Consider the following 53,292-nt stretch of genomic DNA (forward strand, 5'->3'; position numbering starts at 1 on the left):
CAACATACCCCCGGCGGAAGCGGAGGCGGCGTACTACGCCGGCAACACGGGTCACGCCATCGCGGCGTGACTCAAACGAAATGGCCTCCGGAGAAGCCGGGGCGATTCAGTGAGCGTGTCGTGATCGAGAATGGCACCGAGCCGCTCCGCTTCCGCTCCCCATTTGCGGAAGCCCTCTCCGTTGTTGGAAAGCAGCGGAGCAAGCATCGCCGAGTCACTGGCGATGGCTTCCATGTAGAACACCATGTCGGCTTGCGATACGCCGGCTTTCTCCAGAGCGCTGTAGTACTTCTGGAGCACCTCCGGACCGCTTAGGTTGCGAAAAGCGTCAGCGGTCAGATTTACCTTAGGTGCGATCTGCTCGAAGAAGTCCTTCATGGCACCGCCACCGGTGCTCAGAAAATCGCCAAGCTTGTCCTGCGTATCCTTGAAAATGTCAGCGAGCTTGTCTTGCTGCACGCCCACGGATGCAGCGCCCGCGGCCATTCTTTGAAACACCTGCTCATTCGTGCCAGACAGGCGGGAGAGCTTTTCCAACTCGGCTGACGCGTTGACCAGCTGACGGGTCCAGTTGAGGACGGCCGTGCCAGCGACGGCAAGACCACCGACTACTGACCCTGCGATCTTTCCGAATGCCTTACCGACATCGGCTGCAGCATCACTGGAATCTTTGCCGAACTTCTTGACCTTCTTCCCAGCCCGATCGGTATCCGTCTCGAAAGAGCCGGTCCGCATCAACAGATCAACGACGATTGAGCCTGCAGTGCTCATGTTCGATTCCAGTCAAGTTAAAAGCCAAGGGCCTTGGATACGTCGCGATCCGCGTCGCTCATTGACGGATCTGCCGGGCTTGGCGCAAGGAACCCGAGCAGGTCTTCATATTTGCCGCCAAATGCGGACGCTATCAGCGCCGCCGGCCGGTGGTATCGGTGAAGGTCGTCGAATGGGTAGAGCTCGAAGAAGGCTCGGAACCCGTCAAAATCCGCTGCCGGCATCGCGTCAATCTCGGCAGGCAGCTTCCCTAGCGCTAGAGCGAGCTGGTATCGGAACCACCCGGGGCTTCCGCGTCTTGCGAGCTGCCCTTTCCCTGGTAACTGTGCACCTCGCTGATTTCCTTGGCCAAGGCCATCTGCACGGAGAATTTGAGGCGCTTCGCCTGCGCCAGCGTCAGCGCGGGTTTGCCGTCCGGGGTTGAGATGGCTTTGGCGATCAGCCGCGCTAGAGAATCGGCCTGCTTTTCGGGATCGTCGCTGAATTGACCTGCGCCGAACGCTCGCAAGACGCCCCCCTCCTGTTCGCGGATGTAGAAGGTGTGGGTGCTGCCATCGGCCAGCTTCACATCGCGCTGGTGCACCTCGTCGGAGATGAACAGCGACGGGTCCAAAAGCGGAGTGGCCGCCTGGTTGTTATCAGTCATGGTTGTTTCCAAACGGGGTTGGGTGCGCCGGCGCCATCCTGACGCCGGGCGCGAAGGTTGCTCAGACCAGTGGCTTGCCGTAGCGGGTTACGCCGCCGCTCCGCTGCACCGTCACAGTGCCGCGGACGATCTCGTTGGTGGCGATGTCGATGTTCACGTCGGCAACGTAGCCGCTGAACAAGAAGCCCGACCGGGCAGTGGCCAATGGCGGCACCAGCACGTCGTCCGGGCCAAGGGTCGGGGCGACTGTGCCGTCACTCAGGCCGATGTACCAGGCTACGTTCTCGCCGCTGTCCTTGAGCTTGAACAACGCATCATGCGAGGCGTCGCTCGGGATGTAGTTGAATGGAATCGACACCTGCCCCGGGTTGCCAAGCCCGCGCTGGTATTCCTTGTCCACCGTCGCGTCGAGACAAGTGGATTCGATCTGGTCGGCAGCGCCACCCAAGCCAGACGCGCCGGTCGGGCAGGCAAACTTGACGATTTCCGGACCGCCGACCGCGTTCGGGTCAACGAAGAACAAATGGGTGCCCTGGGTCTTGACGACGCCCTCGGTCATGACAGTTTCCTCTGAAGGGCCGCGCGAGGGCGGCTATTGAATTGACCAGGCTTCAGCGCTGGTCGATGAAGTCGGCCTCAAGACCGACGCGATACAACTTGGTTTCAGGATCGCGGACGTTCAGCACTACCCGATTGACGATCAGGACGGCATCCAGCGCGGCACGAACCGCCAGCGCCAACTGCTCCGCACCCGCATCGTTCTGGTGATAGCAATCAATCTGGACCGTAGTGAAGTCGCCGCCCGGCGCGCTGCTGAGGTTGTCGAACGCGGCGCTGGTAGCGATCTGCCACACGACGTAGGGCCGCTGCTCCGTCTGTGCTATCTCGCCGTGGCGAGCGATGCGGATTTCCACGATGCCGGAAACGCTGGGCGTGTGGATGGTTCGATACACCTTCGGAAACATCAGCGGCGCCCCCTGTTTTTTGCCTCAAGACGCTTGGTCACCAAGTCCAATCGCTTCAGCAGGTCCGTGGTGATCACGTCGATCACCTGGCTGCCACGGCGCTGGACTGCAGGCCGCAGCCAGGGATAGGCCGGTTGCGTGCTGGAACCGTATTCCATGAGCTGTGCAGCCTTTCTGGTGGTCGTCCTGGCACCGTGCGCGTTGACGAACGCCTTGCGCTTCACCCGCACCAGCTGCCGCTCACCCTTGGTTCCGATCGGTGCCTTGCCCCGGCTGGCGATGATGCTGTTCACCGTCGTGTCGGTGCTATCCGCGCCTCCGACCGCTGCCGAGCGCCGGAAGTTGTCCTTCGCGTGATCCCGGAGCAGGCGTGCACCTTTCGCCAAGGCCAGCTTCACTGGCCCGCCACGCTTGCTCACGACCTCTGCAGGCAACGACTGAAGCGTAGCCAGTACGCCATCAATCCCGCGAATCTGAACTTCAACCTTCATGCCGCCTACTGCCCGTCATTGACGCCGGCAGACACCGGGATCGTGATGTATTCGAGGCCAGACACCTTGTCGGGAAGCAGCCCCGCGATGTTGTAGACCTGCCCGCGATGCAGGATGCGCATCGATGCCTGCAGGCCAGCGCGGTACCGAATGGTGATGCGAGCAGTAACCGCCGCCTGCGTCTGGCCGGATTGGATAAACTCCCGGGCCGACAGCGGCTCGACCGATGCCCACACCTCGGCAACATCTTCCCAAGTGGTCTGCGAAACGCCGTCATCGTCGCGGGTTGTCACCTGCTGCTGGATGAGTACACGGTGGCGCAGTAGACCTGCCGGCAAGCTCATCTCAAACCCCCAAACCGATGCGGTACGGCCAGAGCAGGCTGTGTGCGCCCATCGGAACCTGCACCGCGGCTCCGTCACTCCCCTGCACTTCTTCTCGCGTCCGGTACAGGTGCCCCAACATCAGGAGAACGGCCGCCTTGATCGAGTCGTTGACCAGGATGGGATCGATGCCGCCGCTGCCGTCAAGGACGGCAGCGGCCATTGAGTCGGCGTCGGCGAACACACGGCGGTTGAGGAACTGCTGTGCGGCTCCTTCCGAGGCGCCGCCATAGAGTTCCAGCAGCGCGTCATCATCGGAATCGCATCGGCAGTGCGCCCGGGCCTGTTCAAGGGTGATCAGTTCCACGGTCAGGCCTTGCCCTTGCCGCGGCGGTTCTTCTTGCTGGCAGGTTGCTCGCTCACGGCGTCAGCGGCCTCCGTGGCTTCCGCAGCAGCCGGGGCTTCCTCCACCACCGGCCCCGAACTCTCCGCAGCAGGTTGCTCGCTCACGGCGTCAGCGGCGCCGGTGTCGATGAAGTACTGCCCACGGCTGCTATCCATCCGCACGGTGTTGCCGGCGCGCGGATCGGGCGCTTTGAACTTGATCAGCATGTTGCTCTCCTGCCCGACCCGCTCTTGGCGGGCCGGGCTGCGTGGAACAGCTAGTTACGGGCCAACGTTGCCCAGGTCGCCGTAGATGAAGGCCTGCGGACGGTACACAGCCAGGGCCAGACGCTCTTCGGCGAGGATGGTCACCAGGTTCTTCACGAAGTCGTCTTCGTTCTCGGTGGCCACCTCGACGCGCGCCTGCCAGCGGTCGAACACCTGAGCACCCAGCTTGAACGCACCGGTGAGGAACTTGTCCTCGGCGATTGCCTGGGTAGTTACCACCGGCAGGTTCCACAGCGTGGCGCCAATGACGCCCTGCGGATTGCCGATGATGTAGCGACCGGTGGTGTCCTTCTCCAGCTCAACCCGGGCCCAGTCGATCGGATTCAGTACGATGCCACTGGCCGGGAACTCAGCCAGCTGCGCCTGCAGCATGGCCAGGCGGATCTTGTCGATCACCGTGGCATCAGTCGGCGCGAACGGTGCGGCATAGGCAGTTGCCTGCGGGATGATGCCCAGCAGGTTCTGGCCGGTGCCGTCACCGTTCAACAACTGCTGCTCTTCCTTGAAGGCAAGGCCGTAACGCAGACGGCCATCGATGTAGCTGGCCAGCTGCGAGGCGTCGCTGAGAATCTGACGCGAGGCCTTCATGTAATGTGCGACCACCTTGGCAGTCGTGCTCACCAGGTCGAACTTCAGGCTGGACTCGGGCTTCTTCGCGCCTTCGGCGACCGGGGCTGCATTGTTAGTGAAGCCAGTTTCCTTCACGTACTCCAGCGTGTTGCCGTCCATGCGGCCCGGGGTGATCAGGTCGCGAACCGTCAGGCGGCGATCAGGCGGCGCGATGATGCCCGGCAGGCGGGTACTGGTGACCAGATCACCAGCCGCGCCATCGGTATCCGTGGTCACCGAAGTGATTGCAGCACTGAAGGTCATGTCTACGCGACCGCGCGGGGTGGTCTTGGCCGCAAAGGCCTGGAACTCATCGCCGTTCACAAACTGCTGGCCAAACGTCTGGTGCTGCACGTCACCGCCGGCACCGTTGGCTTCGATCTTGGCCAATTTCTGCTCGGCGCCTTGCAGATTGGCCTGCAGCTCACCCTGCTTCATCAGCAGTTCGTCGACCTTGGCACGGGTTTCATCGGCCAGTTTCGAGTGTGCCTTGATCTCACTCTGGGCCTGCTCGGCCATCGTCTTGACCTGGTCGCCGATGCGCTCGAGCTCTGCCTTGATTCCTTCGGGCAGCGCGGCCAGAACCGGGGTGGCCATGACCATGCCGGCAGTTTCAGGCGTCAGCAGGTGATGCACGAAGGTTGCTGCAGATGCATCGAAGGAGATGACCAGCGCGGCAATCAGGGCGATCCCCAGGGTCATGATGTATTTCTTGGCGTTCATTTATTGCTCCGTTGTCTACTTGAGGAGGGAAAAACTGCGCAGCCCAGCGGCCAAGGCCGCCTCGCTGTTTGCTGCATCGCCGGCATCGCGCTCGACGTGTTCGGTGGGATCGCCCTCACCGCTGCCAGAGGGATCGCCCCGGCTGGACTTGATTTCACTGATCAGACGCATGGCTTCGGACTTCGGCATGCCGGTGGCGCGCAAGCCCGCTTCTACGCGGCGCACCGCTGACGCGTTCTCCTTGCTGGCGCCCTTCTCCACCTGGTCCGAGGCAAGCAGTTCGTCGGCAAAGCCGTCCTCGACTGCAGAGGCTCCACCGATCCAGGTCTCTGCATCCATCAGCTTCGACATCGCCTTCTGCTCGGCGCCGGTACGAGCTGCGTAGATGCTGGCCATCGCGTCGTCGAAGGGCTTGAGCGTTGCGGCTACGTCAGCAAGGTCATGGCGATTGCCAACGGCAACGACCCAGGCGTTGTGGATCATCAGGAAGCCGGCGCGGGCGATCTGGACCGTGTCGCCGGCCATTGCGATGACGGATGCAGCAGAGGCAGCCAAGCCGATGACCTTGATGGTCACCTCACCGTCGTGCTCCCGCAACAGGTTGTAGATGGCCAGGCCCTCGAACATGTCGCCGCCAGGGCTGTTCACGTTCACCGTCACAGGCCCTTTACCCATGCTGCGAAGGGCGGCGGAAATGCGCTTGGCGGTGACGCCCTCGCCGGTCCAGTAGTCGTAGCCGATAACGTCATAGACGCTGATCGTCCTGTCCGCCTCCTGCTCGGCTGCGGCGCGCACGCCGGCATCCCAGCGGTCCAGTGCCCTCGGCTGCAGCTGGCTGCTGACCGCCGCACACGGGCGACCTTCCGGGACACTCGGCAGCGTCTTGATCGTCATTTCGTCAGTCCTTCTTGTCGTCGGAAAAGCCAAGGAAGGCGCGGACTGCAGCGCGCGCCGTTTCGGCATCGGAGCTGGTGCCGATGGCGTCCAGCGTGGTCATTGCACTCTGGACAGTGAGCGCGGCGGCGTTGCCACCCATCGGTGCCCGGTCCTCCAGCTCTCGGACCTCGTCGCGGGTGAGGATGCCCTTATCGACCATCACGCCGTAGAACGCGGCGCGGCCAGCGCTATCTGCGCGAAGCAGACCCTCAACCGTGAATTTCGGGTAAAACCGGATGCGCTCGGCTGGCGTCATCAAGTCCTTGCTGATGGCCTGTTCAATCCGGCGAAGCCAAGGGCCAAGCGTGAAAGTTAGGAAGCCGATCATTTGCTGTTCGATGCCGGTTCCCCAACTGGTCGATTTCTCGGTGTGCCCAACCATCCACGGCGGGACGCGGAACCAACGGCAGATGGACTCCACAGCGAACGCGCGCGATTCGAGCAACTGGGCATCGGACGGGTTGATGCCCAGCGTGCCGGCATCGGTGCCACCTTCCAGCAGCGGCGTCTCACCGCGCTCGATGGTGCCGAGCAGGTTTTTCTTGAAATCGGCCCGCTGCTCTGGCTTTAGAAACGTGTTGACCTTGTAGTAGATCGTTTGCAAAAGCCCGTTCTTGAAGGTCCGGGCAGCTGCACGATCTGCGGCAATCGCATTGCCGAACACCTTTGCACCGTAGGCGATAACCGAGACACCGTTCTCCCCGTCCAGCGTGAAGCCCGGGATGCGCCAAATTCGGTTCGTAGGAATTACCCGAGGCGTTCCGTTCGAACGCTTGTAGGTATAGACCTTGTTTCCGTTAGCGTCGGGACTCACCGTCAACTTGCCCGGGTCCAGGAACTGCAACCCGATCACGCGCTGCCCGGCATACAGCTTTTCCGCGTGCGCGTTACCGCGCAGCAACATGGCAACGATCATGGCCTCCCAGAAGATCGCGGCCGTCGAATCGACGTTGGGCTGGTCATGCACTACGAAATGAAGCGGGTGGGTGCTTGCCACCTGCTTGCCACTGCTGGTGCGCTCGTAGATCGACAGCGGCAAGGTCGCGATGGTCTCGGAGATCAAGCGCACGCAGGCCCATACCGCATCGACCTGCAGCACCGCGCGCGGAGTGACCGAAACCCCTGCCTCGCTGAGCATGTCCCGGTTTACGTACAGCTCCTCATCCCTTGTCGTGAAGGAGCGCACCCAGCCATCGATCGCCGCAGCGATTCGCCCCATGATGCCGGTTCGCTGCTGGACTTTTTTCACCTTGCATTCCTCACGGGGTCGTTCAGCCAGTCATCCATATTTCCGTCATCGTCATCTGCCGGCGTGATCGAAATGCCTATCGCCATCAGCAGCGCGGCCATGTCATCGATCTTGTCCGGCGACTTCCGCTTGTCTGGCGCCATGTTCAAGTTCACGTCCCGGCGCGCGACCAGGTTGGATGCATTCCACGCAAGCACCGGGTCGCCGTCGTGTGTGAGCCGGCCTGAGATGTAAGCGCGTTCCAGCTCGGTCATGGCTGGGTGGTAGGACTTCGCGCCTTGGATGAACTCAAGCATCGGCACTTCGACCTTGATCAACCGGCTCACCAGATCTGATGCGTTCCAGCCGTCGAAAGCCATCTGTTGCAGGTTGAAGCGCTCGTGCACTTCAACCACCGCCTGCTCGATGACGCTGTAGTCCGTCACCTCGCCTTCGGTCTGCTCGAGAAACCCCGCCGCTACCCAGCCGGCGTAGGGCACCGTTCCGCGCTCGGTTCGCTGGACCACTGCGCCTTCCGGCACCCAGCGACGGCCCCACGTGATGATCCGATCATCCAGGCGCCAGACCAGCCGCATGGATGTAAGGTCACGCGTGCTGGAAAGATCCAGTCCGCCCCAGCAGGGAACAGACCGCAGCTCCTCCAGATCCACCTTGCCGGCACAGGCGTTCCACTTCGGCAGCAGGATGAAGCCGTTTGCCTGCGAAGCAGGCCGGTTCAACCGCTTGATCTGGAACTCGGCCAACTTGGACGGCATCGCCTTGGCTTCGACCGCCTCCTTGCGGATGGCGTCCATCAGCTTCGGGTTCACGTCCATCAGCGGGTTGGCCTTGAACCACACGCCTTCGTCGAAATCCTTGTCGTCCTTGTCCACCGCGTAGAACACAGCGAGGTAATGATCGGCGGTGTCGCCGAAAACACCCTCCAGCAGCTGCTTTGCGAACTGCCGGATTTCAGCCCACGGCCCCGGATTGGTGTAGCCCTCGGTGGTGGTGAACAGCCACAGCGGATTGCCGCGCGCGCCTGCCGCCGACTGCAGGACGTTCAGCAGGTCAGGCGTCTTGTGCGCGTGGATCTCATCAAGCCCCACGTGCGACGGATTCAAGCCGTCCTGTGTGTTGGCCTTCGCATGCACCGGCTTGAAGCTAGCGCCGATCTCCACGCGGCTGATCGACTTGGCCCACGTTTCCAGTCCGTACTGCTCGCGCAGGTCCGGGGTCTTCTCCACCATGCGTTTGGCGACGTTGAAGATGATCGACGCCTGCGAATACGTGGTGGCCGCCGAAATGACCTGGGCGCCCTCCTCGTTTTCGCAGCACTCGCAGTACAGCAAGATGGCCGCTGCCAGCGTGGACTTCGCATTCTTGCGTGCCACTGCGAACAGCGCCGACGTGAACCGGCGTGTGCCGTCCGACTTGCGGAAGCCGAACAGCTGTACGAGGAAGAACACATGGGAGGCATGCAACTGGATTTCCGGCGTCTCCCACTTGCCCTCAACATGCGGCAACAACTCAATCCAACCGCAGACGTGGTTGGCGTGCTCCGGCGAGAAGTAGAAAGGTGCTCCCTTTTTTTTCGCCCGCTTCAGGTCACTTATGAACCGCTTTGCTGCGAGCTGGATCAGCCGGCCATATCGCTTTCCCTTATTCGCCGCCGCTTCAGTGGCATAAGCCACCGCGATAGCGCAATAGTCACCTGGCGCCGGGCTGTCCGAGTTGCCCGAACTTGTTTCCCGGTTTTTCCGTGGCGCCATTTGGCTTCACCTTCCCTTGTGCAACGGGGGTAAGCCCGAAGTCATTCATCAGTCCGCGCAGCTGAGCGACCATCGATGCAACCGGTGCTTCACCTGCGGCATAGAGCTGAACCGTCTTGCCATGCAGGGCACACAGCTGTCCCAAGGCAGATAGACCTGCCTCCGTCAGCAATTTGTTGGCGTGGAGAATTGGGGCCAACCTCTCCCACTCCTTGCGCGCGTGCGCGTTCGGCATCCAGTCCGGAGCCTCTGGCACAGCATCGACAAGCGGAAGCTCTGCGGCTGGTGGCTGATCACGGTCAGGCCGGTCCGTACCGGCCACCACTTTCAGCGTTGTCGGCTTGCGGGGACGGGCCATGGGCACCTCAAAAACTGAATTTTCTGAATTGACGGTGCAAAAAAACGACTGGGCGTCGGGTGTCCGGGGCGCAAGCCTCTCGACTTTTCCCCCTCCCCCCCGGGGTTATTGCGAATCATTCTCATTTCATGCGTTTGGGAGCGGATTGATGCGACCAGTTCTCATTCCGCCTAGCACCTGGGCTCCTATCGAGCGCCTTGGGTGGAATCGGATTCCGCTCGCCGCCTTACGCCGCGTGCTGCCTCTTGCGCTGTCTTTTTGGCGTGGCAGTCGCGGTTCATGGCCTGCAGATTGCTCTCTGCGTCCGTTCCGCCCTCTGCTATTGGCACGATGTGATCGACCTCATCGGCAAGGAGCGGCAGTCCAGCGGCCTTGCAGTCCTGGCACTGGCACAGGTAGCAGTCGCGCTTAAGGACGGCGTCACGGAGCCTGCGCCACGGCCTGCCACCTCGACCGTTCCCATAGCTTGCGGGCTGCTGCCCGGGCGGCTCATGGACAGGCGCCATGCGCTTCATGGGCTTGTGACTTGGTGCGAAAGAAGGCATCAGCCGAGTCCTTGTGTTTGGTCACGCTCACAACCAAGCGGCTCCCCGTCCAGGGACATGCCCACTTCGCCGTCAATATCTTCTGTGCCGTCGGCTGCCAGTGCCTCGATCAGTGCATCTAGCTTCTGCTCGATGCGACTGAGCTGGTCCTGCAATTTGCTTTCGGTGCTCATCAGAACTCCTCCACATCCCAGCCGCCGCCTTCCCGCTTGGCCTTCACCTTCACTGCAAAGAACCGAAACGGAAACATGGCCGCCGCGATCTTGATCTTGGCCCTGGCATCGTCCTGCCAGAATCCCTTTACTTCGTGCAGCTCCATCACTCCGTCTGCTGCCAGCACCGCAAAGTCCGGGGTGTAGAACGTGTTGTCGGCCAGCCGGAGCTTGATGCCTTCGAACTTGTGCCAGAGGATCTGACCGGCTTGTTCCAGCGCGCGCAACCGGTCGGCATACGCTTGCTCTGTCCTGTTGAGCTGCCCAGCCTTGAGCCTGCCCAGGGCCAGATGATTGCCGCTGTTGTTGCGCCTCACGGAGACCTGTCCGCCATCACAACGGCCTGGCAGGCTGCGAGCTGGTCGTCTGCGTCACGTCCGACTCGAACAACAGCACCCGCAAGCTCTGCTCTGCTTTGGGTGAGCGCATCACGTTCGATGGCGCTGGCGACGGCTTGGGACAGTAATCGGGTCTCACAGCCGGCCCACTCTTGCCGCAGGCGGAGATCACCATTGCGCACGTCAGCAGCAACAGCAGCAGGGACGGCCTCGGCCGCTTCCCGGTCTTGTTCATGCTTCGCTCCGATCTTGGCCAGCTCCTGGCCGTTGGTCTGTTCCAGCGCGCGAGCGCCCTGCTCTGCCAGCACCTGGCTGGTGAGCTGCTTAACTTCCTGTTTGCCGGCGGCGATGTCTGCACTGCGATCCCGCCACTCGCGGCCGAACAGAAAGCCGGCGAGGAACAGCATCAGGCCTGCAAAAATGTGCGCCCTGGTCATTTGAATCCCTCGATGGTTACCCGGTCCGGGTGGCGGTAGCTGATCCACTCGGGCATCGGGACGAACCGCCCGTTCTGCTTGAGCTGGATCTGCACTTCGTAGCGGGGGACGTTCTTGAACGTCGCGTCGAACTCCTCCAGCAGAGCGTCATCCGTGCCTGCCAGTCGTCCGGCATCTCGTGCATCAGCACGCGTGGCAGCGGAAGCCAGGACGCATAGCTCAGCCCGAACCAGCCCCACAGGGCGTCGTAGCCGGGACGCGGCAGCGCGGCGGGGATCTTGGCGCGGGTCACAGTATCCCGGCCCGTCTCAGTAGATAGAGCGAGAACAGGATGACCACCGACGCGATGAATCCGCCCAAGCCGCCGCTCTGCGGATTCCAGAAGTGATACCAACGAACCTTGTTCACTCAAACCTCCACGCCCGCAAGGGCTGTCATGGGTCCATTCCAATGTCGCCGTGCCAGTGCGCCAGCGCTGCCACAGCTAGGCCTGCGAGCGCGCCAGCCGCGAGGTAGATCACGGCGGCACCTCGATGTTGTGTTTCTTCAGCTCGAACTCCATGCGCATGATCCGCATCTTCAGTTCGTAGACTTTCGACTCGGCGTCCCGGCGAGCCTTGCGCTCGTCATCCAGGCCGGTCTCCAGCGTCACCAGCCGCGCCTCTTGGGATGCGATACGTTCGCCGAGCTGACCGATCAGGCGGTCGTTGGCCTTGGCCTCTGGTGAAAGGAACTTGTCCCAAGCCATCTTGCCCAGGAGGAAGAGGACGCCTACCCCACTCCCAACGCCCCACATGCTGACGTCATCCATCACGCCAGCGCCTGGCGCACGCCAGCCTCGATCACCGCCTCGTCCCAGAACAGACCGCCGTTCTCGTGCCGGGCAATGGCCGTCACCATGCGCTGCAGCGGAACCTGCTTGCTGAGGCTCACAATCTCGCGGCTGCCGACCCCGACCTCGCGGGCCACCTGAGCGATGTACGCCTCGGTGCTGTTCTCCACCGGGGGAGCCCAGCGGTTGATCATGTCGCGTACCGTCCGCAGGCCGTGCTTGCTCTGGTATGTCAGCAGCGTCTTGGCCAGCGCGCGGAATCCAGCTTGTGGCGTCTCGAACACGCAGAAGCGCTTCTCGCTGGCCAGTGCCGCGGCGCTGCGATCCTCACCCTGCCAAATCGTCTTGGTGCGATCGATGTTGCCCGGGTTGTTGTTCCGGACGCCGCGCGGCTCCTGCTTCGTGCTCATGCGTGAATCCCCTGTGTGGCATAGGTGCCCGTCACCACAGTCCGGCTGCGGTCGATGATTGGTCCGGTGAGAGTCGACGGGCGTAGAAGGTCCGATCACCACCACTGCCTGGTGCGCAGGCCAGTCATGGCATTCCTGGCGCGCTCGCGCGCGGCACCGGCCCCAATCGCCTCACGGCGAGCGGAGGAGCTTACGGGGCGGTGGTGATCGGGTTGAAATAAAAAAGCCCGGCTTGTGCCGGGCTTTCGTCGCGTGATGGTAGGAATGTAAGGCAAAAAGTGCGCAGGCATCACCTGCGCATTCGCCAAGACGAAGTCATTGCGTTAGAAGCTTTACCTTCTGAGAATCAAACTCTTCCTGCGTCAGCACTCCCTGCTCTTTCAGCTTCAGTAGTTTCGCCAACTCATCCGCCACTGACGACGATGGCGCACCCGTTGATGGAGTTTTCAGGGGCTCTGCCTCTGCAAGAATCTCCTCCACATAAGCCGGGCGAAACTCACGATCCAACGTGAGGGTCATCGTCGCTCCATTTCTCGTAAGCTCGACGGGATATGTTGCGGAACTGGCCGCCTTCTCTGTGGCAGCCAGATATTCGTCGTCATTCTTGAACCTGCGACCTGCCACTCGAGTCACTACATCTCCGACAGCGATCCCGGCTCGCATCGCGGCTGAGTCTGGCCGTACCCCGGTGATTCGCATAGCGCCGTAACGGCCTTGTTGGGTGGCTTCGACGTCAACTCCCATTACTACATGATTTGGAAAAGTTGTCCCCACCGGGAATTTCCCGCCGGCAGCCCCCAAGAAGCCCATGATGTTGTTGTGGAAATCGGCCCCTGAAAAATCGACCCGCTGGATCTGACCGAACGCCATTTGCGTCTCCATCCATCCAGCAGCTTGCACCCTCGAAATCCCGGCGTTCTCACTAATGGTGAAACGAAAGAATCGCTTGGGCGGCGTCGAGTAGCTGTTGCCCAGTAGCAGCTGGCCCATAATCGACTGCCCAGTGCTCAAGGGTGAGTCGCAGACGACCGTTGTTTCATTGGATGAAACGACAGTCCATCGCAAATCCATGCAACGTCCCGATATCTTCCCGGCTACTTCCGCGCCTTTTCCTGAGAAGAACATTTCGGTACTCCCCGACGGAGTAACCGCAAATAGGTCATTTGCGAATCCGGCAGCCGGAATCGCCCCTAAGACGCAAAGCGCCATCAACCTTAACTTAATCACCCCTTCCCCCTGGACTAGTGACAATGATCTGGCCGCTGATACTAATGGGTCCCGAACCAATAGCGAACTGCGGCAGCCATTGCCCCTCCGGCAGGCAGGGGTAGGCCTGCAGGCCTGGCGATCTTTAGATCAAACTAAACCTGCCGCCCCTTCCCCACGCAATGACCGGCTGAATACCCGCGCCGCATCTTGCTCCGCCTCCACCATACGGGTCAGTAGCCAATCCACAACATCTGACCAACCTTGGCGGTACGCGGACTCGCTGACCCCCATGGCCGCGGCTCGCTCACGATTACTCAAGCGCTCACCTTTCATGTAGCCCATCGCTACTGCGGCGATCTGCGGCATGCGCTCTTCCAGCTTCTCCGGGAATAGCTGCTCTCGGGCCACGGCAGCGCGCGCCTTCAACACGCCCAGGTTGCGGCGGGTCTGCTCGCCTTGATCGCGTTCAAACTTCGCTATGCAATCGGTGATGCCCCACAGGGTCCGGGCATCGATGAAAGTGCGAGACCTCCTGTTCCGCTCCTCCAGCGCCAAGCGTGTGATGCCATGAAAGACCCGAACTATGTCCGCACGGCTCGGATCAGGCCCATGCAGAAGCTCCAGCAGGTCTCGACCAAGCCCGGCCGGAACCATGCCAAGCGCTCCAGCGATATCAATGTTGGTCAGGGCATCCGCTCCACCACCTGCGCTCGGACCCGCATCCAGACGGAACGAGGAGGCGTGAAACCTCGCCAATAGCTCACGAACGTCTTTCATGCTGCTCTCCTCAGTTCAATTACGTGCGTCTGTTGTTCGATCAATTCGTCGTCGCTACCGTAGGTCTCGTGGAACACCCGGGAGCCATCCATCAGGCTCGGGCCGTAGATCGCGCGGGTCTGCGCCAAGGTCTTGCCCTCCATCGGGTGCCGGCGGTGATGCCAGAGGCAGAGTGCAAATCCGAAGAAGTGCCCGCGACGGCGGTTGCCGCTCTTGGCGTGGTTGTAGTCGCAGCCGTAGACAACGCGGTGCGAGGGCAGAAGGCCAGCCATCTGTAGGACCAGGCATGCCATGCACGGGCCAGCCTTCGCGAGTTCGATGCGCTCAGCCTCGGCTGCAGTCGGAGTGCCGGTGGAGTGCTGCATCGCCATCAGTCGAACCCCAGCTCCTGGGCAGCGCGCGCCATGGCGGCGGCGGCCGTTTCGCGATTGGTCACGCTGGGCGAGGACGGCCGTTCGTGAACCAGCGCAGGAACCGGCGCCGGGAGCGCTCCACCGGCGGAAACGTGCTGCATCGCCTGACTGAACGCGGCGGCCACCATTCGGGACTGCTGGTAGCCGTCGGCGGCGTTGAACGCGTGCAGGTCCATCAGCGAACGAACCAGGACTGAAAACGGGCTACGGTCCTGGCCGGGGCGCAGCTCCTGCTCCACCTGCGGCAGCGATGGCAGACCCAAGCACAGCGCGCGGAACTCGCCGGGGGTTGGCGGCCACTTCAGGCCCATACGCATGCAAGCCGCCATGCCCTCGCCCAGCTGACGCGGCAGCAGACCCTTCAGCGCCAGCGCCCACGTCTCACCGGCCACAGTCAGCGGACCGTCCGCACTCGCAGGTGCCAATCCGTTGTCTCGCTTCCACTTGCCCGGGAACATCGCTTCCATCCGCTCCCACAGGTTCCACAGCGCATCCATGGCGCGCTGGCTCGGCTCAGCCGACAACGGCGTACTCACCATCGATGACCTCGCCTGCCTGCGGGCCTCGTCCTGCTGCGCTTGGCCGGCCAGCGTGGCCACCGCCGTGACGGCGCTCGTACTCGGCTCGGAGCTCGGAGACTCCGGCGGCAGAACCCTGTGGATGATTTCCATGGCTATTGGCTCCTGGCTTCGGGATGACGGGCAGCGACAGGCCAGCGGCCATAGCGTCGCGAAGGGATTGATTCGGGTCGCCGCCCGCAGCGGCGATGGATTTCAGGGTGGGCAGGATCTGCAGCCAGCCCTGCACCGACAGCGTCCGGTTCAACACGCGGCGATGGCGGACGAACTGGGCGAGCACCTGGCGGTCGAGGTTGTCGGGCAGCGCCCCGAGCGGGGAGACCTCGCGGTCGATGTCTGCCTCGGTCATGCCCGACGCTTCGCACACACGCGGTGTGTGTTGCTCTTGGTTGCTTTTGGTTGCTCTTGGTTCGGGTGCAATAGCTGTTGCACCCTTAGATGCGCCTTTTTGCACCCTTAACGGCGCTGGATTGCACCCTTTGGCGCGCCCGTTTGCACCCTTACCGGCGTCATCTAAGGGTGCAGAATTTGCACCCTTAGCAACTTGGGTATCGTCGCCCTGCCCTGCATTCAGGCCGTCCGAAGCACCCTGATTCTTTAAGGGTGCAAGATTTGCACCCTTAATCCACTCCGGATTGATTCGATATTCGCGGGGACGCCCTTCAAGGCCATGGCCCTGCATTCGCCCTCCGGTACCGAAGTTCACCAGCTCCAGCCAGCCACTCGCCTGCATGGCGCGGAGCTGATACTGGATGGTGCGCTCAGACTGCCGTGTCTTGGCCGCCAGCCGAGCCACAGACGGGAAAATGTGGGTTCCATCGTCGTGTGCGTGATCGGCCAGGGCCAGCGCCAGGAGCATCTCGCCCCCACCCGCGTGGTACCGGTCGAAGACCATGCCGGTCATTCGCGCGCTCATCGCCGCAACCTCACGGAAGCACGTGAAGTGCGTTCCGCCTTGGTGGGCTGTGTGATCGTGTACTGCATGCCATGACTCCTGCTGCCGCTCGCGCCTACCTGGGCGCCAATGGATGTGTATTGGTTTGCGCCAGCGCGTCGGCGGCGTCTTCGTCGGCCTTCGCCAACTTGGCAAAGGCGCGGTTCTTCTTGATCTGATCTTTCAGCGCGCGAATCCGGGCGATCTGCATCGGTCGCATCGGCCCGCTCGGCATCAGCTCCCCTTCCAGCGTCTCAACCGTCTTTTCAAGCTCATCGGCTTTCTGCGTAAGGAATTCGGAGCGCTTCAATACCCAGACGGTCTTAGGCTTGCCTTCGTCCTTGGCGCGGCGGTCCAACTCATCGCGCAGCTGTTGGTCTGTGAAGCGCGCGAGAGGGCTTCGCTTTGTCCTGGCCGCAGGTGCGCTCACTTGTCGCCACCCAGCAGCGCCACGAAACGGCGCTGGATAGTCAGGGCGGCAATCACCACGTCGTTGCAGCGCTCGATGATGCTTCGAGCATGGGGACGGTCGCGCTCATCGATGACACCGTCGGCGGTGGCCGGGGTAAGCGCCGATACCAGCGAGCCGAACTCGGTCATCAGGTTGCCGATGCCGGCCGTGTCCGCGTCTGCAGCAATCAGCGCCAAGCGAATCGGCAGCAGACCACGGCGCGCAGCCAGATCTCGCTCGCAGTCGCTGCGGTAAGGCTCCGGCAGGCTCAGCACCCACGCATCTTCCAGATCGGCCGGAAGTGTTTTGACCGTGCCATCCATGTAACGGCGCAGAGCCTGGCCATTGGCCTTGAGCGCGTCGGCCAGATCGTCGCCCTGCCCCATCCGCAGCGGCACGGCCTTCTTGTCATGCATGTGCGGCGCGGTCATCGCGAAGTAGTTCTCCGCGACCTGCATTGCGAAGCTGTTGGCGTTCATCGCCGTTTCGTTGAGCAGGCGGTGGGTGTAGCCGTAGATCACCTGCTGGCGCGAAGGCAGAAACTGCCTCCCCAGCTTCATGACATCGCCGCTACCGGTCGCCAGACTGCTTCCCATGGACGGAATCGAACTCATCTCAAGCGCTCTCCACCGGAACGATGCGACTGGAATCCGGGTCGTCGGAGCCATGCTCAACAGCCACCGGAGCCGGTTGGCTCAACAGCGCGCGCAGGTGCGGCGAATCAGGCAGCTGGTCCCCATCGCCAAGGGCTTCAACATGTTCGCGCGGAAGCTGCAGCAGGACTGCCAAGCTCGTGTCGTTGGTGAGGAAGAAGCGCCGCATCACCGCTCCCTTGCTAGTTCCGAGGTCATCAGCGCGGGCAGTGTTTGGAGTGAACAACTCCGGGCGCCTACGTGCAGCGCGCCAGCACCAGCCATCCGGCATCGGCTCGTCGTCGCTCCGGCCCGTGAAGGACTGCCGGGCGACACCGAGGAACCGCGCCAGCTGCGCGTTCCGGCTGAAGCCAAGGGCTTTCTTTGCATCGGCGATGGTTGGATTCATGCTGAGAGTAAACCATTGGTTACCCGTAGCGGTCAACCCAAAGTTACTCTCAACCGTCAATCATTAGTTACATGAGCATCGGCGACCGACTGCGGCAGCTCCGAGAGGGCGCCGAACTTACCCAGCCCGAGATGGCGGCCATCGTTGGCACGTCAAAGCAATACGTCGGGCGGCTCGAAAAGGGCCACAACCAAACGCCCAGCGGCCTGTTCCTGGAGGGGTGGGCTCGACACTTTCGCGTGAATCTTCGCTGGCTAACGACTGGTGAGGGGCCTCGTGAATTGACCCCGCCGCCGGCGTCGCATGTTTCGAGACCAGACCCTCTCATCATCGTTGAGACGCTCGATTTTCTGGAACGAGCCTTCGGGGCGCTTGGCAAGCGGTTTTCCCTGAGGGATGACGCCGACCTGTTCGCTGATGCCTATGAATGGATCGCAGAGGACGACAGGCCGGTGGATTCTAGGAATCTGGTGGACTTCTCCCAGTGGCGGGAGAAGCGTGCTTCCAACAGAGGGGATGATGAGCAAAAAGGACGACCTGCTGGAAAAGCTGCTGCAGCGAATAGCCGCCGCGCAGCCGGCTGAAGGGGCTGCCGCAGAGTGCGGAGTTGTTGGCCGCATGGACGACATCGTGCGGCAGAGCCATATCAGGATGATCCGAAGCCTGACCAAGGCGTACCGACAATTCGGATTTCAACTCTTGGTGGACCAGGCCACTATCGGGTGCGCCGGCGTCGAAGATCTGGATGACGACGCATTGATTGCACTGCACCGAGACCTGTAGCGCGCACGTGACTGCATCACCGACGGCGTGACATTCGAAGAAGCGGGCCTGCTCCGCAATCGCTACAGCTAGCCAATCCTGAACGGATTTTCATCCGTTCAGGCTCTCACATGTCCTGAAAGTAACTTTTGATTGACCGCTTGGTGTAACCGATAGTTTACTAACTCCATCGCCCCGCGACACACCCATTCCGGGCAGGGGCTGGAGATCACGGCATGTCACCGGACACCTGGCAGTTGCTTACCCTCGGCGCAGTCGGCCTCTCGGCCGCCGCCAACGTAGTCATTGCCACTATCTTTTGGAGGCAAGGTGCCGGATGCGAAATCCGTATCCTGCAGCCCTCAGTCGCGCCAGCGCCGAATCCGTGCCTTCACGACGAGCCCGCATGCTGTGCTTGCACTGCAATGGGTGGCGCCCCATCGCCGAATATCTGCGGCCATGCCGGGCTCCCCAGCGATTGTCACCTGCGTGCGAGGCTCCAGCCGCAGCGGAAGCCCGTGCTGGCGGAAGTAGTCATCGCGGATGATGGCGCGCTTCGTCCCCAGACTGCCGCCCCGGAACGCGACCTCGTTGATGGTCACCGCCATGTATCCGAGGTTGGTTACTTCGACACCAGTCGTCCATGTGTCCGTCCCGGGGATGTACATGCTCATGAAACGCACGCGAAGCCTTACGGTGTCACGCCGAATCATCCAGTAGGCGTTGAACACACCCAGCGTGGCGCCGATGACAGCGATGCCGAAAGTGATCCATTGAGTCCAGTTCATGCCGGTGAGCATAGCCGACGGGACGGTGCAGCATGAATCACGCCCTCCTCGCCTCACTGCTGCTCATCCTGGGCGGCTGCGCCGCCACCGGCCAGCCCGAGCCCTCCCCGGCCGCTGAGGTCACCACCGATGGCGATGTGACCATCCCGGCTGACCTGGTCGTCAGCAGCCCGCGCATCTGCGCCGCCCTCGCCGTCTACGAGCTCGCAGACCACGACGACTGGGGACTGCGCGGGACCATCGCGGCAACCGCCCTCAATGGCTTCCGCGCGGCAGACCGCGTGCCGAACTGCGCCGCTGGCGTTGCCGTCGCACTGACCGCCGACTTCTCGGCTCGCCACTGGCAAGACGCGCTCGACGCCGTCGATGCGGTCGCCAGCGGCTCCTACCCCGTTCCAAGCGCATGCGCCCGGGCAACTGCGGTTGTCCCCCTCTCTGCGGTCAGTGCCGACTCCCCCTCGGCCGCCCGGGCGCACTGCGTCATCTATGACCTGGCTTTCGTTGGTGGTGCGCCATGAAGCACTCCACCCGCGAATTCCTCGGGACCCTTCTTGTGACCCTGGCAGCTGCCGCCATCATCGGCGTCCTTCTCGCGCTGCTGACCTACGGCAAATAGGAGAAGCACATGCAACGCATGATCACCGAGCAGCCACCGATCATCCCCTGCAGCAAAGGCCACGCAGCGCGCCACATGCTCGACCTACGCCGACCATCGGCCGGTGGCGGCCACAGCGTGGAATGCGCCTGCAGCAACACCGCCAGACACCTCACCTTCGAAGAAGCGCACGCCGAGTGGTGCCTTGTGCACGGACGGCGCGCGCCGAAGCGCAGGCAGCCAGCGAAGCGACCGGTATTCCCGTCTGAGCTCGCCCAGCTGCAGCTGAGTCTGTGAGGCCCCCATGACCGACCAAGCCCAGTGCGACGAACTGCTCGCAGCGCTCACGAAACGGCCGATGACCGCAATGGAAATCCTGCTGGAGCTTGGCATCGGCAGGCCCAGCGCGCGCATCTACGACCTGCGGCAGCAAGGCCACCCGATCCACTCCACGGAAATCGTGGTCAAGAACCGCAAAGGCAAACCCTGCCGCGTTGCCAGCTACAGCGTAACCACCGACCAGATGCTCCTCATTCCACAGCTACCAGGCCGCGCGAAGTTCTCGCAGCGCCCGGGCAAGAAGGAACCCTCCCAATGATCGATTCCACCCCTGCCACCTGCACCTGCCCGAGCGGCGACGGCTCTCTGCGCCACCCTTGCCAGGTGCACAACGCCAATTGCGTTGGCGATGCAGCGCCGTTTGATCTCGTCGCCCACTTGGAGCGCCAGCGCTATTTCTCAGCGCACACATTCGGCCCCGGAACCCGCGCGGCGGGCATCGTCGACCACATCCGCAAGGAGCTGCTGGAGATCGAGGCCGACCCGGGCGACCTCCGCGAATGGGTGGATGTGATCATCCTTGCGTTTGATGGCGCCTGGCGCAGTGGCGCCACAGCACAAGAAATCATCTCCGCTATCGTCGTGAAGCAAACAAAGAACGAGGGACGCACCTGGCCACACTGGAGCACCATGCCTGCGGACAAGGCCATCGAGCATGACCGCAGCGGCGAAAGCGCCGCGGCCCCGGAAGCGGTGGCTTACAACGCGGGTGGAATCGAGTTGACCGCCTGCCAGCTTCACGAAGCGTTGCTGATGGCGGGCTCCCCCGAGTTGGACGTGGAGTTCGATGACCGCTCGCGTGTCCGTATCTTCCACACCGACAACGGCCACAGCGGCCCGGGCCTCTATTGCGAGTGCGTGGACGTGGAAGAGGAAGGCTGCATCCTGCTGGATGGGACTTCTCCGGCTATCGCCGCCCCGGTCGCCGCAGCGCCGGTTGATCTGTCCAACTGGGCTGGGCACTACAGCATCAACCCTGCGGCCGTTGAGGCGTTGCAGTCGATGTTGGCCAGTACCCCCGCAGCGCCGGGGATCGACCTGATCGCCCGTTTGCGCCATCTCTTGACGCGCATAAACAACGACATGCTTGGTGACGATTACAAAAACCTGTCGTCAGATGCGCTGGAGCTGATCGACGCCAGCCCCAAGGGCGGCATACACCCGGATGACGCGGCTGTGGATGCCTTTGCAGCCGAGATGAAGGCGAAGCTGGCCAAAGCACGCGAAAAGGGCCGTGGCGGCTGGCAGGGCGACGAACCGGGAATGCAGCAGCGCCTGTCCGACATGCTGCGCGAGCACGTCGAGAAAGGCGACCCCCGCGACGTGGCCAACTTCTGCATGTTCCTGCACCAGCGCGGCGAAGGGATCAGCCCCAAGGGCCGCAGCGATGCGATGGCATGGCACGCCCCCGACAACCTTCCAGATGTGCCCCCGGGCGATATGGGCTGGTTCTGGGTCGCGGTGAAGCGCGCCAACGGCAAGACCTACAGCTTCCCGGCGAGCTACTTGAACAGCATGTTGCTGTCCGACGAGGACGGCAGGCATGAAGAGCCCCAGGCGGGGAACCGCTACAGCTATGGCGCACTCGATGAGGACGAAGGCAGCTTCCAAGCAACCGGCTGGCACAGCGCGCAGGAACACAGCGAGTACGACAACGTCTATATGCCACTGCTATCTGATGACGACGAGCTGATCGCATGGCGAGCCGTCGAGGACTTCACTTTGCAGGCCACCAGCGCCGAGGTGGGGGCGTGATCAAGCTTCGACCAATTACGCGCGATGCGGCGCATGCCTACATTCGCCTGAACCACCGGCATCACGGCGCACCCGTGGGCGAGTTGTGGCGGCATGCAGTGCACAACGATGCCGGCGTCATCGTCGGCGTGGCCTGCATCGGCCGTCCGGTCGCACGCGCCCTGGATGATGGCCTGACGTGCGAGGTCACGCGCCTGTGCACCGATGGCACACCGAACGCATGCAGCATGCTCTATGCGGCAAGCAAGCGCGCAGCAGAGGCCAAGGGCTACCGCCGGGGGATCACGTACATCCTCGCCAGCGAGAGCGGTGCCAGTCTCCGGGCTGCAGGTTGGACGAAGCTGTGGGACGTCCGCGGACGGACGTGGGATTGCCCGAGTCGGCCACGTATCGACAAGCACCCGACCTCTGACAAAGAGGCGTGGGGATGGGGCGCATGGCAGCAGCCCACCAGCCACGGCGCGGGGTGTCTGATGCATAAGACCTGCACCAAATGCATCCGCACCCTGCCGCTGCAGCAGTTCAACCGAGCACGTACGCAAGGCCGGTCCAGCGTGTGCGTACCGTGCACCAATGACATGCGCCGGTTGCGTGCTCCGCTGCCCGACCAGGTGCCTGACATCGAGCAGGTCCGCATCAACAACGCCGCCGCCCTGTGGTTCGGGCCTGTGCGGCCGCAGCCGAGGTATGCGGTATGAACACCGTCGATCTGTTCTCTGGCGGCGGTGGGTTCACAGAAGGCGCCGAGCAGGCCGGCTGCAAAGTCATTTGGGCGGCGAACCATTGGCCAGCTGCTGTGGCAACACACGCTGCGAACCACCCTGGCACACAGCATGTCTGCCAGGATCTCCAGCAGGCGGACTGGACCTTGCTGCCGGACTTTGACCTGTTGCTGGCCTCGCCGGCATGCCAGGGTCACACGCCAGCCCGAGGCAAGGAACGGCCGCACCATGACGCCACGCGCTCCACTGCTTGGGCGGTAGTCTCCGCGCTGGAGGCTAAATCGCCGATGGCCGCTGTGATCGAGAACGTTCCCGCTTTCATGAAGTGGAAGCTGTTCCCTGCCTGGTGTGCAGCCGTGCATGCCCTCGGTTACGCCATCAGTCCGCACCTGTTGGACGCTGCCGACTTCGGCGTGCCGCAGCACCGCGTCCGCATCTTTATCGTGCTGACCAAGAGCAAGCATCCACTGGAGCTCCGCCTGCCAAAGATGCCCCACGTGCCGGCTAGCAGTTTTATCGACTTCGACGCAGGCACCTGGTCGCCAGTGGAGCGCGCCGGCCGCGCCGTCGCAACAATTGCCCGCGTAAACGCTGGCCGAGCGGCGTTCGGCGACCGCTTCGTTGCACCCTACTTCGGGACCGGCTCTGGTCTGACAGGTCGATCACTGGAGCGCCCCATCGGCACGATCACCACCCGCGACCGATGGGCAGTAATCGACGGTGATCGCATGCGCATGGTGTCGGTGGATGAAGCCAAGATCGCCATGGGCTTCCCCAGGCACTACCTGCTGCCGAAGAACAAGAAAGATGGCATGCAGCTGATGGGCAACGCCGTTTGTCCTCCGAAGGCCTGTGCAGTTATTGCGGCACTGAGGATGGCGGCATGAGCATCTTCCCTGGAGCCGTCGACCACATCGCCGTCGGCCATGACCTCGCCCGCAAGACCAGCGTGAACCTGGACAAGGCCCGGCCGAAGACCCGCCGCATGTGGGAGGCGCGCGGCTTGGCTGTGATCGCCCAGGCCCGCGGTGATCTCGACGAGGCCGCCAAGATCATGGCGCCGTTTACGAGGAAGCGCCGATGAGCGCCCCGCAGCTATTGCCCGACCGCTACGCTTGCCGTCCCTTGTCGGCCTTGATTCGCTCCTGCATTTCGCCCAATACCTGTTCACCGATTGTAGTCAGCTGTACTGGGGTTCCTGTCGCGTACCCCCACAGCACAAGGTCGGCTAGCAAGGGCGCTGCAATTGGCTCGTCTCCATTCCCAACGGCGCTCAACGACGACGCCAACGCTCTTTCACCAGGTCGCAATTCCAATTCCAAAGTTACCGTCTCTCTTCTTCTAACTGTCTGTCCGGGAGCCGATTTCCGCAATAGGACGAAGGGCCAGCTCGAGCGGAACGGGATCACAAAAACCAGAACCAACCGAATCAAGAGCGCCCGAGCGGCGCTGGAAGGAGAAATTCCATGAGCGACCTGCAGCTGCTGCGCCGCGACGAAGTCATGAAGAAGGTCGGCATTGGCAAGTCGACCCTGTACAAGCTGATCCGGGAGGGTGGATTTCCCCAACCGGTCCGCGTTGGCGCATCGTCAACCTGGGTGGAGTCCGAGGTTGATGCATGGATTACCGCCCGGGTTCAGTTGCGAAACGAGGCCGCATGAAGCTGGGGGTACTGCTGGGGGTATGAGGTAGCTGGCCTGCACCTTTTTACCTTTCCGGCCAATGCCTTACCGACTGTTTACCGTAGAGCCCACCTCCACCATTAGATGGACCGTCAAGGTCCCGATCAGGCCGGAAACCCAATAGCAGCACGGGTTTCCGGCCTTTTTTGTTTCTGCGTCCGCACCACTCTTAGCGCTTCAGCCCATGCAACAACTGGGTGCAGCCGCTGCCGTTTGCATTCAAGCCATTACGTCAGCGCCCACAGAATTACGGTTCAACGACGTCCATGCCTCACGCGGAGAAAACAGGATCATGATGACAAAAACCTGAGCCGGAAGCATAGGCATCAGGTAGCGGCCTTGTCCCTCAAAAAGCAGAACACCCGCAATAATCCCAAACATGACAGCTAGCGCACAAAGCCATGACAGCAGAAGCCTATCGCGCGGACGAAATAACAGACCAACAACACACCCCAACACCGATAAGAGTGCTAACACCAAATCAAGCGCATAAGTGATTTGCATTAGCGCGTTTGGCAGTCCTGCGTCCTGACGAAAAGGCCACATCATCAAACTGTCAATGTCATACGTAATTTTTAGCCGCATCCAAGCCAATTCAACGAAATCGAGTGGATTGCTGACAATCCATTTTTTTCCAACATCACTTGCAACCTTGTCCGCCTGGGGCGTCCACATCCGGAATTTCAGCCCCTCATCATCGCCTGCGAAAAAGTCTGGCCCCATCCCGGCGTGTCTTTCAAAGGCCATCAAATTTTCATCACTCAACGGCACTTGGGATAGCGGCATCCAGGCCCCACTGCCATTGTTCTCATTATTATTGACCATCAGCACGTAACCACTGTTCGCACTGACCGGCACAAAGACATCAAACGTCAGAAAATTTCTGATCATCCATGGAGCAACCACAAGAAGCGGAACGATCATCAGCATGATCGCCCCTCGACAGAACCGTGACCTCAGCATCGGCAACAACAAAATTACCCCACCGACGAACATTGGTACCACCAATAGCTGCGGACGGTTCAAGATCGCAAATCCAGATATAAACCCTAGTAACGGCCAGCGCAGGGAACTCCGCAACATCGCAACCGCCAACAAGCTTGTGCATAGGAAAACGGATAGCGTTTCCGTGCCAAGAACAACAACGTAAGCAACCATCGCAGGATGAACAGCGATAATAAGCAAGGAAACAACCTGCATCCATGCTGGAAAGCGGGCCCGCGCTACCAGCCACGCCCAGGAGAGCAACGTAAACACAGAGAGAAGAAGATTTAGCACCTTCCCACTCATGACGTTGGCCTCTGAGATAAAGAACCAACCTCCTAGCAGCAAAGGATAAAGAGGCGGCTGTGCGACATAAGGAGTCTCGGACAGCGTTATACCGCGCCCAGCAGCCAAATTCTCGGCAACTTCGTAGTACCGTCTGAAATCAAGCTCAGGAGAGAGATCGACGACGAAAACGCAATAGATGCGCAGGGCTACCCCTAGAATAATCGTTAAAAATAACAACCAGAAAGTGAGATCGAATCGGCGCATCATGTTGGGCGTAGCTTAGGTTCAAGGTGAATGATACCGCAGCGCCTGATACAGGCATCCACTCATTATTCGCCTGAACATTTCTTCAAGAGCGCTGCCTGCCTATCGTCATGCCAACAATGATGCCGAAAACAGGGGACTACTACCCAAGTTGCGCCCACCAGACAGCAAGGCATCGCACAGAGGTCATGCGTTACCGCACCGAATCTCCTCCTGGCACTGAAACTGGAATCACACCATCAAGAGGTCTTTCGCTTCGCCCCCGTCGCTTGGAGCGGGGCTTAACGCAAAGGCGCCTAGTCCGCCATGTTCGAATGTCAGATAAATCCTAGTCTCTATAAGGTGTAACCCTCATTGAAGTAAGGGCATCCCCGACAGCACCATTGCAAGCTATTGGCTGGCAGCCATCACAGCGGGTGCTGTATGGACTACGAGAAGTTGCGGGATAGCTTCGATGTTCTTGCGCAGCAGGTCGTGCAGGACGCGGCATCGCTTGGCGAATATGAGCGCAAGCAGAAGCTGTTGGAAATGCATCAGCTTGTCGACAGGATCGTGCAGGTGGTGCCCGATGATGAAGCGCAGGCCAGCATCCTGTGCAGGCTGGAGGACCTGGTCTACCGCGCAAGCAGCGCCATCAATGCTGCCGAGCAGCTTGAGAACCTCAGGAAAAAGTCCGCCTTGGCCTATGGCTGGTCGCTGCCTACCGACTGATGGGCCGGCCCAGCTCGATTCCGGGAATGCCGCTTGTTGGCGGCTTGATTGGGCGCCGTGCGCCTCCGGGGATCCTTTCGAGCCACGCATTCCAAGCTCAACTCCGGCACCATAGCCTTCGGTGCCGCCCACGGGCGCGCACTGGATGCAGCACGGTCAGCTCGACCGTGCTGCCATACCCACCGTCATGGATTACGGCAATGGCAGCCCAACGCGGTCCCCAGCACTCCCCTCCCCGGCTGATCAACGCCGTTGCCAAGCTGTTGTTGGCAGCCTGTGCGGCCTGGCCTGCGTTCGCTGGCGCGGCCAAAGCACCTGAGCGGCAGGCCACCACACCCAAACTTGAAGGCAGTCAGCTCACGATGCTGGACGCCGCATTGGCAGGCCTGCCAGCCCAGCGCCCCGGCGTCACCGATATCTACGTCCTCGGCGTGGCCGGTGATGCGGATGAAGATGTGTTCCCCAATGAGGTGGCCTACCTGCGTGAGCTGTCGGCCAAGCGCTGGGGTGCCGAAGGCCGCATGATCAGCCTGGTCAACCAGCCTGCCCTGGGACTCGGCGGCCCGCCGCAGGTTCTGGCTACCGCCGACAGCATCGGCCATGCCCTGAACGGACTGGGGCGGACGCTGGACCCGAATGAAGATGTGCTGTTCCTCTACCTGACCAGCCACGGCCTGCATGACAACAGCGTCTACCTGCACACCGGTCGCGACCAGGAAGACTATCTGGCACCGGCACAGCTCGCGCGGATGCTGGATGAGGCGCATATCGGCAATGCGGTGATCGTGGTCTCGGCCTGTTTCTCGGGCGCCTTCGTGCCCGCCTTGATATCACCGCAGCGCATGGTGATCACCGCCGCGCGCAAGGACCGCCCTTCCTTTGGCTGCGGCAATACCGATAGCGCCACCTGGTTTGGTCGCGCCTTCCTGATCGAGGCCTTGAACGCCACCAATGACTTTGCCCGGGCCTACACCCTGGCCGCAGGCAACGTACGCCGTCGTGAAAAGGAACAAGGCGAGCGCCCCTCCGAACCGCAGTTCCAGAACGGCAGGACAGTAGCGGCCGTGCTCGAACAATGGCGCGCGGGCTTGCCGGAGACACCTGCCGTACCCTATCCCTTCGTTCACCAGCGGCCAGCCGGGGCCAAGACCCTCACCCCCAAAAGCAAGCCGGTCGCCAACAATCGCAAGGGCTGAAACCGGCCCTTGCAGGCTGGATGAAGGAGACGGAGCCACCCATTCAGAATGGCAAGCGCCGCCGCCCGGCTTCTGCGAAAATACGGCATGACTGACTTCTCTTCCCTGCCGCTGTCGCCGGCACTCGCTCCTGGCATCGACGCGCTGGGCTATACCTCGATGACGCCGGTACAGGCGCTGGCCCTGCCGCCGATCCTGGAAGGTCGTGATGTGATCGCGCAGGCTCCGACCGGGAGCGGCAAGACCGCCGCCTTCGGCCTGGGCCTGCTCAACCGGCTCGACCTGTCCGTCAGCCGCACCCAGGCCCTGGTGCTGTGCCCTACCCGCGAACTGGCCGACCAGGTCGGCAAGCAGCTGCGCAAGCTGGCCACCGGCATCCCCAACCTGAAGCTGCTGATCCTCACCGGCGGCATGCCGCTGGGACCGCAGTTGGCCTCACTGGAAGCGCATGATCCGCAGGTTGTGGTCGGCACCCCCGGCCGCGTGCAGGAACTGGCGCGCAAGCGCGCCCTCAACCTGGGCCAGGTACGCACGTTTGTACTGGACGAAGCCGACCGCATGCTCGACATGGGCTTCGAGGAGCCGATCCGCGAAATCGCCGGTCGCACCCACAAGGACCGCCAGAGCCTGCTGTTCTCGGCCACCTTCCCGGAAGCGATCCGCGAACTGGCCCGCGCCCTGCTCAAGGAACCGGCCGAAGTCACTGTCGATGGCCAGGCCGAAGCCCCGGCCATCCAGCAGCTGTTCTTCGAAACCGAGCCGGCCCACCGCCAGAAGGCACTGGGCGGCTTGCTGCTGAAGTACACGCCGGAATCGGCGGTGGTGTTCTGCAACACCCGCAAGGACGTCGACGAAGTAGCCAACTCGCTGCGCCAGTTCGGCTTCTCGGCGTTGGCCTTGCATGGCGACATGGAACAGCGCGACCGCGACGAAGTATTGATGCAGTTCTCCAACCGCAGCTGCAACGTGCTGGTCGCCAGTGACGTGGCCGCACGCGGCCTGGACGTGGAAGACCTGGCTGCCGTGGTCAACTACGAGCTGCCGACCGATATCGACACCTACCAGCACCGCGTTGGCCGTACCGGTCGTGCCGGCCGCAATGGCCTGGCATTGAGCCTGGTTGCCGGCCGTGAACGCAGCCGCGCTGATGCGCTGGAAACACAGCAGGGCAAGCCGCTGAACTGGCAGAAGACCCCACTGGCAACCGCGCGTCCGGCAGAGCTGCCGCAGGCGGCCATGACCACCCTGCGCATCGATGGCGGCAAAACCGACAAGCTGCGCGCAGGCGACATCCTCGGCGCACTGACCGGCGATGCCGGGCTGTCGGCCAAGGCGATTGGCAAGATCGATATCTTCCCCACCCGCTCCTACGTGGCCATTGCCCGTGAGCAGGTTGGCAAGGCTTTGGCACGATTGGAAGCCGGCAAGATCAAGGGCAAGCGTTTCCGCGTCCGCAAGATGTAAGCAGGCGCCGGCCCAGCCCGGCGCTTGAACACGGATATGTCTTCCCTGCCCGACACCAGCTCTTCCAGCATTGCGGGTGATACGCACGCCACGGCATTCCCGTGGCGTGCAGCATGTGCAGGTTGGCTGCTGCTGACCTTGGTCACCTTGCCAGCGGTGCAACTGACCGGACCCGCAGCCGGTAGTCTGGCTCCTGTCGAGCTGATGCGTTCCCTGCTGTTCCTGCTTGGCATCCACAGCCTGTGGCTGCTGGCGACACCGTGGTTATGGCAGCTGTGCGCGCGCTGGCCGCTAGGCATGGGTAGCGACGTCAAAGCGGCGGGCAAGCTGCTGGCCGCCGGCATCTGCATCATTCCTGCGCTGTCGCTGATTGGCTGGCTGTTTGGGTACTGCCTCTCGCAACTGGCGCTGCCACGCACGCTGCCCGACAACTGGCTGCATGCGGTTATCGCCACCAGCCTGTTCGCGCTCCCAACCTATGTTGCTGTCATCGGCATCGGCCAAGCGTTGACCTATATCCGACGCTATCGCCGCCGTGGCGAGCTGCTGGCGCAGGCGCGCGAGCAAGCCTTGCGAGCACGCCTGAATCACCATTTCCTGTTCAACGCGCTCAATGCAATCGGCGCACTGGGTTACCGCGATGCCGAGCGCGCCGACGCTGCCTTGGCGCAGCTGGGTGAGTTGTTGCGCAACCTGCTTCAGAACGAACCCTTCGTCGCCCTGCGCGAGGAAGTGGCGCAGGCGATGACCTTCATCGAACTGCAGCGACTGTTGCAGCAACAGCCGGTGCAGGTGCAACTGCAGGCCAGCGCCGATGCATGGGATGCGCGCGTACCCAGCCTGCTGTTGCAGCCATTGATCGAGAACGCCGTGCGCTTCGCCAGCTGCTCAGACACGAACGACGCCACGATCAGCCTGCAGTTCGAATCGCGCGATGATCTGCTTCACCTGCAGATCCGCAACCCGCTTGGCGACGCGGCCGCCGGCATGGGGATTGGCCTGCAAGCCAGCTGCGAACGCCTGCAGGCGATCTACGGCGAGCGTGCCACGCTGCGCGCGCAACGTGACGGCGCGCACTACCAGGTCAGCATCCAGCTACCAATGGCCAGCAGCGAGCCGGCCGCATGATCCGCACATTACTGATCGACGACATCGCACTGGCCCGCGAAAAGCTGCGCCACCTGCTGGCCGCGCATGCCGATATCCAGATAGTCGGCGAGGCGTCCAGCATTGCCCAGGCCCGTTTGCTGCTGGCTGCCGAATCGCTCGAGCTGTTGTTGCTGGACATCCAGCTGCCCGATGAAGACGGCCTGCAGCTCGCGCGCAGCCTGCCCGCACCCGCACCCGCACCCGCACCAGCGATCATCTTCACCACCGCCCATGCCGAACATGCATTGGCCTCCTACGAACTGGGCGCGGTCGACTATCTGCCCAAGCCACTGGATGCCAACCGTCTTGCCGTCGCACTGGACCGGCTGCGCAGACATCTGGCACGCGAGACCATCAACCCGCTGGCACCGCTATGCATCCGCAATGGCGGCCGCAGCGACTACGTGTCACCCACCAACATCGACTACATCGACAGCGCCGGCCACTATGCCTGCGTGCATGTCGGCAAGCAGGTGCACCTGTTGCGCGAGAGCATTGGCCGGCTCGCCGAGCAGTTGGCGCCGGCCGGCTTCGTGCAGGTACAGCGCGCGGTAATCGTCAATTGCGCACGGGTGCGCTGTCTGCTGCCACGCCGCAATGGCGATGCGACGCTGGAACTACTGGATGGCACCCAGCTGCCGCTGAGCCGGCTGCACCGCGACGCGTTCGAAGCGAAGATGGGCAAGACCGGCTGAGGCGCACGGCTCATGCCAAGCCCGGCACGGCCTGCGCCATTGCTGGCATCCAGTTGTTCCGTTGCACTTCCAGCAGCGGCAACATCGCGGGCCGCTCCTCGTTCACAACACCCATGCTCAAGCATCTCCTGCTTCCGCTGCTGCTCGGCTGCAGCTCCCTGGCCTTTGCTGCCGAACTGCGCGTACATCCCGTGGACGGTCCAGCCGATCAACCGGTGCAGATCAGCGTTGCCGGGCTACTGCCAAGCCAAGCGGTGAAACTGCAGCTTTCCATGCAGGACAGCAAGGGTAGCCGCTGGCTGGCGCACGCCAACTACCGTGCCGATCACAACGGCATCGCCGATACCGCCACGGCTGGCGCCGAGGCCGGCAGCTACGCAGGTGTCGATGCGATGGGGCTGTTCTGGTCGATGCGGCCTGAAGCCGGTAAAGGCAAACCCATGCCACTGCCGATGCGCAGCGAACCCGACGGCCTGCGCTATGCACCCGCAACGATGCAACTGGAGGCCTTCGTCGATGGCGAACGGATTGGACAACAGACCTTGCGGCGGCGGATCAATGCGGCCGACGTGGTTGCAACGCCGTTGCAGCTGCATGGCGTGGTGGGAAATCTCTATCACCCTGCAGGCGCCTTGGACGATGGCCGTCGACATCCTGTCGTGATCACCCTGGGCGGCGCCGAAGGCGGCATCGATAGCGCGAATCTGTATGCCGCCTGGTTGGCGTCCAACGGTTTCGTCGCAGTGGCTGTTGCCTATTACCGGATGCCCGGACTGCCCAAGGATCTGATCCGCGTCCCCATCGACCCGGTCAGCAGCACGGTCGACTGGCTGCGCGCCCAGCCCTTTGCCGGCAAGGTCGGGGTGATGGGGGGCTCCTGGGGTGGCATCGTGGCGATGGCGGCCGCGGCGCATGATCCGCGTCTGCAGGCAGCGGTGTCGTGGGTAGGCAGCCCTGCGCCATTCCGCGGCATCCGCCGTGATGTGCCGCCGGCCGATTTCCGCGCCGTCGATGAGCCCGCTTTGAGCGTTGGTGGCCGCGACCTGCCATTCCTGCCCTATGTGGAACAGCTCAACTGGAATCAGCCCGGTGCGCACGCAGCGGCATTGGAGCAGGCAATGCTGCCGATCGAACGCATCAACGGGCCGCTCTTGTTGGTCGCAGGCGGCGACGACCAGCTCGGCGCTTCCGGCGAGATGGCGGCATTGGCGATACAACGCCTGAAGCGCCGCAGCGCGCCGCAAGCGGACGCCCTGCTGTATTACTCCGACGCCGGCCATCTGATCACGCCCTTCCTGCAGCCCACCACCTTCCGCAGCGACACCGGCCCTTACATCCCGGTGGGCGGCACGGCCGAAGGCTATGCCCGCGCGGACCGCGAAAGCGGCCCGGCAGTGTTGGCATTCCTGCGGCAAGCGCTGACCGAAGGGGACATCCGGCTGACCCGCTGAACCTTTATCACGCAGCGCGAGCGCGCAGCATCACCCGGAATGCCGCGGCAACAACCGCTACGCTGGCTGCGACAAACAGCGCCAGCGCAGTGGCCTCGCCGACGCCACGATGGATCAGCAGCAGGTACACGCCGATGCAGCTTGCCTGTGCAAACAATGGCCAGGCAATACGGCGGAAACCGCCACGGAACACGCGCCAAGCCAACACCGCGCTCAGCAGCCAGCCGCAGGCGAACGCCAGCGGGTCCAGCGCCGGCGAGAATTCATAGACATTGCAGATCACGAACCACGCGCTCCAGCCCAGCATCGCCAGCAGCAGCGCCAGTCCACCCAACACCCGCAAGGCGCGCATCAGGCAAACACCGCCACGCTCTGGCGGCCGCGCATCACCACCCGGCCCTGCTCATCCCATGCCTGCATGTCCTGCGACGAATAGCCGTCACCCGCATGCTGGCTGAAGGAACGCAGCAGGAACCATTCGCCCTGCGGCGAAGGATCGAGCAGCTCAACGTTCCAGGTGATCGAGCTGATCGGCGCAGCAGCGCGGAAACTGGTGAATGCCGCCGGCGGCATCGCATCGCCCATCGCGATCAGAGCTACCGCGGGATCTACTCCACCGGCGTCGCGATGGCGGATCCAGGTCAGCAGCTCGGGAATCTCCGCAGCTGACACCGGCATCGCACCACCGGCAGGGCGCATCTGGAAGTTGCGGGTAAAGGCCGGCGCGAACGGCATCGCCGCCATGTCGAAATCACGGTATGCGGCAGGCCCCTGGGCCGGAAGCTCACCACTGAAATCATGCGCAACCGCACTTTCGCGGGCGCGGCCGAACACCAATGACAAGCGCGCCGCCAAGGCATCGTCGGAGAACACATCCACGCCGACATTCACCACCGACTTGCCCTCGCGCAGTACCGCCGGCACGAAACGCAGCAGGCCGGCTGCAGGCCCGATGAAGGTCACCTGCATCGCGCGCAACGGCGGTAACGCACCTGCGTGGCCTTGCATCGCCGCGGCCACCGCCAGCGCACTGAGCACGCCGCCGTAGGCGGTGCGACCCTGGCGCCAACTGTCAGGGAGCAGCAGCCCTTGTGCACTATCGAAGGAAGACAGCAGCTCACTCAACGTCGGCATTCGGGACTCCGCGGACTGGGGTGGGATCAGGTACTCAGTAAACCAGTGTTGCAGCCAGTGGCAAACCATCAGGCCAGCGCTCACGGCCACCGAGACCATCCAGCTCCACCAATACCGCGCCACCAACAACCTGCGCCTCAAGCTGCGCAGCCAACTGCAAGGCGGCAAGCAAGGTGCCACCAGTGGCCAGCACGTCATCGACAAGCAGCACGCGCGCGCCAGGCGGGGTTGCGCCGACGCTGACTTCGATGCGATCGGTGCCGTATTCCAGCGCGTATTCCTGCTTCAACGTTGCGCCCGGCAGCTTGCCCGGCTTGCGCACTGGCACGAAGCCCACGCCCAGCTCCAGGGCCAACGCGGTACCGAGAATGAAGCCGCGTGCCTCCACGCCCAGCACCGCATGCAAGCCGGCGTCACGCCACGGCTCGGCCATGGCCTGGACGGCGGCGCGGAAGCAGGCGCCGTCACCCAGCAGCGGGATGATGTCCTTGAACAGGATGCCGGGCTTGGGGAAGTCGGCGATGTCGCGGATCGGGCGCGACCATTCGGGGTAGGCAGAGGTGGTCATATCAGTCATTCAAGAAGAAAGTGCTCAGGAGCTGCACGACAGCATCGAGCAGCCGGCGCGGTCACGCGCCCATTCCGGGCGCTTGCCGGCAAATGCCTCACGCCCAGGTTGTTCGTCGTAAGGATGCCGCATCACGTCCAGCAAGTCCGTGATTCCGGCCAGATCGCCTTGTTCGGCACGGTCGATGGCCTGCTGCGCCAACCAGTTGCGCAGCACATATTTGGGATTCGCCGCCTGCATGGCATCAAGGCGCTGTTGCGGCGACTGCCCTGCGCCCTGGACCCGCGCGGCGTAGCGCTGCAGCCAGTCAGTCAGTGCCGGCAGCACCTGCTCGCGGGCAGCCGGCGAGTAGAAGGCCTGCTCCAGCGGGTCAATCTCCGGCGCGTCGATATCAATGGACGCCAAGGCGCGGAACGCCAACGTCATATCCATCTCACCGTCCTGCAGCAACTGCTGGAACTGCGTCATCAGCTCGCCATCGCCGTCCCGGTACTCGCCCAGGCCAAGCTTCGCCACCAGGTGTGCACGCTCCTCCGCCTCGTAGCGCTGGCGGAAACCATCCAATCCAGCCTGCAACGGTGCAACCTCGGCAAACAAAGGCGACAACGCCTGCGCCAATCGCACCAGATTCCAGTACGCCACCTGCATCTGCGTGCCAAAGCGGTAGCGGCGGCCCTGCGCGTCGGTGGTGTTCGGCGTCCAGTCCGGATCGTAGTTCTCGACCCAGCCGTAAGGACCGTAATCCAGAGTCAAACCCAGAATGGACATGTTGTCGGTATTCATCACGCCGTGCACGAAGCCGACCCGCATCCACTGCGCCACCATCACCGCGGTGCGCGTGCAGACCTGTGCAAACCAGTCGGCGTACAGCGCCTCGCCACTGCCCTGTAACTCAGGGAAATCACGGGCGATGCAGAACTCGACCAGTTGCCGCAGCAGCGTGACATCGCCACGCGCCGACGGCAGCTCGAATGTGCCGAAGCGGATGAACGACGGCGCGACCCGGCACACCACGGCGCCGGGCTCGGCCTGCGGATGGCCGTCGTAGAACATGTCACGTACCACCGTATCGCCGGTGCCGACCAAGCTCAGCGCACGGGTGGTGGGCACACCGAGATGATGCATGGCTTCGGAGCACAGAAACTCGCGCAGTGACGAACGCAGCACCGCTCGGCCATCGGCGCCGCGCGAATACGGAGTCGGGCCAGCACCTTTGAGCTGCAGTTCCCAGCGTTTTCCGCCGGCCAGCAATTCGCCCAAGGAGATGGCGCGGCCATCGCCGAGCTGCCCAGCCCAATGGCCGAACTGATGGCCGCCGTAATTGGCCGCCCACGGCTGCATGCCGGTGAACAAGGCATTGCCGCCGAAGACCTCGGCAAATTCAGGGCTGGCAACGACGGTTGTGTCAAAGCCAAGCAGCTCCGCGACTTCGGCCGAGTACGCCAGCAGGTGTGCCGCAGCCACCGGCGTCGGCATTACCGCCGACCAGGCAGCACCCAGCACCTCACGGCGCCGTGCGCCGGTTTCGGGGTCGCCGGGCAGCTCACGCTGGAAGCGGTTGTCAAACTGTGGGTGCGTGTCGTTCATCATCTGAAAGTGGGGGCTGGCAGGCCCTGCCGCAAGCTCGGACCGCCTTGCTCAGCGAGTGCCGCCAATAAGATCCAGCGCCCCGCCGCGCTGCTCGGCGCGCCGATAGGCAGGCCGTTCTTTGATGCGCGCGAGGAACGCCTGCAGTTTCGGGTAGTCGCCCATGGGTCCGGCGCGGACCGCCGCCGCCTGGACCGGAAAACTCATCTGGATATCCGCCGCACTGAAGCGTTCGCCGGCAAACCAGGTGGACTGTGCCAGGGCCCGCTCCATCCAGTCCAGGTGCAGACGCAGCTGCGGACTGATGAAGCTCTTCATCACCTTGTCGACGATGCCGTGGGCGATTGGCTTGGCGAAAAAAGGCATCGGTGCCTTGCGGACTTTCGCAAATACCAGGCTCATCACCAGCGGTGGCATCGCAGAGCCTTCGGCATAGTGCATCCAGTAGTGGTATTGCAGACGCTCTGGCGCCTCCACTGGCAGGGGCTGCGGCGACAGGCGGCGCTGCAGGTCATAACGGTCGGCCAGGTACTCGAGGATGGCCCCGGATTCGGCCAGGATCAGCGTCCCGTCCTGCAGTACCGGCGACTTGCCGAGCGGATGCACCTTGCGCAGCTCCGGCGGTGCCAGCCAGGTCTTGGGGTCACGCTTGTAACTGACCACGTCGTAGGCCAGGCCCAGCTCTTCCAGCATCCACAGCACGCGTTGCGAACGTGATTGTTCCAGATGGTGCACGGTGATCATCGCTGGCTCCAGCGTCATTCAATCGGTATCAAGATCTGATCCTAGCCAACAGTCCCGCAACGCAGCGTCAGTGCGAGGCGATGCCCGACGCGAAAACACAAACAAAAACGCCGGAAGCTTTCGCTTCCGGCGTTCCAAGCAACCTTACGGTAGCAAGGGGGTCGATTAGACCGCCTGCACCTGGTCAGCCTGCATACCCTTCTGGCCCTGCACGGCGACGAAAGTCACCTTCTGGCCTTCCTGCAGCGACTTGAAGCCGTTGCCCTGGATGGCGCGGAAATGCACGAACAGGTCCGGGCCGCTTTCCGGGGTGATGAAGCCGAAGCCCTTGGCGTCGTTGAACCACTTGACAGTGCCGGTCTGACGATCAGACATGTACTAACTCCTGAAACATAAGTTGAAATAATCGCAGCCACCGGAGATCGGGGCCGAGACTGAGTTGCAGGCGTTGGTAAAGCGGATCGATGAGCCGATCAAGAAGATCAACTGCATCAGGCCACGATTCACGGTGACCCTTGCAAGCACAGTGGGATGGACAATACGCCGCTTTGTTCCAAAAAGCGATATTTGCCGTATTCAGAAACCCAATTTGATTCAGTTCGTCGATTAAGTGGCTGAAATTAGTCAATTTTCTGACGATAGCCAGCCAACAGCAAAGTCGGCAAATCCAATAGACTGCGCGGCATGAGCCATGAAGACGCCGTTTCCGCCACCCGAATCTGGGTGGACGCCGATGCCTGCCCCGTAGTGATCAAGGAAATCCTGTTCCGGGCCGCCGAACGGGCCAGGATCGAAACCATCCTGGTTGCCAATCAATGGCTGCGCACCCCGCCTTCGCGCTTCATCCGCGCCATGCAGGTGGCGGGCGGGCCAGATGTCGCCGACGATGCCATCGCCGAACGGGTCAACGCCGGTGATCTGGTCGTCACCCAGGACATTCCGCTGGCCGCACGCGTCCTGGAGAAGCGTGCCGTCGCCCTGAATCCGCGCGGTGAACTTTACACCACCAACACCATTGCCGAGCGCCTATCGGTCCGCAACTTCATGGAAGAACTGCGCGCTGCCGGCGTACAGACCGGCGGTCCGGCAACCCTGCATGCACGTGATCGCCAGGCCTTTGCCGCGCAACTGGATCGCTGGCTGGCACAGCGCGGTTGAAACTCACCCCAACTCACGCGCACTGCGGAACTCCCGCCGCTGGCCGCTGAGGGGGTCGACGAAAGCCAGACGGCGCGCCAACAGTTGCAGTGGATGGCGATAGTCGTCCGCGGCGCGCTCCAGCACCTGCGGGTAATACTCGTCGCCGATGATCGGTGCGCCCAGTGCAGCCATATGCACGCGCAGCTGATGTTTACGCCCACTGACCGGTTCCAGCCCATAGCGCCACACCTCGCCGCGCCGCGCGATGACATCGATCCGGCTCAGCGCATTGGCCTGGCCTGGCTGCTCGGCCATGCGGAAGAAGGGTTCGCCACGGGCGATACGGCTGCTCCGCTGCAACGGGAACACGTGCCCGTGCAGCGCCGGCGCCAAGGCCTCGTAGCCCTTGTCGATGCGACGTTCGGCAAACAAGCGCTGATAGCTGCCGCGTGTCCCGGGATTGCAGGAGAACAACACCAGACCCGCGGTGCCACGATCAATCCGGTGCAGCGGCACCAGATCGCGATTGCCGGTACGCGCAACCAGCCGCGCCAGCAGCGTCTGGCGTACAAACCGGCCGGCTGGGGTGACCGCCAGGAAATGCGGTTTGTCGGCCACCAGCAGATCATCATCCTGATGGAGGATCTGCTCGGCGAACGGCACTTCGGGTTCGTCGGCGACCTCACGGAAGTACTGGATCTCCTGCCCTGCCCGCCACGGCTGGGTCGGCAGCAGCGGCTGGCCGTCGCTGCCCAGCACCCTTCCCCGCGCGAACCGGTCCAGCCAAAGTGCTGGTGGTATCGCCGGAAACCGCGCGCACAGCCCGTCCAACAGGCTGGTCCATGGGCCTGGCGCGAGTTGCAGACGGCTGGGCAGTTCAGGCTCGAACACGTTGGGGCGGGTCGGTTGCGGGGACAGGCATTATGATGGGCGGTCTTTGTACCCGGTATTCCCATGGCCCTCACCGCCACCATCCGCAAGGCCGAGCTGCAGATCAGCGACATGGACCGCGGCTACTACGCGACCCATAACCTGACCCTGGCCCAACATCCCTCTGAAACCGACGAGCGCCTGATGGTGCGCCTGCTCGCTTTCGCCCTCAATGCAGAGGATAGGCTGGAGTTCGGCAAGGGCCTGAGCAGCGAGGACGAGCCGGACCTGTGGCAGTTGGACTACACCGGCGACATCGAGCAGTGGATCGACCTGGGCCACCCGGACGAATCGCGCGTGCGCAAGGCCTGCAACCGCAGCCGCCGCGTACAGATCGTCAACTACGGCGGCAATGCCTCCGATATCTGGTGGCAGAAACAGGGCAAGCACCTGGCCCGCTTCAACAATCTGTCGGTCGTCGACCTGCCTGCCGCGTTCGTCGAACGCTGGGGCGAGCAGGTGCAGCGGGCGATGCGCTGGAGTGTGTTGATCCAGGATGGCGAAGTGCAGCTGCTCAATGATCACACCCAGCTGGATGTGATCCCGGTCTGGCGCAAGCGCCCGGCGGAGTAAGCAGTAGTGGCTGACAAGGCAATCCGCTGCGACGTACTGGTTATCGGCGCTGGCGCCGCGGGGCTGATGTGTGCGCTCACCGCCGGCCAGCGCGGCCGCATCGTGCAGGTGATCGATCATGCCAACAAGGTTGGCAAGAAGATCCTCATGTCCGGCGGCGGCCGCTGCAATTTCACCAATACCGGCACCACCGCCGCCAACTTCATTTCCACCAACCCGCATTTCTGCAAATCGGCATTGGCGCGTTATACGCCAGGCGATTTCATCGAGATGGTCGAACGCCACGGCATCGCCTATCACGAGAAGGAGCTGGGTCAGTTGTTCTGCGACATCTCCTCCAAGCAGATCGTGAAGATGCTGCTGGACGAATGTTCCGATGCCGGTGTGCAGATCCGCACCGACTGCGGTGTGCAGCAGATCGAGCGTGGCGCCGACGGCTTCCACGTGCGCACCGCCCAGGGGCAATTCCACAGTGCCTCGGTGGTGATCGCCACCGGCGGGCTGTCGATCCCGAGCATGGGTGCCAGCGGCTTCGGCTACGAGGTGGCACGCAATTTCGGCCACGAACTGCTGCCAACGCGTGCCGGGCTGGTGCCGCTGACCCTGAGCGGCACCCACCAGGAGCGCTTCGCCGAGCTCAGTGGCGTTGCGCTGCCGGTGGAGGCGCGCTGCAACGGCAAGAGCTTCAGCAACTCCATGCTGATCACCCATCGCGGCGTCAGCGGCCCGGCGATCCTGCAAATCTCCTCGTACTGGCAGCCGGGCAATGACCTGCGGCTCGACCTGCTGCCCGATCACGATGCCGCTGAATGGCTGCGGCAGATGAAACGCGAGCGCGGCGCCTCCGAGCTGCGCACCGTGCTGTCCGAGGTGATGCCGCGCCGACTGGCATTGCACCTGTGCGAGCAATGGCTCAAGGACAAGCCCATGCGCCAGTTCGACGAACCGGAACTCAAGGCCGCCGCCAGCCTGTTGTCGGACTTCCCGTTGGTCGCCAGCGGCACCGAAGGCTATCGCACCGCCGAAGTCACCCTGGGCGGGGTGGATACCCGCAAGGTGTCTTCAGCGACGATGGAATCGCAGCTGGTGCCGGGCCTGCACTTCGTCGGCGAGGTTCTGGACGTGACCGGCTGGCTGGGCGGCTACAACTTCCAATGGGCGTGGGCCTCGGGACGCGCAGCGGGGATGGCGGCGTAGGCGGCCGCAGTGCGGCAGGGCATCCGCCGGGCCACACCTTGCGCCCTGCGGATGTACATCCGGGCCCGCACCGATAACGTCCTGACGCCCGCGTTGCGACTACACTCATGGGAGTACGTCACAGGCAAACGACCTGCGCATAGACGCCACTGCCGTGCATCGTGTATTAAACCCCGTCCCCCGGGAGTCCTGAATGCAGAACGCCAAAGACATCACCTTGCGCTTGCTGATCGTTGACGACAGCGCAGAAAGCGCCGAGGCCATCGTCAGCACCTTGCGCAACAGCGGCATCGCCGTGCGTCCGTCGCGGCCGCAAAGCCCCGACGAACTGGGCCAGGCACTGAGCCAGCCCATCGATCTGGTACTGGCGGCCAACTCTTACGCTATCCCGCAGTTGCTGCTGACCCAGCAGGTCGCGGCCAGTGGCAAGGACATTCCGATGATCCTGCTGACCGACAGCATCGATGCACAGATGCTGCTGGATTCGGCCGCCAACGGCATCCGCGCCATCGCGCTGCGGCAGCAGCCGGACCACCTGTTGTCGGTGGTGCAGACCGAATGGACCGATTTGCAGGCGCGTCGCGGGCTGCGCCGGATCGAGGCGCAGATGCGCGAGACCGAGCGCCGCTGCGATGCGCTGATCTCGTCCTCGCGCGACCCCATCGCCTACATCCACGAAGGCATGCACATCCGCGCCAACGAAGCCTATCTGGACATGTTCGGATTTGAATCCTTCGAGGACGTGGAAGGCATCTCGCTGCTGGACATGGTTGCACCGCAGCATGTGGAGAACTTCAAGCAGCTGCTGAAGTCACTGAGCAAGGGCGAAGCGCCGCCGCCGCAGTACGAAGTGGACGCGCGCAACCAGGACGGCGACACCTTCCCGGCGACGATGGAGTTCACCGCCGCCACCTATGAAGGCGAGAGCTGCTTCCAGATCGTGTTCCGCCGCCGCGAGGAGTTCGACCCGGAGCTGGCCCGCGAAGTGGAGGCCCTGCGCCAGCGCGACCAGGTCACCGGCCTGCTCAACCGTCCGACCTTCATGGTGCAGCTGGAGAACGCCGTCGCCCAGGTCGGCCGCAGCGATGGCCAGTATGGCTTCCTGCTGGTCGAACCGGATCACTATGCGCGCCTGCTACCGGATATCGGCCTGGATTCGGCCGATGCGCTGATTGCCGCACTCGGCCAGAAGCTGGCCCAGGCCATTGGCGAGGACGCGCAGCTGGCGCGCTTCGGCGAGCACAACTTCGCCCTGCTCACGGAGGGTGACTACGCACACACCGCGCAGATGGCAGAACGGGTCCGCAGCGCGTTTGCCTCCTCGGTTTTCAGCATCGGCGAGCGCTCGGCCACCGTCACGGTCAGCATCGGCGGTGTACAGGTAGGCGAGAAGATCGCCAGCGTTGGCCAGGTGTTGAACCGCGCCAACGACTGCGCGCGCGCTGCCATCGAGCTGGGCGGCAATACCTTCAAGGTATTCGACCCGGGCGCGGCCGACCGCGTCGAGGAAGAACGCATCCAGAGCTGGGTGCAGCGCATCCGCCAGGCGGTGGCCGGCGATGGCTTCCATCTGCGTTTCCGCCCCGTGTTGAACCTGATGGGCGAGCCCATCCAGCTGTACGACACCTCGCTGCAGATGGAGAACAACGGCGAAATGGTCGGCCCGGCGACCTTCCTGCCGATCGCGCAGGAACACGAACTGCTGGCCCCCATCAACCGCTGGGTGGTGGCCAATGCCATCCGCGCGTTGGGCGAGCGCCGTCGCGCCGGCCACCGAACCCACCTGATGGTGCGCATCACACCGGAGTCCTTCTCCGATCCTGAGCTGCTGTCGGTGATCCGCACCGGCTTGCTGGCCGAAGGCGTGGAAGGCGCGCAGCTGTGGCTGCAGATACCCGAGGCCAAGGTCTTCACGCACCTGCGCAATGCGCAGCAATTCCTCAGCGATGTCACGGTACTGGGCTGCAAGGTAGGCCTGGAACAGTTTGGCTCCGGACTGGATTCGTTCCAGTTGCTTGCCCATTTCCAGCCCGGCTTCCTCAAGCTGGACAGCGCGTTCACCGCTGATCCGGCGCAGGCCAAGGAGCAGTTGGAGAAGACCCAGGAAATCACCACCAAGGCACAGTCTGCGGGCATCTTGACCATTGCCGAGTTTGTCGCCGATGCCTCGACGATGAGCTTGTTGTTCAGTGCCGGCGTGGATTACGTGGAAGGGGATTTTGTCGGCCCGCCGACGGCTGAGATGGATTTTGAGTTTGGTTGATGGCTTGCTCTGGGCCGCTTGTTTGCGCCAAGAGCTGCCCTCACCCCAACCCCTCTCCCGCCTGCGGGAGAGGGGCTAGCAATGCTCGCGCTCGCAGTGCACTGAGCCCCTCTCCCGCGGGGGGGTGGGGGGGGGGGGTGTGGGTATGCTGGGGGCTACAAAGCAAAAAAAATCAAAAAAAAAAACGCCCCCGAAAAGCGCGGCCTTCTTACATCCCAAAGCCCAACGAACTCAGACCTCGACAATCCCGGGAATGGCCACATCCGGATTCACATCGGCTTCGTAATCCACGCCGTCGATGCCAAACCCGAACAGGCGCAGGAAGTCCGCCTTGTAGCCGGCCAGATCGCTGATCTCGTACAGGTTCTCATTGGTCACCTGCGGCCACAGCTCCAACACCTTGCCCTGCACTTCCGGTGCCATTTCCTTGTAGTCCGCACGCAGACGACCTTCGCCGTCCACCAGCGCGATTTCACGGCCCTGCGCGTCCTGCAACTGCTGGCGAATGTGGTCAGCCGCGTTGGCGCCGCCCTGCGGGCCGTTGTACAGAATGTCGTACAGGGTATCGAGCTGCTCGATGCAGCCTTCGTGCGTACCCTGTTCCTTCATCACCTTGAACAACAGCGACAGGTACAACGGCATCGTCGGGATCGCCGAGCTGGCCTGGGTCACCACCGCTTTCAACACCGAGACGCGTGCATCACCGCCGAGGCCCTGCAACTTGTCACGGATCGCCAGCACCTTGGCATCCAGATCCTTCTTGGCAGCACCGATCGAACCATTCCAGTAAATGGCCTGGGTGATCTCTTCGCCGACGTAGGTGAACGCGGTGGTGGTGGCACCCGGTGCCAGCACGCCGGCCTCAAGCAGCGCGTCGATCCACATCTGCCAGTCTTCGCCACCCATGACCTGCACGGTGCCGGCGATTTCCTCGGCCGTTGCCGGCTGCAGCGTGGTCTCGGTCAGCACTTCCTTGTCGGTATCCAGGCCACGCAAGGTGATCGGCGCGCCGATCGGCTTGAGCGTGGAGCTGATGATCTCGCCGGTCTTGGGGTGCTTGCGACGCGGTGCGGCGAGGCTGTAGACCACCTGGTCGACCTGGCCCAGGTCAGCCTTGATGATCTCGATGACCTTCTGCTTCACCTCGTCGGAGAACGCATCGCCATTGACGCTGCGCGCATACAGGCCGGCCTGGTGTGCGTACTTCTCGAACGCGGCGGTGTTGTACCAACCCGCGGTGCCCGGCTTGGTCTCGCTGCCCGGACGCTCAAAGAACACGCCCAGGGTAGCGGCATCGCTGCCGAACGCCGCCTTGATGCGCGCGGCCAAGCCGTAGCCAGTGGACGCACCGAGCACCAGCACCTTCTTCGGGCCGTTCGCCAGCTTGGGCTGGGCCTTGATGTAATCGATCTGTTCCTTGACCGCCGCATCGCAACCAGTCGGATGGGTGGTGACGCAGATGAAGCCGCGCACACGCGGTTTGATGACCATGAAAACCTCGGTTGGCTAAACAGAAGACAGCAGCACAAGCAGTTTGCGCGCTGAACCGGGAGGATCGTAGTGCGCTGCCGCATCGAAAACAACCGACGCCACCGCATGGACCGCCCCGCCCCCGCGCGGATTGCGGGCAAAAGAAAAGCCGCGCAGGGCGCGGCTTTTCAGCAAGGCAGTGAGGGTCCGTCAGGGACGACGGGCCAGCTCTTCCTCGTCCTTGGCCTTGGGCAGCAGATCCTGCTTGCTGACCTTGAACGGACCGATGCTCAGCAGCGGCACGGCCACGATGATCGAGGAGATGACCACGATCACCGCACCCACCATGTGGGTCTCGGCCAGGCCTTCCATCGACTCGCCACCGAACATGTACAGCGCCAGTGCGGACAGGAAGAACAGCACCGCGGTGATCACCGTACGCGACAGCGTCTGGTTGATCGAACGGTTCAGCACTTCCAGCGGCTCCACGCGCAGGCTGCGGAAGTTTTCGCGCACACGGTCAAACACCACGATGATGTCGTTGATGGCAAAACCCATCACCGACAACATACCGGCCAACACGGTCAGGTCGAACTCGCGGCCGAGCAGCGACATGTACGCGACCGTCAGGATCAGGTCGAAGAACGCGGTGATGCTGGCGACGATGGCGAACTTCCATTCGAAGCGGGCCGCGATGTAGATCAGGAAGCCGATGACCATGAACAGCGTGGCGTAGATGCCGTTCATCGCCAGGTCCTTGCCGACCTGCGGGCCGACGAACTCGCCCGGCTGCACGGTAGCGACATTGTCCGCCGCGGTCACCGCAGTACGGACCTTTTCGGCAACCTGCTGCGCGGCATCGGCAGCATTGTTGTGCTCACCATCCGGCGGCAGGCGGATCATCAGGTCATTGCCGCCGCCGACGCTCTGCACCTGGGCATTGTCGAAGCCAGCCTTTTCCAGACGCTCACGCACCGTGTCGGCGTCGATGCTCTTTTCAAAGTGGGTACGCACCACCGTGCCACCGGTGAACTCCAGGGCATAGTTGAAGCCCTTGAAGCCGATGATGGCGAACGAGGCCAACAGCAACACCACCATGATCGCGAGCACCGGCTTGCGGTGACTCATGAAGTCGATGTTGGTGTCGTTCGGAACGATGTGAAGTGGAAACAGTTTCATGCAAGGAGTTCCTTGGAAAACCCGCACCGGTCAGGTGCGGGCTTCTGCGAAGAGATTCGCGTCAGATGGCCACGGAGGTCAGCTTCTTGCGCTTGGCGTAGATCAGCGTCGCCAGCGCACGCGATACGGTGATCGCAGTGAACATGGAGGCGAAAATACCGATGATCATGGTCAGCGCGAAACCCTTCAGCGGGCCGGTACCGAACGCGTACAGCGCCACACCGACGATCAAGCCAGTGAGGTTGGCGTCGAGGATGGTGCCCGAGGCGCGCTCGTAACCCTCCGCGATCGCCTTCTTGGCCGGCATGCCCAGTCGCAACTCTTCACGGATACGTTCGTTGATCAGCACGTTGGCGTCGACCGACAAGCCGACCGACAAGGCCAGACCCGCGAAGCCCGGCAAGGTCATGGTCGCGCCGAACATCGACATCACCGCCACCACGATCAGCAGGTTGAACAGCAGTGCCACCGAGGTGATCACGCCGAACATGCGGTAGTAGATGGCGAAGAACACCAGGGTGAAGATGAACGAGAACACCACTGCCTTGACGCCGCGATCCACGTTCTCCTTACCCAGGCTCGGGCCGATCACGTATTCCTCGACGAAGTCCATCGGCGCAGCCAGCGAGCCGGCACGCAGCAGCTTGGCCAGACCGTCGGCCTCGGTCTTCTCCAGGCCGGTGGTCTGGAATTCCTTGCCGAACACGCCATTGATGTTGGCGATGGAGATCACTTCTTCCTTGACCCGGAAGCTGCGCTGCTCCACACCGTTGACCATCGTCACCTGCGGAATCCGCTCGGTGTAGACCACGGCCATCGGCTTGCCGACATTGGCGCTGGTGAAATCGAACATGCGCTGGCCGCCGACGCTGTTCAGCGTCACGCTGACCGACGGCAGACCGTTCTGGTCAGTGGAGGTCGCCGCCTTGACCATCTGGTCACCGGTGACGATGGTACGCTTGTTCAACAGCACCGGCATGCCGCGGCGGTCGCGGTAGAGCTTGGCTTCCGGCGGAATGCGGCCGGTGTCCATGGCATCCTGCGCATTGCCATCGACCACCGCGCGGTACTCCAGGGTCGCGGTGGCGCCGATCATGCGCTTGGCTTCGGCCGTGTCCTGCACGCCCGGCAGCTCGACCACGATGCGGTCTTCGCCCTGACGCTGGATGATCGGCTCGGCCACGCCCAGTTCGTTGACGCGGTTACGCAGGGTGGTCAGGTTCTGCTCGATGGCGCCGGAGGCGATCTGCAGCATTTCCGCCTGTGGCACGGTGGCGGTGATGCGCTCACCGCTCACCGAGTAACCGAAGGTCGGCTGCGCCTTGGCCAGTGCCGCACGCGCCTTGTCGGCATCGGCAGCATTGGCCAGGACGATGGCGATATCACTTTCGCCGCGACGCTCGACCGAACGGTAGGACACGCGGTTGTCACGCAGGGTGGTACGCACGTCTTCGGTAAAGGCTTCGAAGCGCTTGTCCACTGCGGCCTTCTGGTCCACCTGCAAGGCGAAGTGCACGCCACCGACCAGATCCAGACCCAGCACCATTGGCTTGCCGCCGAGATTGGCCAGCCAGTCCGGCACGGTCGAGGCCAGGTTCAGGGCGACGGTGTAGTTTTCGCCGGCCGTTTCACGCAGCACCTCATTGGCGCGCGACTGGGCGTCCAGCGAAGTCAGGCGGACGATCAGATTGTTCTCGCCCTCCTTCTCCACCGACTTGGCGGTGACACCGGCCTCGCCCAGCGCCTTGTTGACGCGCTCTTTCAGCGCATCATCAATCTGCCCACCCCGGTTTGCGGTGATCTGAACGGACGGATCCTTCTGGTAGATGTTGGGCAGCGCGTACAGCGCGCTGACCGCCAGAACGATCAGAATCAGGAAGTACTTCCAGCGCGGAAATTCAAGCATTGCAGGATCCTGCGCGACGCCGGTGCGGCGTCACGACGTGACGGAAAGGGATCAGTCTCAGGCGGCGTTCTTCAGCGTGCCCTTGGGCAGGACGTTGCCGACCGAGCCCTTCTGCACGCGGATGCGGACGTTGTCGGCCACTTCCACGGTGATGAAGTTGTCGCCGATGTCGGTAACCACGCCGGCGATGCCGCCGGAGGTCAGCACTTCGTCACCCTTGGCGATCTTCTCCAGCATTGCCTTGTGTTCCTTCTGGCGCTTCATCTGCGGGCGGATCATCAGGAAGTACATCACTGCGATCAGTGCGATGGGCAGCAGGAAGGTGCCCATGCCCGGTGCGGCCGGAGCAGCCTGGGCGACGGGAAGCAGGATAGCCATCAGAGTCATTTTGTAATCCTTGATGTTGGGCGGCACCCACCCGGGCCGGATGGCCTGCAGCAGTTACCGCGAAACGGGGTCAGCCGTGAAGTATGCCACGCGTCCGGGAGCGCGTCCCGGACCGTGTGAAGACCGCTACTCCCCCGACAACGCCGGGACACTCAGGCCCCGGGCTGCATAGAAGGACTCGCGGAAGGCCAGGAAGGTTCCCGCCTCGATGGCCGCACGCATGTCGGCCATCAGTTTTTCGTAATAGAACAGGTTGTGCAGGGTGCCCAGCATCGGCGCCAGCATCTCGTTGCAGCGGTCCAGATGGCGCAGGTAGGAGCGGGTGTAGCCACCGGTGCAGGCATGGCAGCCGCAGCCCGGCTCGATCGGGTTCATGTCCCGCTCGTACTTGGCATTGCGGATGCGAACGGTGCCGAACGAGGTGAAATAATGGCCGTTGCGGGCATTTCGGGTGGGCATGACGCAGTCGAACATGTCCACGCCGCGGGCCACGCCTTCCACCAGGTCCTCCGGCCGGCCAACGCCCATCAGGTAGCGCGGGCGGTCGGCAGGCAGGATCGGATGCATGTGGTCGAGCATGGCATTGCGCTCGTGCTCGGGCTCGCCCACCGCCAGGCCGCCGATCGCATAGCCATCGAAGCCGATCTGCTGCAGGCCTTCGGCCGAGCGGCTGCGCAGCTCGGTGTGCACACCGCCCTGGACGATGCCGAACAGCGCCGCGTCGTTGCCCATGGCGTCATGCGCGTTACGGCTGCGCTGGGCCCAGCGCAGGCTGAGCTCCATCGACTTGCGCGCCACCGGCTCGGTGGCCGGGTACGGTGTGCATTCGTCGAAGATCATGACGATGTCCGAATCCAGCACCTTCTGGATCTTCATGCTCTCTTCCGGCCCCAGGAAGACCCGGGCGCCGTCGGTCGGCGAGGCGAAGGTGACGCCTTCTTCGGTGATCTTGCGGCGATGCGCCAGCGAAAACACCTGAAAACCACCCGAATCGGTCAGGATCGGGCCATTCCACTGGCAAAAACCATGCAGGCCGCCGTGGTCGGCAATGACATCCAGGCCCGGACGCAGGTACAGATGGAAGGTGTTGCCGAGGATGATCTCGGCCCCGAGCGCGCGCACCTGTTCTGGCAGCACGCCCTTGACCGAGCCATAGGTGCCGACCGGCATGAAGGCCGGGGTCTGCACGGTGCCGCGCGGGAAGGACAGCTGGCCGCGACGGGCGCGGCCATCGGTGTTCTGGAGCTTGAACTGCAATCTGGACATGGAAGCATTGAGGCGTCAGTTGCGCCAATTGTCGCGGATATGGGCCAGCAGGGCGAATTTCAGCCGCACACGCTCAGTCGTCGAAGCGCAGCGGGACCGGATCGTGCCAGGCCAGGCCTAGTTCGGCACCAATCTCTGGCAGCGCACCAGGGCCGAAATCCAGTTCCAGCCGCGCTCCATCGAGCAAGCGCACCCAGACGCTGCTGCCCGGTCCGCGGAACACCACGGTCTCGACCTTCGCGCGCAAGGCGGCAGCGGGGTCCAGCTGCAGGCTTTGCGGGCGCACCAGCACCTGCCCGCCCCCAGCCAGACCCAGTTGCGCCGCCTCGACGACCGTGCCGCGGCCGATGAAGCTGGCCACGAACGCATCCAGCGGCGCCTGGTACAGGGCCTGCGCCGTATCCCATTGCCGCAGGCGACCGCCGTGCATCACACCGATGCGGTCGGCCATGGCAAACGCCTCGCCCTGGTCATGGGTCACCATCAACACCGTGGTGCCGGCCGCCTTGAGCAGGTCGCGCAGCTCGCCGGCGAGCCGCTGGCGAGTATCGACATCCAGGTTCGAGAAGGGCTCGTCCAGCAGCAGCAGATCCGGCGCCGGCGCCAAGGCCCGAGCCAGCGCCACGCGCTGTTGCTGGCCACCGGACAACTCATGCGGATAGCGCCGCTCCAGGCCAGGCAAGGCCACATACTGCAACAACGCCTGCACCCGCGCCTGGCGCTGCACACGTGGCAGGCCGCGCAGGCCAAAAGCAATGTTCGCCGCCACATCCAGATGCGGAAACAGCGCGTAATCCTGGAACATCATCCCCACCCGGCGCTGCTCTGCCGGCAGCGCCTGTTGCGCCTTGGCCAACTGCCGCCCGGCAAGCACGATGCTGCCCTGCTGCAGGGGTTCGAATCCAGCGATGCTACGCAATACCGTGGTCTTGCCGCAGCCCGATGCTCCCAGCAGACAGCCGATCTCGCCGCGCCCAAGCTGCAGCGACAAGCCCTCCACCACTGGCTTGAAACCACCCGCGACGGGATAGCCGATATGCAGGTCTTCCAGTACCAGCTGTGCGTCAACGTGCATCTTCCACTCCATAAGCCGCACCGGCGCGGGCCAGCAGGATCACTGGCAGCAAGCCGCTGACAACAATCAACAGGGCCGCCACCGCGCCTTCTTCATAGGTCCCGCGTGCCGCCTCGGCATACAGCCAGGTGGCAAGCGTTTCGAAATTCATTGGCCGCAGCACCAGGGTGGCCGACAACTCCTTCATCGTGTCGACGAACACCAGCAGCGCAGCCGCGGCCAAGGCCGGGCGCAACAATGGCAGGTGTACGCGCCGCAGCATGCCGGTCGCACCCTCGCCCAGATTCGCAGCGGCCTGATCCAGCGACAAGGGAATGCGCGCCAACCCCGATTCGATCCCACCGACCGACACCGCGAGAAAGCGCAACGTGTAAGCCAGTACCAGCACGCTCACCGACCCCATCAACAACAGCCGTGGCTGACTTCCAGCCAGTTCCAGCAAACTGCCCGCCATTGCATCCAATGCGCCCAACGGCAGCAACAAACCGATGGCAAGCACCGTGCCGGGGATCGCATAGCCCAGCACGGCGATGCGGCTGCTGGTGACTGCCAGCGCCCTACGCCGCCGCGACTGCGTCAGACGCAGCGCCCACGCCACCAGCAGACCAAGCACCATCGCCACCACTGTCGCCAGCAACGCAACGCGTAGCGTATTCCACAGCGCGACCAGCAGCTGCGGCGAGACGCCGGCTACCTGCAGCCGTTCCGCCGCCTCCCAGAGCAGATAGGCCGCCGGCACCGCAAAGCCCAGCAACACCGGCAGCAGCCCCAGCAGCAATGCGAGCAAGGCGGGCGCGCCACGCAGTTGCTGCGGCTGCAACGGACGCGGCCGCAGTACGCTGGCATAGCGTTGCCTGCGCCGGCCATAGCGTTCCAGCGTCAACAACAAGGCCACCACAGCGAGCATCGCCAGCGCGATCTGCGCTGCGCCTGCAAGGTCGCCGCGACTTACCCAGGTGGTATAGATCGACACGGTGAGGGTCTGCACGCCGAGGAACTCGGAGGCACCGATGTCATTGAGTGTTTCCAGCAAGGCCAACGCCACGCCCACGGCAATTGCCGGGCGCGCCAAGGGCAGCGCCACCCGCCAGAAGACCTGCAGTGGCGTAGCACCCAGGCTGCGCGCCGCCTCCAGCAACCCTGCAGCCTGGGTCATGAACAAGGCGCGGGTAGTCAGATACACGTAGGGATAGAGCACGAGGCCCAGCAACACGATGCAGCCTGCCAGATGGCGGATGTCGGGAAGGCGGAACTGACGGGGACTGTCATAGCCCAGCAGGTCGCGGATCAGCCCCTGCACGGGACCAAGCGGATGCAGGACATCCAGATACGCGAAGGCCGCGATGTAAGTGGGTACCGCCAAGGGCAGCAACAGCGTCCACGCCAGCATTTTTCGGCCCGGGAACGCAAACGCCGTCACAAGCCATGCACTACCGGTGCCAAGCACGCCGACCAATACACCAACGCCCAGCAACAACAGGCCGGTATTGAGCAGCGCAGTCGGCAACACATTGGCCCATAGATGCGCCCACAGCCCGACGCTGCCATCGCTCGCTGCCCACGCCAAGCCCAGTACCGGCGCCAACATCAGCACCGCCACCAATACCGCGCCCAGCAGCCACGGGTTCCATCGCCACGTCATCAAGCACTATCCATCACAAAACAACAGGCCGGCACCGCAAGCACGGCACCGGCCCGTAGGGAACCGCAAGGGTCAGTTATCGAAGCCGACCTTGTCCACCAGCTCGCTGGCCAGTTTGCGGTTGGCGACCACCTCGGCCAGGGGCAGCGGGTCCACCTTCATCGGCCCGAAGCTGGCAACCACCGGATCCAGTGCCACGCCCGGCTTGACCGGATATTCGTAGTTGGCACGTGCGTACAGGCTTTGTGAGCTGTCGCTGACCAGGTATTCCAGCAGCTTGACCGCATTGTCGTGGTTGGGCGCATGGCGGGCGACAGCGGCACCGGAGATATTGACGTGGGTACCGGTATCGGCGGCGCTGGCAAACACCGGCCGTACCACCTGGATGGCGTCGCCCCAAGCGCGCTGCTCGGAGCCTTCCTCGGCATTCTTCATGCGGCCGACGTAGTACGCATTGGCCACACCGATATCGCAGATACCGGCAAGGATGTCGCGTGCAACATCGCGATCACCACCGGCAGCCTTGCGCGCCAGGTTGGCCTTGACCCCGCGCAACCAGGCCTCGGTCTTCTCCGCACCGTCATGCGCGATCATCGCCGCGAACAAGCTCGTGTTGTAAGGATGCTGGCCGGAACGGATGCATACCCGGCCCTTCCATTTCGGGTCGGCAAGGTTTTCGTAAGTGAAGCCGGTCAAGTCCAGATCCTTGTCGGCGTAGACCACGCGGTCGCGCAGCGACAGCGCAAACCACTGCCCCTCGGGCGAACGCAGATGCGCCGGGATGGCAGCTTCCAGCACCGGCGACTTCACCGCCTGGGTGTGGCCGGCTTCAACCACGTCGAGCAGGCGACCGGTATCCACCGTCATCAGCACGTCGGCCGGCGAGCGTTCGCCTTCGGCAGCGAGCCGCTCGGTCAAGCCATCCTTCAGCAATACGGTGTTGACCTTGATGCCGGTATCCGCGGTGAAGGCATCCAGCAACGGCTGCACCAGGGCGGGTTCACGCGTGGTGTAGAGGTTGACCTCACCAGCGGCGGCCGCTGCCTGCGACGCGGCGGCAGAGGCGGGGTTGTCGCCGGTCTTGGCGCAGGCACCAAGCAGGACGAGGGAACACAGGGCAGCCAGATGGCCGGCGGCACGCTTCGGATGACGCATGGATTACTCCGGAAGTGGTCGTCGGTCCCGACCACGATGGCCGGACACGGATCAAATGAGAACTTATCTCATTTGATCCGTCCGCGCACTGCGTCAAACCGCCGCACCCTCGCCGGCCGGGAACAACAGCATCGCATCGCCATAACTGAAGAAGCGGTACTTCTGCGCGATAGCGTGGGCATAGGCCTCGAAAACACGCTCCTTGCCAGCAAACGCGCTGATCATCATCAGCAGGGTGCTTTCCGGCAGATGGAAGTTGGTCACCATCGCATCGACGCTGCGGATGCGGTAACCCGGGGTGATGAATATCTGGGTTTCGCCTGCATACGGGTGCAACTCGCCCTCGCGCATGGCGCTCTCCAGCGCCCGCACCACGGTGGTGCCGACGCCGATCACACGACCACCGGCAGCACGGGTCCGCCGCACCTGCTCGACCAGCTCCGCGCCGACATTCAGCCATTCACGGTGCATGATGTGCTGGGACAGGTCATCCACGCGTACCGCCTGGAACGTGCCAGCACCAACGTGCAAGGTGATATGGCCAAACTGGACACCGCGCT

General features: G+C 63.1%; 66 protein-coding genes (1 of these 66 only partly in view). 20 read left to right on the forward strand and 46 right to left on the reverse strand.

What is annotated here, in order from left to right; all coding sequences use genetic code 11:
• Window positions 1-51: 51 nt before the first annotated feature.
• The 28 genes from ACVOLQ_RS10305 to ACVOLQ_RS10440 form a co-directional block, all read right to left on the reverse strand.
• Window positions 52-771, reverse strand: coding sequence for a hypothetical protein (locus tag ACVOLQ_RS10305; protein WP_481527920.1), 720 nt, complete (start codon window positions 769-771; stop codon window positions 52-54).
• 256 nt (window positions 772-1,027) lie between these two features.
• A complete protein-coding gene (locus ACVOLQ_RS10310) occupies window positions 1,028-1,417 on the reverse strand; it encodes a hypothetical protein (protein ID WP_481527921.1) in 390 nt (129 codons plus the stop codon).
• Window positions 1,418-1,478: 61 nt separating this feature from the next.
• Window positions 1,479-1,976, reverse strand: a complete 498-nt coding sequence (locus ACVOLQ_RS10315) for a phage tail tube protein (RefSeq protein WP_481527922.1) — start codon at window positions 1,974-1,976, stop codon at window positions 1,479-1,481.
• Between the two features lie 52 nt (window positions 1,977-2,028).
• Window positions 2,029-2,382 carry a tail completion protein gp17 gene (gp17, locus tag ACVOLQ_RS10320; RefSeq protein ID WP_481527923.1) on the reverse strand — a complete coding sequence of 118 codons (354 nt, stop codon included), beginning with the start codon at window positions 2,380-2,382 and terminating at the stop codon, window positions 2,029-2,031.
• Window positions 2,382-2,873, reverse strand: coding sequence for a hypothetical protein (locus ACVOLQ_RS10325; RefSeq protein WP_481527924.1), 492 nt, complete (start codon window positions 2,871-2,873; stop codon window positions 2,382-2,384). Before ACVOLQ_RS10325 ends, gp17 begins: the two co-directional genes overlap by 1 nt.
• Window positions 2,874-2,878: 5 nt before the next feature.
• Window positions 2,879-3,217: a phage head closure protein gene (locus ACVOLQ_RS10330; protein ID WP_481527925.1), complete on the reverse strand. Its 339-nt coding sequence runs from the start codon at window positions 3,215-3,217 to the stop codon at window positions 2,879-2,881.
• A gap of 1 nt (window position 3,218) precedes the next feature.
• A complete protein-coding gene (locus ACVOLQ_RS10335) occupies window positions 3,219-3,563 on the reverse strand; it encodes a head-tail connector protein (RefSeq protein WP_481527926.1) in 345 nt (114 codons plus the stop codon).
• 2 nt (window positions 3,564-3,565) lie between these two features.
• Window positions 3,566-3,808: a hypothetical protein gene (locus tag ACVOLQ_RS10340; protein WP_481527927.1), complete on the reverse strand. Its 243-nt coding sequence runs from the start codon at window positions 3,806-3,808 to the stop codon at window positions 3,566-3,568.
• Between the two features lie 54 nt (window positions 3,809-3,862).
• Entirely contained in the window at window positions 3,863-5,200 is a 1,338-nt protein-coding gene (locus ACVOLQ_RS10345) for a phage major capsid protein (RefSeq protein WP_481527928.1), read from the reverse strand.
• A 15-nt stretch (window positions 5,201-5,215) separates the two neighbouring features.
• A complete protein-coding gene (locus tag ACVOLQ_RS10350) occupies window positions 5,216-6,094 on the reverse strand; it encodes a head maturation protease, ClpP-related (RefSeq protein WP_481527929.1) in 879 nt (292 codons plus the stop codon).
• Window positions 6,095-6,098: 4 nt separating this feature from the next.
• Entirely contained in the window at window positions 6,099-7,385 is a 1,287-nt protein-coding gene (locus tag ACVOLQ_RS10355; protein ID WP_481527930.1) for a phage portal protein, read from the reverse strand.
• A complete protein-coding gene (locus ACVOLQ_RS10360) occupies window positions 7,382-8,890 on the reverse strand; it encodes a terminase large subunit (protein WP_481527931.1) in 1,509 nt (502 codons plus the stop codon). Before ACVOLQ_RS10360 ends, ACVOLQ_RS10355 begins: the two co-directional genes overlap by 4 nt.
• A gap of 184 nt (window positions 8,891-9,074) precedes the next feature.
• Window positions 9,075-9,494 (reverse strand): hypothetical protein, encoded by a 420-nt coding sequence (locus tag ACVOLQ_RS10365; protein WP_481527932.1) that lies wholly within the window; start codon window positions 9,492-9,494, stop codon window positions 9,075-9,077.
• A 185-nt stretch (window positions 9,495-9,679) separates the two neighbouring features.
• Window positions 9,680-10,039, reverse strand: coding sequence for an HNH endonuclease (locus ACVOLQ_RS10370; RefSeq protein ID WP_481527933.1), 360 nt, complete (start codon window positions 10,037-10,039; stop codon window positions 9,680-9,682).
• Window positions 10,039-10,212, reverse strand: coding sequence for a hypothetical protein (locus ACVOLQ_RS10375; protein WP_481527934.1), 174 nt, complete (start codon window positions 10,210-10,212; stop codon window positions 10,039-10,041). Before ACVOLQ_RS10375 ends, ACVOLQ_RS10370 begins: the two co-directional genes overlap by 1 nt.
• Window positions 10,212-10,568, reverse strand: coding sequence for a DUF1064 domain-containing protein (locus tag ACVOLQ_RS10380; protein WP_481527935.1), 357 nt, complete (start codon window positions 10,566-10,568; stop codon window positions 10,212-10,214). The genes ACVOLQ_RS10375 and ACVOLQ_RS10380 overlap by 1 nt, the downstream gene beginning before the upstream one ends.
• Window positions 10,565-11,026 carry a lysis system i-spanin subunit Rz gene (locus ACVOLQ_RS10385; RefSeq protein ID WP_481527936.1) on the reverse strand — a complete coding sequence of 154 codons (462 nt, stop codon included), beginning with the start codon at window positions 11,024-11,026 and terminating at the stop codon, window positions 10,565-10,567. The genes ACVOLQ_RS10380 and ACVOLQ_RS10385 overlap by 4 nt, the downstream gene beginning before the upstream one ends.
• A complete protein-coding gene (locus tag ACVOLQ_RS10390; protein WP_481527937.1) occupies window positions 11,023-11,265 on the reverse strand; it encodes a hypothetical protein in 243 nt (80 codons plus the stop codon). The genes ACVOLQ_RS10385 and ACVOLQ_RS10390 overlap by 4 nt, the downstream gene beginning before the upstream one ends.
• Before the next feature lie 278 nt (window positions 11,266-11,543).
• Window positions 11,544-11,837 carry a hypothetical protein gene (locus ACVOLQ_RS10395; protein WP_481527938.1) on the reverse strand — a complete coding sequence of 98 codons (294 nt, stop codon included), beginning with the start codon at window positions 11,835-11,837 and terminating at the stop codon, window positions 11,544-11,546.
• Window positions 11,837-12,268, reverse strand: coding sequence for a structural protein P5 (locus ACVOLQ_RS10400; protein WP_481527939.1), 432 nt, complete (start codon window positions 12,266-12,268; stop codon window positions 11,837-11,839). The genes ACVOLQ_RS10395 and ACVOLQ_RS10400 overlap by 1 nt, the downstream gene beginning before the upstream one ends.
• A gap of 315 nt (window positions 12,269-12,583) precedes the next feature.
• Window positions 12,584-13,393, reverse strand: coding sequence for a PDZ domain-containing protein (locus ACVOLQ_RS10405; protein ID WP_481527940.1), 810 nt, complete (start codon window positions 13,391-13,393; stop codon window positions 12,584-12,586).
• Between the two features lie 231 nt (window positions 13,394-13,624).
• Complete coding sequence (locus ACVOLQ_RS10410; RefSeq protein ID WP_481527941.1) at window positions 13,625-14,254, reverse strand: hypothetical protein; 630 nt, start codon at window positions 14,252-14,254, stop codon at window positions 13,625-13,627.
• On the reverse strand, window positions 14,251-14,625 hold the full coding sequence (locus ACVOLQ_RS10415; RefSeq protein WP_481527942.1) for a Ref family recombination enhancement nuclease: 375 nt from the start codon (window positions 14,623-14,625) through the stop codon (window positions 14,251-14,253). Before ACVOLQ_RS10415 ends, ACVOLQ_RS10410 begins: the two co-directional genes overlap by 4 nt.
• On the reverse strand, window positions 14,625-15,206 hold the full coding sequence (locus ACVOLQ_RS10420) for a hypothetical protein (protein WP_481527943.1): 582 nt from the start codon (window positions 15,204-15,206) through the stop codon (window positions 14,625-14,627). Before ACVOLQ_RS10420 ends, ACVOLQ_RS10415 begins: the two co-directional genes overlap by 1 nt.
• Window positions 15,181-16,149 carry a helix-turn-helix domain-containing protein gene (locus ACVOLQ_RS10425; RefSeq protein ID WP_481527944.1) on the reverse strand — a complete coding sequence of 323 codons (969 nt, stop codon included), beginning with the start codon at window positions 16,147-16,149 and terminating at the stop codon, window positions 15,181-15,183. Before ACVOLQ_RS10425 ends, ACVOLQ_RS10420 begins: the two co-directional genes overlap by 26 nt.
• Before the next feature lie 106 nt (window positions 16,150-16,255).
• Window positions 16,256-16,609, reverse strand: coding sequence for a hypothetical protein (locus ACVOLQ_RS10430; protein WP_481527945.1), 354 nt, complete (start codon window positions 16,607-16,609; stop codon window positions 16,256-16,258).
• Window positions 16,606-17,244, reverse strand: a complete 639-nt coding sequence (locus ACVOLQ_RS10435) for a hypothetical protein (protein ID WP_481527946.1) — start codon at window positions 17,242-17,244, stop codon at window positions 16,606-16,608. Before ACVOLQ_RS10435 ends, ACVOLQ_RS10430 begins: the two co-directional genes overlap by 4 nt.
• A gap of 1 nt (window position 17,245) precedes the next feature.
• On the reverse strand, window positions 17,246-17,707 hold the full coding sequence (locus ACVOLQ_RS10440) for a hypothetical protein (RefSeq protein WP_481527947.1): 462 nt from the start codon (window positions 17,705-17,707) through the stop codon (window positions 17,246-17,248).
• Between the two features lie 35 nt (window positions 17,708-17,742).
• Between ACVOLQ_RS10440 and ACVOLQ_RS10445 the strand changes: the two genes are divergently transcribed.
• Together ACVOLQ_RS10445 and ACVOLQ_RS10450 are read left to right on the forward strand one after the other, a co-directional pair.
• Window positions 17,743-18,255, forward strand: coding sequence for a helix-turn-helix domain-containing protein (locus tag ACVOLQ_RS10445; RefSeq protein WP_481527948.1), 513 nt, complete (start codon window positions 17,743-17,745; stop codon window positions 18,253-18,255).
• Window positions 18,256-18,289: 34 nt separating this feature from the next.
• Window positions 18,290-18,454 (forward strand): hypothetical protein, encoded by a 165-nt coding sequence (locus ACVOLQ_RS10450; protein ID WP_481527949.1) that lies wholly within the window; start codon window positions 18,290-18,292, stop codon window positions 18,452-18,454.
• A gap of 341 nt (window positions 18,455-18,795) precedes the next feature.
• On the opposite strand, the gene ACVOLQ_RS10455 is transcribed toward ACVOLQ_RS10450, so the two are convergent.
• A complete protein-coding gene (locus tag ACVOLQ_RS10455; RefSeq protein WP_481527950.1) occupies window positions 18,796-19,221 on the reverse strand; it encodes a hypothetical protein in 426 nt (141 codons plus the stop codon).
• 32 nt (window positions 19,222-19,253) lie between these two features.
• On the opposite strand from ACVOLQ_RS10455, the gene ACVOLQ_RS10460 reads away from it, so the two are divergent.
• The 8 genes from ACVOLQ_RS10460 (at window position 19,254) to ACVOLQ_RS10495 (ending at window position 24,293) form a co-directional block, all read left to right on the forward strand.
• Window positions 19,254-19,739 carry a hypothetical protein gene (locus tag ACVOLQ_RS10460; RefSeq protein WP_481527951.1) on the forward strand — a complete coding sequence of 162 codons (486 nt, stop codon included), beginning with the start codon at window positions 19,254-19,256 and terminating at the stop codon, window positions 19,737-19,739.
• A 107-nt stretch (window positions 19,740-19,846) separates the two neighbouring features.
• A complete protein-coding gene (locus ACVOLQ_RS10465) occupies window positions 19,847-20,113 on the forward strand; it encodes a hypothetical protein (RefSeq protein ID WP_481527952.1) in 267 nt (88 codons plus the stop codon).
• Window positions 20,114-20,120: 7 nt separating this feature from the next.
• Window positions 20,121-20,414 (forward strand): helix-turn-helix domain-containing protein, encoded by a 294-nt coding sequence (locus ACVOLQ_RS10470; RefSeq protein WP_481527953.1) that lies wholly within the window; start codon window positions 20,121-20,123, stop codon window positions 20,412-20,414.
• On the forward strand, window positions 20,411-21,910 hold the full coding sequence (locus tag ACVOLQ_RS10475; RefSeq protein WP_481527954.1) for a dATP/dGTP pyrophosphohydrolase domain-containing protein: 1,500 nt from the start codon (window positions 20,411-20,413) through the stop codon (window positions 21,908-21,910). Before ACVOLQ_RS10470 ends, ACVOLQ_RS10475 begins: the two co-directional genes overlap by 4 nt.
• Window positions 21,907-22,608, forward strand: coding sequence for an XF1762 family protein (locus ACVOLQ_RS10480; RefSeq protein WP_481527955.1), 702 nt, complete (start codon window positions 21,907-21,909; stop codon window positions 22,606-22,608). The genes ACVOLQ_RS10475 and ACVOLQ_RS10480 overlap by 4 nt, the downstream gene beginning before the upstream one ends.
• A complete protein-coding gene (locus tag ACVOLQ_RS10485) occupies window positions 22,605-23,519 on the forward strand; it encodes a DNA cytosine methyltransferase (RefSeq protein ID WP_481527956.1) in 915 nt (304 codons plus the stop codon). Before ACVOLQ_RS10480 ends, ACVOLQ_RS10485 begins: the two co-directional genes overlap by 4 nt.
• Window positions 23,516-23,716, forward strand: a complete 201-nt coding sequence (locus tag ACVOLQ_RS10490) for a hypothetical protein (RefSeq protein ID WP_481527957.1) — start codon at window positions 23,516-23,518, stop codon at window positions 23,714-23,716. The genes ACVOLQ_RS10485 and ACVOLQ_RS10490 overlap by 4 nt, the downstream gene beginning before the upstream one ends.
• A gap of 382 nt (window positions 23,717-24,098) precedes the next feature.
• Window positions 24,099-24,293, forward strand: a complete 195-nt coding sequence (locus ACVOLQ_RS10495; protein ID WP_481527958.1) for a helix-turn-helix transcriptional regulator — start codon at window positions 24,099-24,101, stop codon at window positions 24,291-24,293.
• A gap of 240 nt (window positions 24,294-24,533) precedes the next feature.
• Here ACVOLQ_RS10495 and ACVOLQ_RS10500 read toward each other — a convergent pair whose 3' ends face one another.
• A complete protein-coding gene (locus tag ACVOLQ_RS10500; RefSeq protein ID WP_481527959.1) occupies window positions 24,534-25,853 on the reverse strand; it encodes an ArnT family glycosyltransferase in 1,320 nt (439 codons plus the stop codon).
• Window positions 25,854-26,273: 420 nt separating this feature from the next.
• On the opposite strand from ACVOLQ_RS10500, the gene ACVOLQ_RS10505 reads away from it, so the two are divergent.
• The 6 genes from ACVOLQ_RS10505 (at window position 26,274) to ACVOLQ_RS10530 (ending at window position 32,516) form a co-directional block, all read left to right on the forward strand.
• Window positions 26,274-26,561, forward strand: a complete 288-nt coding sequence (locus tag ACVOLQ_RS10505; RefSeq protein WP_481527960.1) for a hypothetical protein — start codon at window positions 26,274-26,276, stop codon at window positions 26,559-26,561.
• Between the two features lie 200 nt (window positions 26,562-26,761).
• Window positions 26,762-27,757 (forward strand): C13 family peptidase, encoded by a 996-nt coding sequence (locus ACVOLQ_RS10510; RefSeq protein WP_481527961.1) that lies wholly within the window; start codon window positions 26,762-26,764, stop codon window positions 27,755-27,757.
• An 87-nt stretch (window positions 27,758-27,844) separates the two neighbouring features.
• Entirely contained in the window at window positions 27,845-29,221 is a 1,377-nt protein-coding gene (gene dbpA / locus ACVOLQ_RS10515; RefSeq protein ID WP_313169821.1) for an ATP-dependent RNA helicase DbpA, read from the forward strand.
• 36 nt (window positions 29,222-29,257) lie between these two features.
• Entirely contained in the window at window positions 29,258-30,349 is a 1,092-nt protein-coding gene (locus tag ACVOLQ_RS10520; RefSeq protein WP_481527962.1) for a sensor histidine kinase, read from the forward strand.
• Window positions 30,346-31,065 (forward strand): LytR/AlgR family response regulator transcription factor, encoded by a 720-nt coding sequence (locus ACVOLQ_RS10525; protein ID WP_481527963.1) that lies wholly within the window; start codon window positions 30,346-30,348, stop codon window positions 31,063-31,065. Before ACVOLQ_RS10520 ends, ACVOLQ_RS10525 begins: the two co-directional genes overlap by 4 nt.
• A 113-nt stretch (window positions 31,066-31,178) precedes the next feature.
• The gene (locus ACVOLQ_RS10530) at window positions 31,179-32,516 is read left to right on the forward strand and encodes an acyl-CoA thioesterase/bile acid-CoA:amino acid N-acyltransferase family protein (protein WP_481527964.1); all 1,338 of its coding nucleotides are present in this window, start codon (window positions 31,179-31,181) and stop codon (window positions 32,514-32,516) included.
• Between the two features lie 7 nt (window positions 32,517-32,523).
• Here ACVOLQ_RS10530 and ACVOLQ_RS10535 read toward each other — a convergent pair whose 3' ends face one another.
• The 6 genes from ACVOLQ_RS10535 to ACVOLQ_RS10560 form a co-directional block, all read right to left on the reverse strand.
• Window positions 32,524-32,868: a hypothetical protein gene (locus tag ACVOLQ_RS10535; RefSeq protein ID WP_481527965.1), complete on the reverse strand. Its 345-nt coding sequence runs from the start codon at window positions 32,866-32,868 to the stop codon at window positions 32,524-32,526.
• Window positions 32,868-33,650 carry a thioesterase family protein gene (locus tag ACVOLQ_RS10540; RefSeq protein WP_481527966.1) on the reverse strand — a complete coding sequence of 261 codons (783 nt, stop codon included), beginning with the start codon at window positions 33,648-33,650 and terminating at the stop codon, window positions 32,868-32,870. Before ACVOLQ_RS10540 ends, ACVOLQ_RS10535 begins: the two co-directional genes overlap by 1 nt.
• Window positions 33,651-33,684: 34 nt before the next feature.
• A complete protein-coding gene (locus tag ACVOLQ_RS10545; protein ID WP_481527967.1) occupies window positions 33,685-34,227 on the reverse strand; it encodes an adenine phosphoribosyltransferase in 543 nt (180 codons plus the stop codon).
• 15 nt (window positions 34,228-34,242) lie between these two features.
• On the reverse strand, window positions 34,243-35,805 hold the full coding sequence (locus ACVOLQ_RS10550) for a protein adenylyltransferase SelO (protein ID WP_481527968.1): 1,563 nt from the start codon (window positions 35,803-35,805) through the stop codon (window positions 34,243-34,245).
• 51 nt (window positions 35,806-35,856) lie between these two features.
• Complete coding sequence (locus tag ACVOLQ_RS10555) at window positions 35,857-36,549, reverse strand: glutathione S-transferase family protein (RefSeq protein ID WP_481527995.1); 693 nt, start codon at window positions 36,547-36,549, stop codon at window positions 35,857-35,859.
• A 165-nt stretch (window positions 36,550-36,714) separates the two neighbouring features.
• Window positions 36,715-36,924, reverse strand: a complete 210-nt coding sequence (locus ACVOLQ_RS10560; protein ID WP_054659637.1) for a cold-shock protein — start codon at window positions 36,922-36,924, stop codon at window positions 36,715-36,717.
• 309 nt (window positions 36,925-37,233) lie between these two features.
• Between ACVOLQ_RS10560 and ACVOLQ_RS10565 the strand changes: the two genes are divergently transcribed.
• Window positions 37,234-37,707 carry a YaiI/YqxD family protein gene (locus ACVOLQ_RS10565; RefSeq protein WP_313169808.1) on the forward strand — a complete coding sequence of 158 codons (474 nt, stop codon included), beginning with the start codon at window positions 37,234-37,236 and terminating at the stop codon, window positions 37,705-37,707.
• A 3-nt stretch (window positions 37,708-37,710) separates the two neighbouring features.
• On the opposite strand, the gene ACVOLQ_RS10570 is transcribed toward ACVOLQ_RS10565, so the two are convergent.
• Window positions 37,711-38,580, reverse strand: coding sequence for a pseudouridine synthase (locus ACVOLQ_RS10570; protein WP_481527969.1), 870 nt, complete (start codon window positions 38,578-38,580; stop codon window positions 37,711-37,713).
• A gap of 63 nt (window positions 38,581-38,643) precedes the next feature.
• On the opposite strand from ACVOLQ_RS10570, the gene ACVOLQ_RS10575 reads away from it, so the two are divergent.
• From ACVOLQ_RS10575 to ACVOLQ_RS10585, 3 genes are all read left to right on the forward strand, one after another.
• Entirely contained in the window at window positions 38,644-39,192 is a 549-nt protein-coding gene (locus ACVOLQ_RS10575; RefSeq protein ID WP_481527970.1) for a YaeQ family protein, read from the forward strand.
• Between the two features lie 6 nt (window positions 39,193-39,198).
• Window positions 39,199-40,389: a BaiN/RdsA family NAD(P)/FAD-dependent oxidoreductase gene (locus ACVOLQ_RS10580; protein WP_481527971.1), complete on the forward strand. Its 1,191-nt coding sequence runs from the start codon at window positions 39,199-39,201 to the stop codon at window positions 40,387-40,389.
• Between the two features lie 193 nt (window positions 40,390-40,582).
• Window positions 40,583-42,652, forward strand: a complete 2,070-nt coding sequence (locus ACVOLQ_RS10585) for an EAL domain-containing response regulator (protein WP_313169802.1) — start codon at window positions 40,583-40,585, stop codon at window positions 42,650-42,652.
• A 231-nt stretch (window positions 42,653-42,883) separates the two neighbouring features.
• Here ACVOLQ_RS10585 and fabV read toward each other — a convergent pair whose 3' ends face one another.
• The 9 genes from fabV to queA form a co-directional block, all read right to left on the reverse strand.
• Window positions 42,884-44,143: an enoyl-ACP reductase FabV gene (fabV, locus tag ACVOLQ_RS10590; RefSeq protein WP_481527972.1), complete on the reverse strand. Its 1,260-nt coding sequence runs from the start codon at window positions 44,141-44,143 to the stop codon at window positions 42,884-42,886.
• 189 nt (window positions 44,144-44,332) lie between these two features.
• Window positions 44,333-45,301, reverse strand: coding sequence for a protein translocase subunit SecF (gene secF / locus ACVOLQ_RS10595; RefSeq protein ID WP_313169799.1), 969 nt, complete (start codon window positions 45,299-45,301; stop codon window positions 44,333-44,335).
• Window positions 45,302-45,362: 61 nt separating this feature from the next.
• Window positions 45,363-47,207 carry a protein translocase subunit SecD gene (gene secD / locus ACVOLQ_RS10600; RefSeq protein ID WP_481527973.1) on the reverse strand — a complete coding sequence of 615 codons (1,845 nt, stop codon included), beginning with the start codon at window positions 47,205-47,207 and terminating at the stop codon, window positions 45,363-45,365.
• A 57-nt stretch (window positions 47,208-47,264) separates the two neighbouring features.
• Window positions 47,265-47,594, reverse strand: coding sequence for a preprotein translocase subunit YajC (yajC, locus tag ACVOLQ_RS10605; protein ID WP_282271731.1), 330 nt, complete (start codon window positions 47,592-47,594; stop codon window positions 47,265-47,267).
• Between the two features lie 126 nt (window positions 47,595-47,720).
• Window positions 47,721-48,860, reverse strand: a complete 1,140-nt coding sequence (tgt, locus tag ACVOLQ_RS10610; RefSeq protein ID WP_282271735.1) for a tRNA guanosine(34) transglycosylase Tgt — start codon at window positions 48,858-48,860, stop codon at window positions 47,721-47,723.
• A gap of 73 nt (window positions 48,861-48,933) precedes the next feature.
• Window positions 48,934-49,935: an ABC transporter ATP-binding protein gene (locus ACVOLQ_RS10615; protein ID WP_481527974.1), complete on the reverse strand. Its 1,002-nt coding sequence runs from the start codon at window positions 49,933-49,935 to the stop codon at window positions 48,934-48,936.
• Window positions 49,925-51,577: an ABC transporter permease gene (locus ACVOLQ_RS10620; RefSeq protein ID WP_481527975.1), complete on the reverse strand. Its 1,653-nt coding sequence runs from the start codon at window positions 51,575-51,577 to the stop codon at window positions 49,925-49,927. Before ACVOLQ_RS10620 ends, ACVOLQ_RS10615 begins: the two co-directional genes overlap by 11 nt.
• A 72-nt stretch (window positions 51,578-51,649) precedes the next feature.
• Window positions 51,650-52,732 carry a Fe(3+) ABC transporter substrate-binding protein gene (locus tag ACVOLQ_RS10625; RefSeq protein WP_481527976.1) on the reverse strand — a complete coding sequence of 361 codons (1,083 nt, stop codon included), beginning with the start codon at window positions 52,730-52,732 and terminating at the stop codon, window positions 51,650-51,652.
• Window positions 52,733-52,825: 93 nt separating this feature from the next.
• Window positions 52,826-53,292: the end of a tRNA preQ1(34) S-adenosylmethionine ribosyltransferase-isomerase QueA gene (gene queA, locus ACVOLQ_RS10630; RefSeq protein ID WP_481527977.1), read on the reverse strand. 577 nt of this gene lie beyond the right edge of the window; only the last 467 of its 1,044 coding nucleotides appear in the window; the start codon falls outside the window, past its right edge; its stop codon occupies window positions 52,826-52,828.

The sequence above is a fragment of the Stenotrophomonas sp. STEN031 genome (assembly GCF_056759975.1).

What these genes read in the sequence shown, in the direction of transcription:
- ACVOLQ_RS10385 (WP_481527936.1), bottom strand. Translation starts at nt 11,026, where the DNA reads ATGACCAGGGCGCACATTTTTGCAGGCCTGATGCTGTTCCTCGCCGGC.
- ACVOLQ_RS10410 (WP_481527941.1), bottom strand. Translation starts at nt 14,254, where the DNA reads ATGAAAGACGTTCGTGAGCTATTGGCGAGGTTTCACGCCTCCTCGTTC.
- ACVOLQ_RS10550 (WP_481527968.1), bottom strand. Translation starts at nt 35,805, where the DNA reads ATGAACGACACGCACCCACAGTTTGACAACCGCTTCCAGCGTGAGCTG.
- ACVOLQ_RS10495 (WP_481527958.1), top strand. Translation starts at nt 24,099, where the DNA reads ATGAGCGACCTGCAGCTGCTGCGCCGCGACGAAGTCATGAAGAAGGTC.
- ACVOLQ_RS10560 (WP_054659637.1), bottom strand. Translation starts at nt 36,924, where the DNA reads ATGTCTGATCGTCAGACCGGCACTGTCAAGTGGTTCAACGACGCCAAG.
- ACVOLQ_RS10510 (WP_481527961.1), top strand. Translation starts at nt 26,762, where the DNA reads ATGGCAGCCCAACGCGGTCCCCAGCACTCCCCTCCCCGGCTGATCAAC.
- ACVOLQ_RS10350 (WP_481527929.1), bottom strand. Translation starts at nt 6,094, where the DNA reads ATGACGATCAAGACGCTGCCGAGTGTCCCGGAAGGTCGCCCGTGTGCG.
- ACVOLQ_RS10470 (WP_481527953.1), top strand. Translation starts at nt 20,121, where the DNA reads ATGACCGACCAAGCCCAGTGCGACGAACTGCTCGCAGCGCTCACGAAA.
- ACVOLQ_RS10465 (WP_481527952.1), top strand. Translation starts at nt 19,847, where the DNA reads ATGCAACGCATGATCACCGAGCAGCCACCGATCATCCCCTGCAGCAAA.
- dbpA (WP_313169821.1), top strand. Translation starts at nt 27,845, where the DNA reads ATGACTGACTTCTCTTCCCTGCCGCTGTCGCCGGCACTCGCTCCTGGC.
- ACVOLQ_RS10500 (WP_481527959.1), bottom strand. Translation starts at nt 25,853, where the DNA reads ATGATGCGCCGATTCGATCTCACTTTCTGGTTGTTATTTTTAACGATT.
- ACVOLQ_RS10505 (WP_481527960.1), top strand. Translation starts at nt 26,274, where the DNA reads ATGGACTACGAGAAGTTGCGGGATAGCTTCGATGTTCTTGCGCAGCAG.
- ACVOLQ_RS10415 (WP_481527942.1), bottom strand. Translation starts at nt 14,625, where the DNA reads ATGGCGATGCAGCACTCCACCGGCACTCCGACTGCAGCCGAGGCTGAG.
- ACVOLQ_RS10400 (WP_481527939.1), bottom strand. Translation starts at nt 12,268, where the DNA reads ATGAGCACGAAGCAGGAGCCGCGCGGCGTCCGGAACAACAACCCGGGC.
- ACVOLQ_RS10545 (WP_481527967.1), bottom strand. Translation starts at nt 34,227, where the DNA reads ATGACTGATATGACCACCTCTGCCTACCCCGAATGGTCGCGCCCGATC.
- ACVOLQ_RS10330 (WP_481527925.1), bottom strand. Translation starts at nt 3,217, where the DNA reads ATGAGCTTGCCGGCAGGTCTACTGCGCCACCGTGTACTCATCCAGCAG.
- ACVOLQ_RS10460 (WP_481527951.1), top strand. Translation starts at nt 19,254, where the DNA reads ATGAATCACGCCCTCCTCGCCTCACTGCTGCTCATCCTGGGCGGCTGC.
- ACVOLQ_RS10450 (WP_481527949.1), top strand. Translation starts at nt 18,290, where the DNA reads ATGGACGACATCGTGCGGCAGAGCCATATCAGGATGATCCGAAGCCTG.
- ACVOLQ_RS10615 (WP_481527974.1), bottom strand. Translation starts at nt 49,935, where the DNA reads ATGCACGTTGACGCACAGCTGGTACTGGAAGACCTGCATATCGGCTAT.
- ACVOLQ_RS10315 (WP_481527922.1), bottom strand. Translation starts at nt 1,976, where the DNA reads ATGACCGAGGGCGTCGTCAAGACCCAGGGCACCCATTTGTTCTTCGTT.
- ACVOLQ_RS10310 (WP_481527921.1), bottom strand. Translation starts at nt 1,417, where the DNA reads ATGACTGATAACAACCAGGCGGCCACTCCGCTTTTGGACCCGTCGCTG.
- ACVOLQ_RS10345 (WP_481527928.1), bottom strand. Translation starts at nt 5,200, where the DNA reads ATGAACGCCAAGAAATACATCATGACCCTGGGGATCGCCCTGATTGCC.
- ACVOLQ_RS10520 (WP_481527962.1), top strand. Translation starts at nt 29,258, where the DNA reads ATGTCTTCCCTGCCCGACACCAGCTCTTCCAGCATTGCGGGTGATACG.
- ACVOLQ_RS10365 (WP_481527932.1), bottom strand. Translation starts at nt 9,494, where the DNA reads ATGGCCCGTCCCCGCAAGCCGACAACGCTGAAAGTGGTGGCCGGTACG.
- ACVOLQ_RS10530 (WP_481527964.1), top strand. Translation starts at nt 31,179, where the DNA reads ATGCTCAAGCATCTCCTGCTTCCGCTGCTGCTCGGCTGCAGCTCCCTG.
- ACVOLQ_RS10490 (WP_481527957.1), top strand. Translation starts at nt 23,516, where the DNA reads ATGAGCATCTTCCCTGGAGCCGTCGACCACATCGCCGTCGGCCATGAC.
- yajC (WP_282271731.1), bottom strand. Translation starts at nt 47,594, where the DNA reads ATGACTCTGATGGCTATCCTGCTTCCCGTCGCCCAGGCTGCTCCGGCC.
- ACVOLQ_RS10370 (WP_481527933.1), bottom strand. Translation starts at nt 10,039, where the DNA reads ATGCCTTCTTTCGCACCAAGTCACAAGCCCATGAAGCGCATGGCGCCT.
- ACVOLQ_RS10455 (WP_481527950.1), bottom strand. Translation starts at nt 19,221, where the DNA reads ATGAACTGGACTCAATGGATCACTTTCGGCATCGCTGTCATCGGCGCC.
- secD (WP_481527973.1), bottom strand. Translation starts at nt 47,207, where the DNA reads ATGCTTGAATTTCCGCGCTGGAAGTACTTCCTGATTCTGATCGTTCTG.
- ACVOLQ_RS10620 (WP_481527975.1), bottom strand. Translation starts at nt 51,577, where the DNA reads ATGACGTGGCGATGGAACCCGTGGCTGCTGGGCGCGGTATTGGTGGCG.
- ACVOLQ_RS10435 (WP_481527946.1), bottom strand. Translation starts at nt 17,244, where the DNA reads ATGAGTTCGATTCCGTCCATGGGAAGCAGTCTGGCGACCGGTAGCGGC.
- ACVOLQ_RS10585 (WP_313169802.1), top strand. Translation starts at nt 40,583, where the DNA reads ATGCAGAACGCCAAAGACATCACCTTGCGCTTGCTGATCGTTGACGAC.
- secF (WP_313169799.1), bottom strand. Translation starts at nt 45,301, where the DNA reads ATGAAACTGTTTCCACTTCACATCGTTCCGAACGACACCAACATCGAC.
- ACVOLQ_RS10535 (WP_481527965.1), bottom strand. Translation starts at nt 32,868, where the DNA reads ATGCGCGCCTTGCGGGTGTTGGGTGGACTGGCGCTGCTGCTGGCGATG.
- ACVOLQ_RS10340 (WP_481527927.1), bottom strand. Translation starts at nt 3,808, where the DNA reads ATGCTGATCAAGTTCAAAGCGCCCGATCCGCGCGCCGGCAACACCGTG.
- gp17 (WP_481527923.1), bottom strand. Translation starts at nt 2,382, where the DNA reads ATGTTTCCGAAGGTGTATCGAACCATCCACACGCCCAGCGTTTCCGGC.
- ACVOLQ_RS10575 (WP_481527970.1), top strand. Translation starts at nt 38,644, where the DNA reads ATGGCCCTCACCGCCACCATCCGCAAGGCCGAGCTGCAGATCAGCGAC.
- ACVOLQ_RS10425 (WP_481527944.1), bottom strand. Translation starts at nt 16,149, where the DNA reads ATGACCGGCATGGTCTTCGACCGGTACCACGCGGGTGGGGGCGAGATG.
- ACVOLQ_RS10555 (WP_481527995.1), bottom strand. Translation starts at nt 36,549, where the DNA reads ATGATCACCGTGCACCATCTGGAACAATCACGTTCGCAACGCGTGCTG.
- ACVOLQ_RS10445 (WP_481527948.1), top strand. Translation starts at nt 17,743, where the DNA reads ATGAGCATCGGCGACCGACTGCGGCAGCTCCGAGAGGGCGCCGAACTT.
- tgt (WP_282271735.1), bottom strand. Translation starts at nt 48,860, where the DNA reads ATGTCCAGATTGCAGTTCAAGCTCCAGAACACCGATGGCCGCGCCCGT.
- ACVOLQ_RS10475 (WP_481527954.1), top strand. Translation starts at nt 20,411, where the DNA reads ATGATCGATTCCACCCCTGCCACCTGCACCTGCCCGAGCGGCGACGGC.
- fabV (WP_481527972.1), bottom strand. Translation starts at nt 44,143, where the DNA reads ATGGTCATCAAACCGCGTGTGCGCGGCTTCATCTGCGTCACCACCCAT.
- ACVOLQ_RS10405 (WP_481527940.1), bottom strand. Translation starts at nt 13,393, where the DNA reads ATGTTCTTCTCAGGAAAAGGCGCGGAAGTAGCCGGGAAGATATCGGGA.
- ACVOLQ_RS10485 (WP_481527956.1), top strand. Translation starts at nt 22,605, where the DNA reads ATGAACACCGTCGATCTGTTCTCTGGCGGCGGTGGGTTCACAGAAGGC.
- ACVOLQ_RS10565 (WP_313169808.1), top strand. Translation starts at nt 37,234, where the DNA reads ATGAGCCATGAAGACGCCGTTTCCGCCACCCGAATCTGGGTGGACGCC.
- ACVOLQ_RS10325 (WP_481527924.1), bottom strand. Translation starts at nt 2,873, where the DNA reads ATGAAGGTTGAAGTTCAGATTCGCGGGATTGATGGCGTACTGGCTACG.
- ACVOLQ_RS10395 (WP_481527938.1), bottom strand. Translation starts at nt 11,837, where the DNA reads ATGGATGACGTCAGCATGTGGGGCGTTGGGAGTGGGGTAGGCGTCCTC.
- ACVOLQ_RS10625 (WP_481527976.1), bottom strand. Translation starts at nt 52,732, where the DNA reads ATGCGTCATCCGAAGCGTGCCGCCGGCCATCTGGCTGCCCTGTGTTCC.
- ACVOLQ_RS10525 (WP_481527963.1), top strand. Translation starts at nt 30,346, where the DNA reads ATGATCCGCACATTACTGATCGACGACATCGCACTGGCCCGCGAAAAG.
- ACVOLQ_RS10305 (WP_481527920.1), bottom strand. Translation starts at nt 771, where the DNA reads ATGAGCACTGCAGGCTCAATCGTCGTTGATCTGTTGATGCGGACCGGC.
- ACVOLQ_RS10375 (WP_481527934.1), bottom strand. Translation starts at nt 10,212, where the DNA reads ATGAGCACCGAAAGCAAATTGCAGGACCAGCTCAGTCGCATCGAGCAG.
- ACVOLQ_RS10540 (WP_481527966.1), bottom strand. Translation starts at nt 33,650, where the DNA reads ATGCCGACGTTGAGTGAGCTGCTGTCTTCCTTCGATAGTGCACAAGGG.
- ACVOLQ_RS10420 (WP_481527943.1), bottom strand. Translation starts at nt 15,206, where the DNA reads ATGGTGAGTACGCCGTTGTCGGCTGAGCCGAGCCAGCGCGCCATGGAT.